Source organism: Dyella sp. SYSU CM1112 (assembly GCF_058216415.1).
Map to the genome: position 1 here is coordinate 1 of NZ_JBZEGI010000018.1, position 55,984 is coordinate 55,984.

58 protein-coding genes (1 of these 58 cut by a window edge) are annotated in these 55,984 nt (G+C 60.2%); 25 read left to right on the forward strand and 33 right to left on the reverse strand.

Going from position 1 to position 55,984, the window contains the following annotated elements:
- Positions 1–213: 213 nt before the first annotated feature.
- Positions 214–1,884 carry a urocanate hydratase gene (hutU, locus tag AC4HNJ_RS19175; protein ID WP_490481213.1) on the reverse strand — a complete coding sequence of 557 codons (1,671 nt, stop codon included), beginning with the start codon at positions 1,882–1,884 and terminating at the stop codon, positions 214–216.
- Between the two features lie 299 nt (positions 1,885–2,183).
- Here hutU and AC4HNJ_RS19180 point away from each other — a divergent pair, with 299 nt between their 5' ends.
- The 10 genes from AC4HNJ_RS19180 (at position 2,184) to AC4HNJ_RS19225 (ending at position 11,360) form a co-directional block, all read left to right on the forward strand.
- Positions 2,184–3,293: a catalase family peroxidase gene (locus AC4HNJ_RS19180; protein ID WP_490481214.1), complete on the forward strand. Its 1,110-nt coding sequence runs from the start codon at positions 2,184–2,186 to the stop codon at positions 3,291–3,293.
- Positions 3,293–3,835 (forward strand): cytochrome b, encoded by a 543-nt coding sequence (locus AC4HNJ_RS19185; protein ID WP_490481215.1) that lies wholly within the window; start codon positions 3,293–3,295, stop codon positions 3,833–3,835. The genes AC4HNJ_RS19180 and AC4HNJ_RS19185 overlap by 1 nt, the downstream gene beginning before the upstream one ends.
- A gap of 101 nt (positions 3,836–3,936) precedes the next feature.
- Positions 3,937–5,445, forward strand: a complete 1,509-nt coding sequence (locus AC4HNJ_RS19190) for an AlkA N-terminal domain-containing protein (protein WP_490481216.1) — start codon at positions 3,937–3,939, stop codon at positions 5,443–5,445.
- Positions 5,442–5,960: a methylated-DNA--[protein]-cysteine S-methyltransferase gene (locus AC4HNJ_RS19195; protein ID WP_490481217.1), complete on the forward strand. Its 519-nt coding sequence runs from the start codon at positions 5,442–5,444 to the stop codon at positions 5,958–5,960. The genes AC4HNJ_RS19190 and AC4HNJ_RS19195 overlap by 4 nt, the downstream gene beginning before the upstream one ends.
- Positions 5,961–6,105: 145 nt before the next feature.
- The gene (gene ampH, locus AC4HNJ_RS19200) at positions 6,106–7,218 is read left to right on the forward strand and encodes a D-alanyl-D-alanine-carboxypeptidase/endopeptidase AmpH (protein ID WP_490481218.1); all 1,113 of its coding nucleotides are present in this window, start codon (positions 6,106–6,108) and stop codon (positions 7,216–7,218) included.
- 9 nt (positions 7,219–7,227) lie between these two features.
- Entirely contained in the window at positions 7,228–7,755 is a 528-nt protein-coding gene (locus AC4HNJ_RS19205) for a cupin domain-containing protein (protein ID WP_490481219.1), read from the forward strand.
- 34 nt (positions 7,756–7,789) lie between these two features.
- Positions 7,790–9,043, forward strand: coding sequence for a TIGR03862 family flavoprotein (locus tag AC4HNJ_RS19210; protein WP_490481220.1), 1,254 nt, complete (start codon positions 7,790–7,792; stop codon positions 9,041–9,043).
- Positions 9,044–9,183: 140 nt separating this feature from the next.
- Positions 9,184–9,906 carry a carbonic anhydrase gene (locus AC4HNJ_RS19215; RefSeq protein ID WP_490481221.1) on the forward strand — a complete coding sequence of 241 codons (723 nt, stop codon included), beginning with the start codon at positions 9,184–9,186 and terminating at the stop codon, positions 9,904–9,906.
- A gap of 396 nt (positions 9,907–10,302) precedes the next feature.
- Complete coding sequence (locus tag AC4HNJ_RS19220) at positions 10,303–11,025, forward strand: carbonic anhydrase (RefSeq protein WP_490481222.1); 723 nt, start codon at positions 10,303–10,305, stop codon at positions 11,023–11,025.
- Positions 11,026–11,054: 29 nt separating this feature from the next.
- Complete coding sequence (locus AC4HNJ_RS19225) at positions 11,055–11,360, forward strand: hypothetical protein (RefSeq protein ID WP_490481223.1); 306 nt, start codon at positions 11,055–11,057, stop codon at positions 11,358–11,360.
- Here the strand turns inward: AC4HNJ_RS19225 and AC4HNJ_RS19230 are convergent.
- Positions 11,330–11,806 (reverse strand): nuclear transport factor 2 family protein, encoded by a 477-nt coding sequence (locus AC4HNJ_RS19230; protein WP_490481224.1) that lies wholly within the window; start codon positions 11,804–11,806, stop codon positions 11,330–11,332. The genes AC4HNJ_RS19225 and AC4HNJ_RS19230 overlap by 31 nt on opposite strands.
- Positions 11,807–12,020: 214 nt before the next feature.
- On the opposite strand from AC4HNJ_RS19230, the gene AC4HNJ_RS19235 reads away from it, so the two are divergent.
- Both AC4HNJ_RS19235 and AC4HNJ_RS19240 read left to right on the forward strand, forming a co-directional pair.
- Positions 12,021–13,316 (forward strand): alkaline phosphatase family protein, encoded by a 1,296-nt coding sequence (locus AC4HNJ_RS19235; protein WP_490481225.1) that lies wholly within the window; start codon positions 12,021–12,023, stop codon positions 13,314–13,316.
- Between the two features lie 92 nt (positions 13,317–13,408).
- Positions 13,409–14,311, forward strand: a complete 903-nt coding sequence (locus AC4HNJ_RS19240; protein WP_490481226.1) for a LysR family transcriptional regulator — start codon at positions 13,409–13,411, stop codon at positions 14,309–14,311.
- On the opposite strand, the gene AC4HNJ_RS19245 is transcribed toward AC4HNJ_RS19240, so the two are convergent.
- The 5 genes from AC4HNJ_RS19245 to AC4HNJ_RS19265 all read right to left on the reverse strand — a co-directional run bounded on the left by AC4HNJ_RS19245 (position 14,308) and on the right by AC4HNJ_RS19265 (position 18,308).
- Entirely contained in the window at positions 14,308–14,691 is a 384-nt protein-coding gene (locus AC4HNJ_RS19245) for a VOC family protein (RefSeq protein WP_490481227.1), read from the reverse strand. The two genes, AC4HNJ_RS19240 and AC4HNJ_RS19245, sit on opposite strands and share 4 nt — an antisense overlap.
- A gap of 38 nt (positions 14,692–14,729) precedes the next feature.
- Positions 14,730–16,013: an MFS transporter gene (locus AC4HNJ_RS19250; RefSeq protein ID WP_490481228.1), complete on the reverse strand. Its 1,284-nt coding sequence runs from the start codon at positions 16,011–16,013 to the stop codon at positions 14,730–14,732.
- 91 nt (positions 16,014–16,104) lie between these two features.
- On the reverse strand, positions 16,105–16,251 hold the full coding sequence (locus AC4HNJ_RS19255) for a hypothetical protein (RefSeq protein ID WP_490481229.1): 147 nt from the start codon (positions 16,249–16,251) through the stop codon (positions 16,105–16,107).
- 83 nt (positions 16,252–16,334) lie between these two features.
- Complete coding sequence (locus AC4HNJ_RS19260) at positions 16,335–16,499, reverse strand: hypothetical protein (RefSeq protein ID WP_490481230.1); 165 nt, start codon at positions 16,497–16,499, stop codon at positions 16,335–16,337.
- 438 nt (positions 16,500–16,937) lie between these two features.
- The gene (locus tag AC4HNJ_RS19265) at positions 16,938–18,308 is read right to left on the reverse strand and encodes a formimidoylglutamate deiminase (RefSeq protein WP_490481231.1); all 1,371 of its coding nucleotides are present in this window, start codon (positions 18,306–18,308) and stop codon (positions 16,938–16,940) included.
- A 290-nt stretch (positions 18,309–18,598) separates the two neighbouring features.
- Between AC4HNJ_RS19265 and AC4HNJ_RS19270 the strand changes: the two genes are divergently transcribed.
- From AC4HNJ_RS19270 to hutI, 3 genes are read left to right on the forward strand one after another with little or no spacing between them, the layout of a single operon-like run.
- Complete coding sequence (locus AC4HNJ_RS19270) at positions 18,599–20,161, forward strand: GNAT family N-acetyltransferase (RefSeq protein WP_490481232.1); 1,563 nt, start codon at positions 18,599–18,601, stop codon at positions 20,159–20,161.
- A 56-nt stretch (positions 20,162–20,217) separates the two neighbouring features.
- Positions 20,218–21,687 carry a chloride channel protein gene (locus AC4HNJ_RS19275; RefSeq protein WP_490481233.1) on the forward strand — a complete coding sequence of 490 codons (1,470 nt, stop codon included), beginning with the start codon at positions 20,218–20,220 and terminating at the stop codon, positions 21,685–21,687.
- Complete coding sequence (gene hutI, locus AC4HNJ_RS19280; RefSeq protein ID WP_490481234.1) at positions 21,684–22,925, forward strand: imidazolonepropionase; 1,242 nt, start codon at positions 21,684–21,686, stop codon at positions 22,923–22,925. Before AC4HNJ_RS19275 ends, hutI begins: the two co-directional genes overlap by 4 nt.
- Before the next feature lie 59 nt (positions 22,926–22,984).
- Here hutI and AC4HNJ_RS19285 read toward each other — a convergent pair whose 3' ends face one another.
- The 6 genes from AC4HNJ_RS19285 to gltX form a co-directional block, all read right to left on the reverse strand.
- Complete coding sequence (locus tag AC4HNJ_RS19285; protein WP_490481235.1) at positions 22,985–23,149, reverse strand: 30S ribosomal protein THX; 165 nt, start codon at positions 23,147–23,149, stop codon at positions 22,985–22,987.
- Between the two features lie 89 nt (positions 23,150–23,238).
- Positions 23,239–24,186, reverse strand: a complete 948-nt coding sequence (locus AC4HNJ_RS19290) for a cation diffusion facilitator family transporter (RefSeq protein ID WP_490481236.1) — start codon at positions 24,184–24,186, stop codon at positions 23,239–23,241.
- 56 nt (positions 24,187–24,242) lie between these two features.
- Positions 24,243–24,677: a MerC domain-containing protein gene (locus AC4HNJ_RS19295; protein WP_490481237.1), complete on the reverse strand. Its 435-nt coding sequence runs from the start codon at positions 24,675–24,677 to the stop codon at positions 24,243–24,245.
- A gap of 130 nt (positions 24,678–24,807) precedes the next feature.
- The gene (locus AC4HNJ_RS19300) at positions 24,808–25,287 is read right to left on the reverse strand and encodes a transcriptional repressor (RefSeq protein ID WP_490481238.1); all 480 of its coding nucleotides are present in this window, start codon (positions 25,285–25,287) and stop codon (positions 24,808–24,810) included.
- A 30-nt stretch (positions 25,288–25,317) separates the two neighbouring features.
- Positions 25,318–25,587, reverse strand: a complete 270-nt coding sequence (locus AC4HNJ_RS19305) for a hypothetical protein (RefSeq protein WP_490481239.1) — start codon at positions 25,585–25,587, stop codon at positions 25,318–25,320.
- Positions 25,588–25,891: 304 nt separating this feature from the next.
- A complete protein-coding gene (gene gltX, locus AC4HNJ_RS19310) occupies positions 25,892–27,292 on the reverse strand; it encodes a glutamate--tRNA ligase (protein WP_490481240.1) in 1,401 nt (466 codons plus the stop codon).
- A gap of 251 nt (positions 27,293–27,543) precedes the next feature.
- Between gltX and AC4HNJ_RS19315 the strand changes: the two genes are divergently transcribed.
- Positions 27,544–28,704: a glycosyltransferase family 4 protein gene (locus AC4HNJ_RS19315; RefSeq protein WP_490481241.1), complete on the forward strand. Its 1,161-nt coding sequence runs from the start codon at positions 27,544–27,546 to the stop codon at positions 28,702–28,704.
- The gene (locus AC4HNJ_RS19320) at positions 28,673–29,248 is read left to right on the forward strand and encodes a phosphatase PAP2 family protein (protein WP_490481242.1); all 576 of its coding nucleotides are present in this window, start codon (positions 28,673–28,675) and stop codon (positions 29,246–29,248) included. Before AC4HNJ_RS19315 ends, AC4HNJ_RS19320 begins: the two co-directional genes overlap by 32 nt.
- An 804-nt stretch (positions 29,249–30,052) precedes the next feature.
- Here AC4HNJ_RS19320 and accD read toward each other — a convergent pair.
- The 3 genes from accD to trpB form a co-directional block, all read right to left on the reverse strand.
- A complete protein-coding gene (accD, locus tag AC4HNJ_RS19325) occupies positions 30,053–30,922 on the reverse strand; it encodes an acetyl-CoA carboxylase, carboxyltransferase subunit beta (RefSeq protein WP_490481243.1) in 870 nt (289 codons plus the stop codon).
- Between the two features lie 159 nt (positions 30,923–31,081).
- Positions 31,082–31,882, reverse strand: coding sequence for a tryptophan synthase subunit alpha (gene trpA / locus AC4HNJ_RS19330; RefSeq protein ID WP_490481244.1), 801 nt, complete (start codon positions 31,880–31,882; stop codon positions 31,082–31,084).
- Complete coding sequence (trpB, locus tag AC4HNJ_RS19335) at positions 31,879–33,087, reverse strand: tryptophan synthase subunit beta (RefSeq protein ID WP_490481245.1); 1,209 nt, start codon at positions 33,085–33,087, stop codon at positions 31,879–31,881. The genes trpA and trpB overlap by 4 nt, the downstream gene beginning before the upstream one ends.
- A 132-nt stretch (positions 33,088–33,219) precedes the next feature.
- Here trpB and AC4HNJ_RS19340 point away from each other — a divergent pair, with 132 nt between their 5' ends.
- Complete coding sequence (locus AC4HNJ_RS19340; protein WP_490481246.1) at positions 33,220–34,104, forward strand: LysR family transcriptional regulator; 885 nt, start codon at positions 33,220–33,222, stop codon at positions 34,102–34,104.
- 8 nt (positions 34,105–34,112) lie between these two features.
- On the opposite strand, the gene AC4HNJ_RS19345 is transcribed toward AC4HNJ_RS19340, so the two are convergent.
- From AC4HNJ_RS19345 to AC4HNJ_RS19385, 9 genes are all read right to left on the reverse strand, one after another.
- The gene (locus AC4HNJ_RS19345) at positions 34,113–34,727 is read right to left on the reverse strand and encodes a phosphoribosylanthranilate isomerase (RefSeq protein ID WP_490481247.1); all 615 of its coding nucleotides are present in this window, start codon (positions 34,725–34,727) and stop codon (positions 34,113–34,115) included.
- Positions 34,724–35,491: a tRNA pseudouridine(38-40) synthase TruA gene (gene truA, locus AC4HNJ_RS19350; RefSeq protein WP_490481248.1), complete on the reverse strand. Its 768-nt coding sequence runs from the start codon at positions 35,489–35,491 to the stop codon at positions 34,724–34,726. Before truA ends, AC4HNJ_RS19345 begins: the two co-directional genes overlap by 4 nt.
- 123 nt (positions 35,492–35,614) lie before the next feature.
- The gene (locus tag AC4HNJ_RS19355) at positions 35,615–37,876 is read right to left on the reverse strand and encodes a motility hub landmark protein FimV (protein WP_490481249.1); all 2,262 of its coding nucleotides are present in this window, start codon (positions 37,874–37,876) and stop codon (positions 35,615–35,617) included.
- A 167-nt stretch (positions 37,877–38,043) separates the two neighbouring features.
- The gene (locus AC4HNJ_RS19360; RefSeq protein WP_490481250.1) at positions 38,044–38,337 is read right to left on the reverse strand and encodes a hypothetical protein; all 294 of its coding nucleotides are present in this window, start codon (positions 38,335–38,337) and stop codon (positions 38,044–38,046) included.
- Positions 38,337–39,365, reverse strand: coding sequence for an aspartate-semialdehyde dehydrogenase (locus tag AC4HNJ_RS19365; protein ID WP_490481251.1), 1,029 nt, complete (start codon positions 39,363–39,365; stop codon positions 38,337–38,339). The genes AC4HNJ_RS19360 and AC4HNJ_RS19365 overlap by 1 nt, the downstream gene beginning before the upstream one ends.
- 127 nt (positions 39,366–39,492) lie before the next feature.
- Complete coding sequence (locus AC4HNJ_RS19370) at positions 39,493–40,500, reverse strand: 2-hydroxyacid dehydrogenase (RefSeq protein ID WP_490481252.1); 1,008 nt, start codon at positions 40,498–40,500, stop codon at positions 39,493–39,495.
- A gap of 68 nt (positions 40,501–40,568) precedes the next feature.
- Positions 40,569–41,657: a chorismate synthase gene (gene aroC, locus AC4HNJ_RS19375; RefSeq protein ID WP_490481253.1), complete on the reverse strand. Its 1,089-nt coding sequence runs from the start codon at positions 41,655–41,657 to the stop codon at positions 40,569–40,571.
- Between the two features lie 364 nt (positions 41,658–42,021).
- The gene (gene prmB / locus AC4HNJ_RS19380; RefSeq protein WP_490481254.1) at positions 42,022–42,948 is read right to left on the reverse strand and encodes a 50S ribosomal protein L3 N(5)-glutamine methyltransferase; all 927 of its coding nucleotides are present in this window, start codon (positions 42,946–42,948) and stop codon (positions 42,022–42,024) included.
- A gap of 121 nt (positions 42,949–43,069) precedes the next feature.
- The gene (locus tag AC4HNJ_RS19385) at positions 43,070–43,396 is read right to left on the reverse strand and encodes a cupin domain-containing protein (RefSeq protein ID WP_490481255.1); all 327 of its coding nucleotides are present in this window, start codon (positions 43,394–43,396) and stop codon (positions 43,070–43,072) included.
- A gap of 63 nt (positions 43,397–43,459) precedes the next feature.
- Here AC4HNJ_RS19385 and asd point away from each other — a divergent pair, with 63 nt between their 5' ends.
- Both asd and AC4HNJ_RS19395 read left to right on the forward strand, forming a co-directional pair.
- A complete protein-coding gene (gene asd, locus AC4HNJ_RS19390; RefSeq protein WP_490481256.1) occupies positions 43,460–44,305 on the forward strand; it encodes an archaetidylserine decarboxylase in 846 nt (281 codons plus the stop codon).
- Positions 44,306–44,456: 151 nt separating this feature from the next.
- Positions 44,457–44,897, forward strand: a complete 441-nt coding sequence (locus AC4HNJ_RS19395; protein WP_490481257.1) for a hypothetical protein — start codon at positions 44,457–44,459, stop codon at positions 44,895–44,897.
- 225 nt (positions 44,898–45,122) lie between these two features.
- Here AC4HNJ_RS19395 and AC4HNJ_RS19400 read toward each other — a convergent pair whose 3' ends face one another.
- Complete coding sequence (locus AC4HNJ_RS19400) at positions 45,123–46,607, reverse strand: transglycosylase SLT domain-containing protein (RefSeq protein ID WP_490481258.1); 1,485 nt, start codon at positions 46,605–46,607, stop codon at positions 45,123–45,125.
- Between the two features lie 177 nt (positions 46,608–46,784).
- Here AC4HNJ_RS19400 and greB point away from each other — a divergent pair, with 177 nt between their 5' ends.
- Positions 46,785–47,291, forward strand: coding sequence for a transcription elongation factor GreB (gene greB, locus AC4HNJ_RS19405; RefSeq protein WP_490481259.1), 507 nt, complete (start codon positions 46,785–46,787; stop codon positions 47,289–47,291).
- 95 nt (positions 47,292–47,386) lie between these two features.
- On the opposite strand, the gene AC4HNJ_RS19410 is transcribed toward greB, so the two are convergent.
- Both AC4HNJ_RS19410 and rimO read right to left on the reverse strand, forming a co-directional pair.
- Positions 47,387–48,196 carry a DUF3025 domain-containing protein gene (locus tag AC4HNJ_RS19410; RefSeq protein ID WP_490481260.1) on the reverse strand — a complete coding sequence of 270 codons (810 nt, stop codon included), beginning with the start codon at positions 48,194–48,196 and terminating at the stop codon, positions 47,387–47,389.
- A 13-nt stretch (positions 48,197–48,209) separates the two neighbouring features.
- Positions 48,210–49,529, reverse strand: a complete 1,320-nt coding sequence (gene rimO, locus AC4HNJ_RS19415; RefSeq protein ID WP_490481261.1) for a 30S ribosomal protein S12 methylthiotransferase RimO — start codon at positions 49,527–49,529, stop codon at positions 48,210–48,212.
- A 169-nt stretch (positions 49,530–49,698) separates the two neighbouring features.
- On the opposite strand from rimO, the gene AC4HNJ_RS19420 reads away from it, so the two are divergent.
- Positions 49,699–50,373 (forward strand): dienelactone hydrolase family protein, encoded by a 675-nt coding sequence (locus AC4HNJ_RS19420; protein WP_490481262.1) that lies wholly within the window; start codon positions 49,699–49,701, stop codon positions 50,371–50,373.
- Positions 50,370–50,798: an HIT domain-containing protein gene (locus tag AC4HNJ_RS19425; protein WP_490481263.1), complete on the forward strand. Its 429-nt coding sequence runs from the start codon at positions 50,370–50,372 to the stop codon at positions 50,796–50,798. The genes AC4HNJ_RS19420 and AC4HNJ_RS19425 overlap by 4 nt, the downstream gene beginning before the upstream one ends.
- Before the next feature lie 70 nt (positions 50,799–50,868).
- On the opposite strand, the gene AC4HNJ_RS19430 is transcribed toward AC4HNJ_RS19425, so the two are convergent.
- The 4 genes from AC4HNJ_RS19430 to apbC form a co-directional block, all read right to left on the reverse strand.
- Positions 50,869–51,384 (reverse strand): hypothetical protein, encoded by a 516-nt coding sequence (locus AC4HNJ_RS19430; protein ID WP_490481264.1) that lies wholly within the window; start codon positions 51,382–51,384, stop codon positions 50,869–50,871.
- An 85-nt stretch (positions 51,385–51,469) separates the two neighbouring features.
- Positions 51,470–52,036: a dCTP deaminase gene (gene dcd, locus AC4HNJ_RS19435; RefSeq protein ID WP_490481265.1), complete on the reverse strand. Its 567-nt coding sequence runs from the start codon at positions 52,034–52,036 to the stop codon at positions 51,470–51,472.
- 97 nt (positions 52,037–52,133) lie between these two features.
- Positions 52,134–52,685 carry an NADPH-dependent FMN reductase gene (locus tag AC4HNJ_RS19440; protein WP_490481266.1) on the reverse strand — a complete coding sequence of 184 codons (552 nt, stop codon included), beginning with the start codon at positions 52,683–52,685 and terminating at the stop codon, positions 52,134–52,136.
- On the reverse strand, positions 52,682–53,773 hold the full coding sequence (gene apbC / locus AC4HNJ_RS19445; protein WP_490481283.1) for an iron-sulfur cluster carrier protein ApbC: 1,092 nt from the start codon (positions 53,771–53,773) through the stop codon (positions 52,682–52,684). Before apbC ends, AC4HNJ_RS19440 begins: the two co-directional genes overlap by 4 nt.
- 182 nt (positions 53,774–53,955) lie before the next feature.
- Here apbC and AC4HNJ_RS19450 point away from each other — a divergent pair, with 182 nt between their 5' ends.
- A complete protein-coding gene (locus AC4HNJ_RS19450) occupies positions 53,956–54,402 on the forward strand; it encodes a DUF2147 domain-containing protein (protein ID WP_490481267.1) in 447 nt (148 codons plus the stop codon).
- A gap of 262 nt (positions 54,403–54,664) precedes the next feature.
- On the opposite strand, the gene AC4HNJ_RS19455 is transcribed toward AC4HNJ_RS19450, so the two are convergent.
- A complete protein-coding gene (locus AC4HNJ_RS19455) occupies positions 54,665–54,817 on the reverse strand; it encodes a hypothetical protein (protein ID WP_490481268.1) in 153 nt (50 codons plus the stop codon).
- Here AC4HNJ_RS19455 and metG point away from each other — a divergent pair.
- Positions 54,816–55,984 carry the 5' portion of a methionine--tRNA ligase gene (gene metG / locus AC4HNJ_RS19460; protein WP_490481269.1) on the forward strand. It continues 925 nt past the right edge of the window, so only the first 1,169 of its 2,094 coding nucleotides appear in the window; its start codon is at positions 54,816–54,818; its stop codon lies beyond the right edge, outside the window. The two genes, AC4HNJ_RS19455 and metG, sit on opposite strands and share 2 nt — an antisense overlap.

Here is a 55,984-nt window from a genome sequence, read left to right on the forward strand (position 1 = left end):
CTGGGCTTTTACGGCCTCGCTGATTTCTTTACGTCCCATGATTCACCTCGACGGTCAGTTTGACCTATCGGGGTGTCCAAGGGGATTAGGCCACTACAGATGGCGACTTATTTTCTGAAGCTAATGCATTTCCATGCATGGAGCGAGTGTGGAGGACTTCTCCCAATCCTCCCCTACTGCACATAGGGGAGGGAATGAGACGCGGCAAGCGCGTTACAGCATCGGCAACTTCAACCCCTGCTCTTTCGCACACTGAATAGCGATGTCATAACCCGCATCCGCATGCCGCATCACGCCGGTACCCGGATCGTTCCACAGCACGCGCGCGATACGCTTGTCGGCGGCTTCGCTGCCGTCGCACACGATCACGACGCCGGAGTGCTGGCTGTAACCCATGCCGACGCCGCCGCCATGATGGAAGCTCACCCAGGTGGCGCCGCTGGCGGTGTTGAGCAGTGCGTTGAGCAGCGGCCAGTCGGAGACGGCGTCGCTGCCGTCTTTCATGGCTTCGGTTTCGCGGTTGGGGCTGGCGACCGAGCCGGAATCCAGATGGTCGCGGCCGATCACGACCGGTGCTTTCAGTTCGCCTTTGCGTACCATCTCGTTGAAAGCCAAACCCAGCTTGTGACGCTGGCCCAGGCCGACCCAGCAGATGCGTGCGGGCAAGCCCTGGAAGCTGATGCGCTGTTCGGCCATATCGAGCCAGTTGTGCAGGTGCGGATCGTCGGGGATCAGTTCTTTCACCTTGGCGTCGGTTTTCAGGATGTCTTCCGGATCGCCGGAGAGCGCGACCCAGCGGAACGGGCCGACACCGCGGCAGAACAGCGGACGCACGAAAGCAGGCACGAAACCGGGAAAATCGAAGGCGTTGGTGCAGCCTTCATCCTTCGCCATCTGACGGATGTTGTTGCCGTAGTCGAAGGTGGGAATGCCTTGCGCATGGAAGGCAAGCATGGCTTCCACGTGTTTCTTCATGGATTGCTTGGCCGCCTTGACGGTGCCGGCAGGATCGCTCTTACGGCGCTCGAACCACTGTTCCACCGTCCAGCCCTGCGGCAGGTAACCGTTGACCGGGTCGTGCGCGCTGGTCTGGTCGGTGACGGCATCCGGCTTCACGCCGCGACGCACGAGTTCGGGCAATACGTCTGCGGCGTTGCCGAGCAAAGCGATGGATTTGGCTTCGCCGGCCTTGGTGTATTTTTCGATGCGCGCGAGTGCATCGTCGAGATCGGTGGCCTGCTCGTCGACATAGCGTGTCTTGAGGCGGAAATCGATGCGGCTCTGCTGGCATTCGATGTTCAAGCTGCACGCGCCGGCCAGCGATGCAGCCAGCGGTTGCGCACCGCCCATGCCGCCCAGGCCGGCGGTGAGAATCCATTTGCCCTTGAGGCTGCCGCCGTAGTGCTGCCGCCCCATTTCCACGAAGGTTTCGTAGGTGCCCTGCACGATGCCTTGCGAACCGATGTAGATCCACGAGCCGGCCGTCATCTGGCCGTACATCATCAGGCCTTTCTTATCCAACTCGTTGAAGTGTTCCCAATTGGCCCATGCGGGCACGAGGTTGGAATTGGCGATGAGTACGCGCGGCGCGTCAGCATGGGTGGTAAACACACCGACCGGCTTGCCGGATTGCACCAGCAACGTTTCGTTATCATTTAGATCACGCAACGCACGCAGAATGGCGTCGAAGCATTCCCAGTTGCGCGCGGCGCGGCCGATGCCGCCGTACACCACCAGCTCGGCGGGATTCTCTGCCACGGCCGGATCCAGGTTGTTCTGGATCATCCGGTACGGCGCTTCGGTCAGCCAGCTCTTGCAGCTGAGTTGTGTGCCGTGCGGGGCGTGAATCGTGCGAGTAGTATCGATGCGGGTGGGGGCGTTCATCGGACTTCCTGTATCTGCCAAGGGAAAGTCTTCATTATGGTCGCCCTTTTTCAAGGTCGCCAACTGCAGCGCGGCAAAGGCAGGAGAAACGGGCATCGGGTGGGTGTCTGTCTGAGCAAATCCGTACAACACGCAGCCTGCGCGAAAGCGATCCATGCCTGGCGTTGTGCAGATCAGTATGAGAGCCGTTTCCTCTGCCATTGAGCGATGTCACCGTTTGTATCATCGAGTCGAAGCTATCCATTTGAACAAGGTTTTCAGCCTGTGATGACGCCCTTTCCCATCAAGGATTTGCTTCTATGAATGAACCCTCGGCACCCCATGCTTCTTCCGGCAGTCACGCACCAGCTCCGCTGAGCTCAAGCAGCATCATGTTGCGCCTTGCGGTGATTGGCCTTGTATTGCTGAGTTTTGTGATCGCGCTGGGTTATGTCGGCGGCTGGCTTACGCCGAAGCGACTCACCGCGCAACGCATGGTGAATCAGCTGCAAACGAATGCCGGCATCTTTGCGGGCTATCGTCGCAATCACGCCAAAGGCGTTTGCGTGGCCGGGTATTTCGATAGCCATGGACAGGCGCAGGCGTATTCAATAGCGCAAGTCTTCGCACCGGGACGCACGCCGGTGGTAGGACGTTTCGCTATTCCTGGCGGCAACCCTTACGCACCGGACAGCAGCGTACCGATCCGCAGCATGGCACTGCGTTTCACCCAGGCCGATGGTGAGCAATGGCGCACGGGCATGAACAGCATGCCGGTGTTTCCGGTCGCCACGCCGCAAGCATTTTTTGAACAGTTGCAGGCGCAACAGCCGGACCCCAACACCGGCAAGCCGGATCCGGCCAAGGTCAAGGCGTTTTTTGCAGCGCATCCGGAGACCGCCGCCTTTCTTGCCTGGGTAAAAACGGCGAAGCCCTCCGCCAGCTACGCCACCGACAGTTATTGGAGCCTGGATGCGTTTGTGCTGGTAGATGCCAAGGGACATAGGCAAGCGGTGCGCTGGCGCATGGTTCCGGAAGCCACCGATGCTGCCGTGGGCGGCAGCGATCCGAATTACCTCGATGCCGATCTGTCGAGGCGCCTGGCCAATGGTCCGCTTCGCTGGCATTTGATCATCACGCTCGCCAATCCCGGCGATCCGACCCATGACGCGACCAAGGAATGGCCATCGGACCGCCGCGAAGTGGATGCGGGTACGCTGGTATTGAACAGCACGGAACCGCAGGAAAGCGGCGCATGCCGCGACATCAATTACGATCCGCTCGTGCTGCCGCACGGTATCGAAGCCTCGGACGATCCGCTGCTCCCGGCGCGTTCCGCCGCTTATGCCACGTCGTATCTGCGTCGCACTAGCGAAGAAGCGCACCTTCCCGGCACGGCCGTCGCACGCAACCAGCCGGAGGCCAAGTAATGACTCGCTCTTCCACGAAATTCGTATTGGCCGCACGCGTGCTGCATTGGCTGATGGCGCTGATGATTCTGAGCATGCTGTTTATCGGTGTCGGCATGGTGGCTTCCGTATCCGAACGGCATGAATGGCTGGTTGGTATTCATAAGCCGCTTGGCATCGCGATTCTGATCCTGGCGGTAATCCGTTTGATCGTGCGCCTTCGCAACCCGCCACCGCCCTTGCCTGCCGATCTGCCGTCGATCCAGAAGCTGGCCGCGCATGCCTCGCACTATCTGTTGTATGTGCTGATGCTGCTGATGCCGCTGATCGGCTGGGCAATGCTATCGGCGGGTGGCTATCCGGTGATGCTCAGCGCATCGCTGCGGCTTCCGCCGATTTTTCCCGTCAATGCGATCGCCTTTGCGTGGTTGCGGCACGCGCATGCATGGCTGGCCGCGTTGCTGTTTCTGACTTTCCTGGCTCACCTGGGCGCCGCGCTGTATCACGGCCTGATCCGGCGCGACGGCGTACTGTCCAGCATGACCGGCATCGGCTCCGAATAGACAGCAATGCAAACGGACATCATGCGGATGGCCCGGCCGGCGTCGCCGTTGATGTCCGAAAACGGCGAGTTTCACGCCAGCAACGGTGTTAGCCTCGTTGCATGGCTGAAACCTATCACCCCGTCGCGCCGGATCTGCAAACCTGCGAGCGCGCTCGACTGAGCCGCGATGCCCGCTTCGACGGGCTGTTCTTCATCGCAGTCAGCACCACTCGCATCTATTGCCGACCGGTATGTCCGGCTTCGCCGTCGCCCAAACGCGAAAATGTTGTGTACTACACCACGGCCGCTGCGGCAGAGGCGGCCGGGTTCCGGCCTTGTCTGCGCTGCCGCCCTGAACTGGCCCCGGGCAACGACGCTTGGAAACGCGGCGAGCACGTGGTGACGCGCGCCTTGAAGCTGATTGAAGATGGCCTGCTGCAGGATCATGCCGTGGAAGACCTGGCGCGCCGCGTGGGCGTCGGCGCACGGCAGCTGCGCCGGTTGTTCGTGGAACGCCTTGGCGCACCACCGATCGATGTGCACACCACACGACGCCTGCTGTTCGCCAAGCAATTGCTGACAGAAACGCGCATGCCGGTGACGGACGTTGCGCTTGCCGCCGGCTTCGGCAGCGTGCGCCGGTTCAATACCGCCTTCGCACAAGCCAATCGGATAGCACCGCGCGAACTGCGGCGGCAACCGCATGCCGGCGACAGCGACAGCTTGACGCTATGTTTGAATTATCGGCCGCCCTACGACTTTGCTTCGCTGCTGGCCTTCCTGCGTGGCCGCGCGCTGCCCGGTATCGAGTGCGTTGACGACCACAGCTATTCGCGCGTTTTCGGCCCGGCGCAAACGCCGGGTTGGCTGCGGCTGAGCGCGTGGCCGGACAAGGACCACGCGCTGCTACTGCAACTGCATTGCCCGCAACCGGCGCAGATGCTGGCGGTGGTGACACGCGTCCGGCGCATGTTCGATCTGGATGCTGATCCGCAAGCGATCGGCGCGGCGTTGCGGACGACGCCATCCATGCGTGCACTGCTGCAGCAACGTCCAGGCTTGCGTCTGCCCGGCAGTTGGGACGGTTTCGAAGTCGCGGTGCGCGCCATCCTCGGGCAGCAGGTAAGCGTGGCCGCGGCACGTACGCTTGCTTCGCGCATCGTGCATCGCTATGGCGAAGCTTTGCCTGCACCGATAGCGCCGGGGTTGGAGCGATTGTTTCCATCACCCGGTGTCCTGGTCGACGCTGATCTGCGCTCACTGGGCATCATCACTGCGCGCGCGGAGAGCATTCGAGGCGTGGCACGCGCGATATTGGATGGGCGTGTGGATTTTCGCGTCGAGCAATCGCTGGATGAATTCGTGTCGCGCTGGGTAGCGCTGCCAGGCATTGGGGAGTGGACCGCACATTACATGGCGATGCGCGCCTTGAGTCATCCGGACGCGTTTCCGGCTGCCGACCTGATTTTGCGCCGCGCGGCTTCACCCGATGGCGAAATGCTCAGCACCAAGGCACTCACCCGGCTTGCCGAAGACTGGCGACCCTGGCGTGCTTACGCGGTGATGCATCTATGGCGCCGTGCGAGCGAGCCGGTCGCGCCACTCGTTACGCAAGGAGCCGTCGCATGAATACGGCCAAGCCGACGATCTGGTATGACCAGATCGATACCGCCATCGGCCATTTGCTGCTGGTGGCGGATAGCACGGGACTTCGCGAAATCTGGTTCGAAACGGGCAAGCATCAAAAAATGCCCGATCCCGCTTGGCAGCATGCACCCTCCAAGCTCGCCTTCGCACGCCAGCAACTGCAGGAATACTTCGCTGGCAAGCGCCAGGTGTTCGAACTGCCGCTGCATCCGCTAGGCACGCCGTTCCAGATCGCCGTGTGGCACGCGTTGGCGAAGATTCCCTATGGCGCCACCGTGAGCTACGGCGAACTTGCACGGCGCATCGGCCAGCCACAGGCCGTACGTGCGGTGGGCGCCGCCAACGGGCGAAATCCCTTGCCGATCGTACTGCCATGTCATCGCGTTATCGGCAGCAATGGCAGTCTTACTGGTTTCGGCGGCGGCTTGCCGACGAAACAATTCCTGTTGGCGCTGGAAGATCGCGTCGTGCATGGCGATCTGTTTGCCTGGCAATAAACTCTTCCGTGGTAACACGAAGCCACTTGGCCTGTTCAAGATCAGACATTTCCGCAGCCTATAAGCGCAACGTCGCGCTGTCATCTGCTGGTATCGCGCTTGCCAATCTGTCTACCATGCGGGGCTGCTTACCAGAGATACAGGCATGGATCGTCTTTTGTTACGCACCCTCGTTATTGCATGCATGCTGCTGGCGCCCGGCTACGTGTTCTGCAAAGAATCGCCTCCCAGTCCCGCAACACTGTCCGCCGTGCAAAGCCTGTTTGCCGACAGCCATGCACCCGGCATGGTAATCGCCATCGTCGATGGCAACGCAAGCTGGATAAAGGGCTACGGTGAAACACATGCCCATAGCGGACAAACGCCCGATGCTCGCTCATTGGTCCGCCTCGACTCCCTCTCCAAGCTCTTGACAGCCGATCTGATGGTGCAGCTTGCCAGCGAAAACAAGCTGCACCTCACGGACCCGTTGCAACGCTATGCCCCGAGAGGGTATCGGCTACCACCCTCCCACTCTCGGCCCATTACATTGCTTGACCTGGCCACCCACACGAGCGGTCTTCCGCGACAAGCCGAGCTGACTTTCAGCCCGAAAGAATCCTATGGGGCGGCACGTTGGCAATGGTTGAAAGCGCAGCGCCAGTTACCTGCACCCGGACACTCTGCGCTCTATTCCAATATCGCGTTCGACTTGTTGGCCGATGCACTGTCCCATGCAGCAGGCATGCCTTACGAACAAGCTTTGGCTCGTGAAATCACGCAACCGCTTGGCATGTCCGATACCACCGATGCGCCTACTTTCGGGCAATGTCAGCGCCTTCTCTCCGGCAAGGAGCTCAGCCCGTGCGTAGATCTCAAGCAAATGGCCGGTAGTGGCGGGATCTATTCTACGGCCGCCGATATGACGGCGTGGATGAAACATCAGCTAGGCATCGGATATGCGTACTCGGATCCAACCGTCACCATGAGCCAGGCGGTGTACATCCAGCGACAATCGCTTGCGACGACAGAGGGCCTGGATCTTGGTGGCCATGCCGATGGACTTGGTTTGGGATGGGTGTGGCTGGCTCCCGACGGGCAGCATCCCGGAATCCTGGAAAAGACTGGCGGCGGCTACGGCTTCATGACTTATATGGCCCTGGTACCTGGGCGACAAATCGGCATTTTCGTGGCTGCCGACGCGTTCAATTTACCGGATCTGGAAACCCTGGCTCGGCATGTGAATGACCTGGCCACCCATCTCGCCAACGTTCCTTGAGAACAATCTATGGGCCGCCATCCGCCTGACGTGACTCGCATCATTGAAGACCTGCACCTGCAGCCGCATCCGGAGGGTGGCTTTTATCGTCAAACCTACTGCAGCGACGAACGCATTGTGCGCTCCGGCTTGGATGACACGCATGGCGAACGCCGCGCATCGACAGGCATCTATTACATGCTGCACGGCCATGCCTATTCGGCCTGGCATCGCATCGACGCGGACGAGATGTGGCATTTTTATACGGGTGACACGCTCGCTATCCACATGCTCGATGCGGATGGCCATTTGGTGACCCGACGGCTTGGCAATCAACTGGACGATCCCAGCGCGGCATTTCAATGGGTCGTCCCGGCAGGATGCTGGTTTGCTGCGGAGCGCGAAGGCACGCAGGGTTTTTCATTGGTGGGTTGCACGGTGGCGCCGGGTTTCGAATTCGATAGCTTCGAGCTGGCCGATACGCAAACGCTGCTGCAGCGTTATCCCCAGCATGAAGCAGCGATACGCCGCCTCGCTGCCGCCGGCGGGATGACGTAGCGCTACAATGCACGGTCTTTTTCCGTGCATTGCGATGACCTCAGCGACTCAACATCTCTCCGGCTTAGTCGTGATCGGCGGCGGTCCTGCGGGACTGATGGCTGCCGAAGCCGCTCGCACGCGTGGTGTCGAGGTGGATGTGTATGAAGCCAAGGGTTCGGTAGGACGCAAATTTCTGCTTGCCGGCAAAGGGGGCATGAACCTCACCCATGGCGAACCACGCCCTGCTTTCGATCACCGCTATGGAGAACGTGCCAACGAAATAGGCGCGTGGCTGGATGATTTCGGTCCGGACGCCTTGCGCACCTGGGCACGCGAGTTGGGAGTCGAGACCTTCGTTGGCAGTTCCGGTCGTGTCTTTCCCACTGATTTGAAGGCAGCGCCACTGCTGCGTGCCTGGGTGCATCGCTTGCGCGAAAGCGGTGTGCGCTTTCACGCACATCACCGCTGGCTGGGTTGGCACGACGATGGCGCTTTGCGCTTCACGACCGCCGAAGGCGAGCGCGCTATACATGCGAAAGCAATCGTGTTGGCGCTGGGCGGCGGCAGCTGGCCGCAGCTCGGTTCCGATGGCGCATGGCAATCGTGGCTGGCCGAACGCGATGTCGACGTCGCGCCGCTAAAACCTTCCAATTGCGGTTTCGACATCGGCTGGAGCGAGTATCTCGCCTCGCGCTATGCGGGTGCACCGCTCAAGGCTGTTGTGGCGCACTGGCGCGATGCTGCCGGGCATGCACATACGCGGCAAGGCGAGTGTGTGATGACCGCAACCGGTATCGAAGGCAGTTTGATCTACGCGTTGTCCGCTCATTTGCGCGACACCATCGCCAGGCAGGGCTACGCCATGTTGGAGCTCGACCTTGCGCCAGATCGCACCCTGGAACGGCTGCGCCACGATCTCGCCAAACCGCGCGGAAGTCGCACTTTCAGCGAACACCTGCGACGAAACGCAGGGCTAACCGGCGTGAAAGCCGCGTTGCTGCACGAGGTGCTCGATCACGCCCAGCGTCAGGATGCAAATCTCCTGGCCCGTACCATCAAAGTTCTGCCTTTGCGCCTGAAGCAGGCACGCCCCATCGCCGAAGCCATTAGCAGCGCCGGTGGCGTGCGCCTGGAAGCGGCCAACGGCTCCCTGATGTTGACCGCCCTTCCTGGCGTGTTTTGTGCGGGCGAAATGCTGGATTGGGAGGCCCCAACCGGCGGTTATCTGCTGACCGCCTGCTTTGCCAGTGGCTATCGCGCAGGATCGGGCGCTGCGGCCTGGCTAAAACATGCAGGACAACGCTGAAGTCCTTGCAAAGCCAAGGTCTTTGCGTCTATACCGGCCCACGTGTCACCGCAATGCGCCTTGTCGACGGGATCGGCAAGCGTTACCTCTCGTTGTAGAAGATCGTTACGTTCGTTCTGACGACTTATTGGAGGTGGGCCATGTGTGACCATGCTTCGCATTCGTCTCAGTCGCGCCGTCGGTTTCTGGAAGCCGGGCTGGGATTGCTCGCCGTGACAGCCGTAGCGCCCTGGCGCACCCTGGCGGCAACCATCCCGCCGCAAAATGCCATCACACCCGATGCAGCATTGCGCCGCCTGCTCGACGGCAACGCCCTGTATGTTGCAAACAAACTGGACACCAAAGATTTTTCGGCCGGTCGCGCCGCACGCGCCAAGGCGCAATATCCGATTGCCGCAATATTGAGTTGTGCTGATTCACGCGTTGCGCCCGAACTGGTGTTCGATCAGGGACCAGGCGATCTGTTCGTGACGCGCATTGCCGGCAACTATTTGAGCGGCGATATTCTCGCCAGCCTCGAATACGCGGTGAGGGTACTCAAAGTGCCGCTGATCATGGTGATGGGACACACCGAATGCGGAGCGATCAAGGCCACCATCGGCGAGATCAAAGAGCCTGCCCCGTTGCCCGGACATATCTGGGATATCGTCGACGCCGTACGTCCCGGTATCGATAAGGTCGTGCAGGCGGGTGGTGCCCATATGTTATTCAATGCCATTGCCGCGAACGTGGATTACAACGTCACGCGTATCGCATCGGCGCAACCGGTGATCTCCGAAGCGGTGAAAAGCGGTGCCGTGAAAGTGGTCGGTTCGGTTTACGAACTGACCACGGGAAAGGTGCTGATGCGCCAGACCGCATAAGTGATGCGCGTCGTTCCGCAGCGTCGGAATGACGAGCGCATGCGCTTTCAAACCGGGGCGCCAGGTTCGGAACGCACCACTATGACGAATCAGCGCTAGCTACCGCCAGCAAGCGACGGCCCTCGCGCCGTCGACCCACACGACCAGCAGCCGAGACCCAGGCTGCGATGGCTCTAGCGTGCCGTCTGCGTGACTCCCCCGAAGCAGCTCATCTTGCCTATCAGCAGGCCCTACTCGTCACATGTTGAGAAAAATCTCATGGTGAGCCGCGGCGCTCCCATGCACAGTCGTGCGCTCACCACGGATAGCTATCAACGCATATCCGGTTCATTCGCGCCGAAGCCGCTTATTCGCCGCGGAATCCCTCTCAATCTGTCCGTCATAAGGAGATGAGTCGTGCGTGATCGTTCTTCGCACATGCTGCTATCGCGTCGTCGCTTTTTGGGAACCAGCCTGGGCTGCCTTGCACTTGCCGCATTAGGTTCCCGCACCGCCTTCGCTGACGCAACGCCGCCCCGAAATACCCTCTCGCCGCAAGAAGCACTGAACCGTTTGCTGGCAGGAAATGCACGCTATGCCGCGGGCAAACTCGATGCCAGGGATTTTTCGGAAGGGCGTGCCGCGCTCGTCAAGGCGCAATATCCCATTGCCGCGATATTAAGCTGCGCGGACTCGCGCGTCGCTCCGGAGCTGGTATTCGATCAGGCGCCGGGAGATCTGTTCGTCATACGTGTCGCTGGCAATTACTTGAACAGCGATAGCCTGGCGAGCCTGGAATATGCGGTAGGCATGCTCAAGGTGCCGCTGGTCATGGTGCTTGGTCACACCCATTGTGGCGCGGTGAAAGCGACCGCCCAGGAAATCCAGAAACCACACGCTCTGCCCGGACATCTGTGGAACATCGTCGATGCCGTGCGCCCCGGTGTTCTTAAAGCAGTGGAAGCCGGCGGCAGCGACATGCTGCTCAACGCGGTGAACGCGAATGTGGATTACAACGTGGCGCGCGTGGCATCGGCGCAACCGGTGCTGTCCGAAGCGGTGCAGCAAGGCAAGACAAAGGTGGTCGGCGCGGTCTACGAGCTGGCGACGGGGAAAGTCCTTCTACGCCAGAAGGCCTGACATGCCATCCGGTCTTACTGGAAAAGTGCATGTTTACCACCAGTCATGAACAGCGACTCGCGGAGCTGCGCAGCGATCGCGATCGTGCCATGGCCGTCGCCCGCGTGGCCTGCTCTATCGGTTGGGAAGATCTGAAGCAGGCGATGGTCGAGGAAGCCCGCGAACAACAGCGCTACATTCTGCGTGCCAGGCGTCAAGCCGATTCGCTCGGCAAGACGCCTCGTAGCATCAAGCAGCATCCCTGGCTGGCCAAGCCCCGCAGGACAAAGCGGGCGCGATGGGCGGCATGGCGAGTGCCGCTGTTTTACAGGCCCAGATCGCTCAGGCTCGGATGATCGTCGGGCCTGCGCCCCTGCGGCCAATGGAATTTACGATCCGCTGCGGAGATGGGTAGATCGTTGATGCTGGCATGGCGCTCGGCCATCAGGCCGTTCTCGTCGAACAACCAGTTTTCATTGCCATAGGCACGAAACCAGCTTCCGGAATCGTCATGCCATTCGTAGGCAAAACGTACGGCGATACGATTTCCTTCAAATGCCCATAGCTCCTTGATCAACCTGTATTCCAGTTCCTTCGCCCATTTGCGGGTGAGGAAGGCGACGATGGCATCGCGTCCGGTGATGAACTCGGCACGGTTGCGCCAGCGGCTATCCGGGGTATAGGCCAGTGCGACCCGAGCTGGCTCCCTCGTATTCCAAGCGTCTTCGGCAAGGCGGACTTTCTGGATGGCGGATTCGCGGGTGAAAGGAGGAAGCGGTGGACGTTGTTCGATCGAGGACATGGTGGACTCCAAGGCAACAGAGATGAAGGAGGCGATCGGCCCGTTACAAGAAGCGGTTCAAAAGTCGTAGCGCGCGGCCTATCGGGCTCGGCAGGTTTTGGGGCAATTTCCAAGAACTTGCGTCGAGACACCTCAACCGGGAAGACGGGGCTGAATTAGTCACAGTTCTGCGTCATTATCCGCGTTTCCCCTTCAAGAAAGACGGTTTGTCCACATGAAATGGTTGCCTCGCCTGTTGCTTTGCTCGTTGGTCGCATTGGGAGCCGGTTGCGCCTCCCTCGGCACGGAGCCCGCATCGCCTTCCTCCACGACCAAGACGCAGCAAAGCAAGGCCGAGAGCACGACGCCTCTGCTGCTGATTTCCATCGATGCCTACCGTGCCGATTATTTCAACCGTGGCTTGACCCCGACACTGCAGCAGCTCGCCGCGACGGGCGTGCATGCCGATTCGATGCAGCCATCGTTTCCATCGCTGACCTTTCCCAATCACTATGCCATCGTGACCGGTTTGGTCCCTGACCATAACGGCATCGTCAACAACACGATGGTCGATCCGGAGCTCGGCAAGTTCTCGCTCAGCAATCGCAAAGCGGTGAGTAATGAACTGTGGTGGGACCAGGCGACGCCGATTTGGGTCACCGCCGATGCAAACGGCCTGCGCACTGCCACGATGTTCTGGCCTGGTTCCGAAGCGGCCATTCAAGGCCGGCACCCGGATTACTGGAAGCCCTACGATGGCAAGGTGACGCCGGACCAGCGCGTCGACCAGATCCTGGCCTGGCTGGATCTGCCAGCTGGCAAGCGCCCCACTTTTCTTACCTTGTATTTCGATGCCGTCGATCACGCCGGGCATAGTTACGGCCCGGACTCACCGCAAGTGAACGATGCGCTGCGCGACACCGATGCCGCGATTGGCCGTCTGGTGGATGGACTACGCCAACGCCATCTGCTCGACAAGATCAACATTATTGTGCTGGCTGACCATGGCATGGCCGCCGTCGCGCCAAGCCATACCATCCTTATCGACAAGCTGATTCCGATGAAGGATGTGGAGGAAGTGAATCTTGGTGTGCTAGCGGGCTTCAATCCCAAGCGCAAGCATGATTTCAATGCGATCGAAGAACAGCTTGAGCAGCCGCAACAGCATATGCACTGCTGGGACAAAACACGCATACCCAAGCGCTTTAATTACGGCGCCAATGCACGCGTGCCGCAGCTGGTCTGCGTGGCCGACGTAGGCTGGATCATCACCACCACCGACTACCTCGCCAAGCACAAGGGCCATCACAGCCTGGGCGAACACGGCTACGACAACACCGATCCACGTATGCAGGCCTTGTTTATTGCACATGGCCCGGCTTTCCAGAGCGGCATTCGCTTCCACAGTTTTCCGAACGTGGATGTCTATCCGCTGATGGCACATCTGCTGGGCATCACGCCAAAGTTTAATGACGGCAACTTCGAGGACGTCCAAGGCATGCTGAAGCCTGAGCCGGCCACGGCGCAATAAACGCCGCCCGCTATTCTCTCCCCTATCACACAGGGGAGAGATCGCGGTGCAAAGCCCTTGAGCATTGCCCGCTATACCGCGAAAGTAGCGATATGAACATCGAACTGCGCCATCTGCGTTATTTCGTGGCCGTGGCCGATACGCTGCATTTCGGCAAAGCGGCCGAGCGATTGGGTATGTCGCAACCGCCGCTCAGCCAGCAGATTCGTCAACTGGAAGACACCGTCGGCGCACGCCTGCTGACGCGCACCAACCGACGAGTGGCTCTGACCGAACCAGGCCGGTTGTTCTTGCAGGAAGCGCGCGACATTCTGGCCCGGGTAGAGCACGCTACCGATATCGTCCAGCGTGCGCAGCGCGGCGAGGTCGGTGAGCTGCACATCGGTTTCACCCGCACGACTCCGCTTTCGCAGGACATTCCACGCGCGATCCTGGCGTTCCGACAGCGTTTCCCGGCTGTCCATCTGCAATTGGAAGAAATGAACTCCCTGCGGCAACTGGATGCCTTGCTGGAACGCCATCTGCAGGTCGGTATTCTGCGCCCTGGCACGCTGCCCCAATCACTGCTTTCCAAGCGCCTGTTTCAAGACCCCCTGGTGGCGGTGATGCGCTCGGACCATCCCGCCCTGAAACGCATCGGTGCGCGTGGCAAGTTGCCCACCAAGGCGCTGGCGCAGGAACCGTTTGTGGTCTTCGCGCGCTCTGCGGGTGCAGGTGTGTACGAACATGTCCTCGCACTTTGCCGCGACGCCGGCTTTTCGCCGCGTGTTTCCCAGGAGGCACGCGAACCTTCCACCATTATCGGCCTGGTCGCCGCTGGCTTCGGCGTATCGATCCTGCCGGAATCATGCAGTCATTATCAGGTGGAAGGCGTTCGCTATGTGCCACTGGCCGAGGCGAATGCCATGTCGGAAATCCACGTGGTGTATCGCGAAGACGAGCGCTCACCGCTTGTGCCGCGCTTCATCCAACTGCTGCTGGCCAGCCGACGCTAAGAGCCGTCGTTGCTCACTTCGACAAGATTGCCATCAGGATCGCGAAAATAGATCGACACAATGGGACCCTGTGCACCGGTGCGGCGCACTGGCCCTTCCTCGATCACCACGCCACAAGCGCGCACGTGCTCGATCACTTTCTTGAGCGGCACGGACGTGATCAGACAGAAATCGCCCGAGCCTGGCATGGGGTGGGCTGCCTTGGGTTCGAATTCGTGGCGATGCTGGTGCAGGTTGATTTTTTGCAAGCCGAAGGACAGCGCCTTGCGTCCCTCACCGAAACTCACCACGGTCATACCGAGCACTCGCGCGTAGAAATCGCAGCTGGCATCGATATCGGCAACGGTAAGCACAAAGTGGTCGATGCGTTCGATCTTCATGGCCGCATCCTCGTTTGCCCGCATTTCGCTCCGGCGAGTCATTGGCAGGCCTTGCTCATCGGCGTCGGCGGGGTGGTGAGCTCCGGCAGCGACGGCAAGCGATAGAGCCGTAACGAAATCATCAACCCTGCCAGCACCAGCGCACCGACAAAGTACGCAACACCACTCCAGTTCCATTCTGCGTAGAACAATCCACCGCTCCAGCCCGCAACACTGGATCCCATGTAGTAACTGAATAAATACATCGACGACGCCTGCGCCCTGGCTGCACCGCCACGCCGCCCGACCCAGCTGCTTACGATGGAGTGACCGCCAAAGAAGCCGAACGTGATCGCCGTGATACCGAAAATGATCAGCCATAGCGACGCCATCATGGTGCAGCCAACGCCGAACAGCATCAACGCGAATGCCGTCCACAGCACTTTGCGTCGCCCCAGTTTACCGGCCAGATGTCCCATCCAGGCCGAACTGAACGTACCGACGAGATAGATAGCGAAGATCAGGCCAACCACCGTCTCGCTCAAGTTGTAAGGCGGTGCGAGCAAGCGATAACCCAGATAGTTATAGACCGTAACGAAGGCACCGAGCAGCAGAAAGCCCTCTGCGAACAGCCATGGCAGGCCCGGATCGCGAAACAAGCCGGCAAACCGCGCCATGAGTGCGCGCCACTGCAAAGGCTGCCGATGAAAATGACGCGATGGTGGCAGTGATTTCCAGAACACAAGGCCGGAGATGAGTCCGATCACACCGACTACGGCGATGCCTGCTCGCCATCCCAGAAAATCGGCTACCACGCCTGAAATCAACCGGCCACTCATGCCGCCCACCGCACTACCGCTGATGTAGAGCCCCATCCCCAAACCGATCGACTCCGCATGCATCTCCTCGGTGAGATAGGTCATCGCCACCGCCGGCAAGCCGCTGAACGTTATCCCGAGCAAGGTGCGCAAAGCCAGGAGCGCATACCAGTTCGGCATCCACGCGCTGAGCAGCACCAGCACCGCTGACGAAAGCAAGGACACCACCATCACCGACTTTCGACCGAAGGCATCGGAGATGCCGCCAGCAAACAGCATGGCAAAAGCCAATACGCCCGTGGTGAGGGAGAGCGACAATGCGCTGGATGCGGCGCCAACGCCGTAATAGCGGCTGAATTCCGGCATCAGCGGTTGCACGCAATACAACAGGCCGAACGTTGCAAAACCCGCGGCAAACAAGGCCAGATTGGTGCGCCTGAAAGCGGCTGTGCCGTGCCGTATCAAATCATCGTCATTCCAGGCCAGCGGCCTGGCAGCTGCCCGGTCGAAAAGGCTTGTGCTCATCACTAGGTCATCCCAACAGAGGACACAAGCATAATCAGGCAAGGCGAAGCGATCGATAACAAAGCGACTCCCGCTCCATAGCCAGCGCGTATCAATCTGCAACGGCACGCGTCAACAAGGCGTTACACACCAGACCACGCACCTCGGCAGGCGCTTCGAGATGGATGTGCTGCCCTGCCTCATGCGCGACGTTGCGACCGCTGGAGAGCCCGTTCGGCACACGTTTGCTTCGGCGCATTACATCCGCGTTGAACGATTCGTACATAAGTGGGGCATGCGCGAAGCGACCGTGATGGATCGCTCCGCGCTGCAACGATGCCCTCAGCGATAGCGCCAATGGCCGCCTACCCAAACGTGACCCGGTGCCCAATAGCCAGGCACCCACACGCGCCCCGAACGCGGCGCGACCACGACACAGCCCGTCTGTGCCAACGTGCCGCCAAGCACGGCAAGTGCAAGCAGGCAAATGGAAAGATAACGGCGCATGGTGCTCTCCCAGTGAGTGGAAACTCACGACGGAAAACGCCCGCAAGAATGATCGCGATGACTTCGCAAAGCTGAACTGATGCCGAGGGTTCAGGCCGGAGGACAGGCCGATGAAAGCGACGCTAGCTGTATGACAGCTCCAGTGTATAGGCAGAAGCATGGGGTGGCTTGTGGATCAATCGTCCTATCCGCGAGGTTGGCTGTGCGGAAACCGGCGCTCGAAAACATTACGGATTTTCTACACGCACGGCCCAATCCTTTATCCGATTTCTATGCAACGTGGACGATCATGCTCGCACCCAAGGTTGTGCAGGCTTGCAGCCGGAGACCGCCACGCGAGGTAGCGGGCAGCAGCCTTTCATGAGTTGGCTCCGGCTGCAAACCTGCACGACCTTGAAGCCTGTCTACACAGAAGTGGCAGACAAGCCTTTGCGCTCATCACGTGCCCGTCAAGTGCGCCATCGCCGTGCGATAGCGCGCGGCGATGCTGGCTTCATCCCGATGCTGGAAATCACGCACGACCCATTTGCCACCCGCCATCACATGCCGGACCGGTGATACGTTGCCGGCGAAAAGAAAACTATCCAGCACCGAGCGGCGGTCGCGCGCGGCCAATAGCGGTGAGTTGTTGTCAAGCACGATGAAGTCTGCGCGCATGTGAGCATCAAGCGATCCAATGGGAAGCGACGCCGCTTGCGCACCGCCCTGCAATGCTGCGCGCCACAGTGTTTCGCCGACACTATCGCCGGCATGACGCGCCGCGACGTTGCGATGTCGGGTATTCAGGCGTTGACCGTATTCGAGCCATCGCAGTTCTTCGACCGGGGAAACGGAAATATGCGAGTCGGAACCAATTCCCAGGGTCCCGCCCGCATCGAGATAGCGCGCCAACGGAAACAGGCCGTCACCAAGATTGGCTTCGGTGGTAGGACACAGTCCGGCTACTGCGCCGCTGCGCGTCAGCCTGTCAGTCTCTGCATCGGTAAGGTGGGTGGCATGCACGAGACACCAGCGATGATCGACCGGGGCGTGTTCGAGCAGCCATTCCACCGGCCGTGCGCCGCGTGTCGCCAAGCAATCCTGCACTTCACCGATTTGCTCGGCGATATGGATATGAATAGGGCCGGCTTTCAGCGCATCCTGCTCGATCACACCACGCCATGCGGATTCGGGCACCGCGCGCAAGGAATGCAGAGCGACCCCTACGCGCACATCATGGCTTTCCAGCTTGCGCAGGCTGCTTAGCAAACGTAGATAACTTTCTACGTCGTGTCCGAAGCGACGCTGACGTGGCGCCAGCGGTCGTCCATCGAATCCGCCGCTCATGTAGAGCACCGGCAGCAGGGTCAGAGCGATGCCGGCTTCGCGGGCCGCTTCGATCAAGGCCAGCGACATGGCCTCGGGTTGCGCGTAGGGCGTGCCGTCCGGCTGATGGTGCAGATAATGGAACTCGCAAACTTGCGTGTAGCCTGCTTTGAGCATTTCGACATAGAGCTGCGCAGCAATCGCCCGCAGGCCATCCGGATCGATGCGCGCCGCAAAGCCGTACATGGTTTCGCGCCAGGTCCAGAACGAATCATCGCCGGGCCCCCGACGTTCGGCCAGGCCCGCCATGGCCCGCTGAAAAGCGTGCGAATGCAGGTTCGGCATGCCGGGCAGCACCCAGCCATCGAGGTATTGCGGCGAATCACCGCTGGCTTCGATCACCCGTCCGAGGCTATCCACACCAAAGGCAGCCTCATCCTGCCAGTGGTCGGCTCGCCAAAGATGCCCTGCCTTGAATTGATAGGTTGCAGACGTGTCGCTCATGAATCATCTCCGTATGCTTCGCCAAGTGTAACCGCCCCGCACGGGCACACTCGCATGGGCTTCACTCTGGCTTGGCGAAGCTGTGATTTCACACAGCGCAAACGTTATCGGCCTCGTTCAAGATCGTTACCTGTGCACGGGATGGCCCCAGAGCCGAGTTCAACCGGCTGACGCAGAACACGACGGAAACCCCGGAGGACCTGCATGCTGCGCCGCGTGACACCTCCGCGCACGCTTCTGGGCATCATGGTGCAGCGTGGATGGGTACATCCGTAGAAAGGATGAAGGTCATGGCTAAGAAGAATGAAAATGCACCCAAGCTTGCTTTGCGCCAGGCGGTCCGGGGCGATGTATCGGCACTGGTGGATCTGACCGCGCGGGTCTACACGCCTGAGTGGGGACATTCGGCGGAAATGCTCCGCTCGCAGCAGACGCATTTCCCCGAAGGCCAGTTCGTTGTTGAATATGAGGGCTTGATCGTGGGCTACTGCGCCACGTTCCGCATCGATGAATCACTGGCGCTCAAGCCGCACACATGGATGCAGATCACCGGCGGCGGCATGGCCTCCCGGCACAACCCCGACGGCAATTGGCTCTACGGCATGGAAGTAGTCGTGCATCCCGACTATCGCGGCATGCGTATCGGGCAGCGCCTTTATCAGGCGCGCAAACGACTTTGCATGGAGCTGAAACTGCGCGGCATCACCTTCGGCGGACGCATTCCGGGATTGGCACGCAACCTCCAGCGCTATGGCAGCCCGGAAGCTTATGTACAGGCCGTGGTTGAAGGGCGACGTCGTGATCCTACGCTGAGCTTCCAGTTGGCGAACGACTTCGAAATCATCGGGCTGCTGCGTGGTTATGTGCCATCGGACTACGAGTCGCAGGGGTACGCCGCGCATCTGGTATGGCGCAACCCTGCCCTGCTCGACCAACCTGACATTCCAGCGGTCAAATCATCGCAGCACTTGCCCGACACCGTTCGCGTGGCCACCGTGCAGTACTTGCAGCGGCGCATCGGTTCGTTCGATGAATTCGCTACCCAGGTTGAATACTTCACGGACATCGCTGCCGACTACAGCGCCGATTTCGTGACGTTTCCCGAGCTGATCACCTTGCAATTGCTGTCGATCGAGAACGCGGAGCTATCGCCGGTCGAGTCGATCCGCAAATTGAGCCAGTACACGCCGCAGGTGAAGGAACTCTTCAGCCGGCTCGCCGTGCACTACAACATCAACATCGTGGCCGGCTCGCATCCTACGGAACAAGCCAACGGCGATATTCACAACGTGTGCTACGTGTGCCTGCGCGATGGCTCCATTCATGAGCAGGAAAAACTGCACCCCACACCGAGCGAGCGCATCGTATGGAACATCACCGGCGGCGACAGCGCCGCCACCATCCAGACCGACTGCGGACCGATCGGCGTGATGATCTGTTATGACGCGGAATTTCCAGAAGTGGCGCGGCACCTCGCCGATCAGGGGGCCTTGATGCTGTTCGTGCCGTTCTGCACGGATGTGCGCGAAGGTTATCTGCGCGTGCGCTACTGCGCTCAGGCGCGCGCCATTGAAAATCAATGTTATGTGATTCTGTCCGGCAATGTCGGCAACCTGCCCGGCGTCAACAATTTCGATATCCAATACGGACAGAGCTGCATCTTGACGCCAAGCGATTTTCTGTTCGCGCGCGACGGTGTCGCCGCCGATTCGACACCGAATATCGAAACGGTGCTGTTTGCCGATCTGCGCCTGGACGGCCTGGCCCGCGCCCGCAACGCCGGGACGGTGCAAAATCTGAAGGACCGGCGCTACGACCTTTATGAAACGCGCTGGCTGCGGCAATCGCGATGACCGGATTCCCACCTGTTCCGCAAGAGCTGGGCGAAGGTATCTGCCATAATTGACGGATGTCCAAATCATCCTTATTTCATCCTCGCGCCTCCAACCCCCGGCTGCGCGCCGTCCTGGGCCACGAGTTCTTCGCCCCTTATCAGTGGAAACGCCGTATCGCCTTATGGAGCGGCGCCATCCTGGTTGCGCTGGCGGCCATTCTGTTTGCCAAGGCCAGCGACTGGGCGTTCGGCATCTTCCAGAAGATCGTGGCGCATGGGATCTGGATTCCGCTGATCCTCACGCCGATCGTCTTCGGGCTGCTCTCCTGGGCTACTGAAGGAAAGCTCAAAGCGGCGCGCGGAAGCGGTATTCCGCAAGTTATCGCGACGATCCATATCGATGATGTCGGCTTTCGTGCGCGCATGCTGGCGTTGCCGATTGCCGTCAGCAAAATGATCCTGACGCTGGTGGCGATGCTCGTGGGCGCTTCCATTGGTCGCGAAGGGCCCACGGTGCATGTCGGCGCCGGGTTGCTGCACTGGCTGGGACGACGGTTCGGCTTCTCCGATTCCAAGGCACTGTCGCGTTTCATCCTTGCCGGCGGCGCGGCAGGTTTGGCGGCCGCCTTCAACACGCCGCTGGCGGGTGTGGTGTTTGCGATCGAGGAATTGGCCGGCACATTCGAGCATCGCTTCAGCGGCTTGCTGCTGACATCGGTGTTCGTAGGCGGTGTCGTCTCCTTGGGCATGACCGGCAATTACGCGTATTTCGGGACCGTCCACGCCAGTCTGCCGCTGGGGCACGCATGGCTGGCGGTACTGGCATGCGGCATCGTCTGCGGCTTGCTGGGCGGACTGTTCGCGCGCCTGATCCTGCTGAGCCGCCATGGACCACTCGCCATGATCGGACGGCTGCGCGACCGCAACCCGGTCTTGTTCGCGGTAGGCTGCGGCTTCGTACTGGCCGTGCTGGGCGTGATCTCGCACAACGCGGTCTACGGTACCGGTTATGCACAAGCTCGCGCCTTCGTGCAGGAATCATCCGTCACTTCAGGCCATAGCTTCGGTTTCGTCAAACTGCTGGCAAACGTGGTGTCGTACTGGGCGGGCATTCCAGGCGGCATCTTCTCTCCGGCTCTGGCGGTAGGGGCAGGCCTCGGCCACAACATTGCCTATTTCCTTCCGCACGCACCAGAAACGGCCATCGTGCTGCTTGGCATGAGCGCATATCTGTCCGGCGTGACCGGCGCACCGTTGACCTCGGCGGTGATCGCCATGGAACTGACCAACAATCAGGACATGGTTATTCCGATCATGGCCGCATGCCTGCTCGCGCGCGCCGCAGCATCGATCTTCTCGCCGACACCCGTGTACAAGGACTTCGCGGAACGCATGATCCAGGATTTCGAGCGCCAGCAAGCGCAACGCGAGGAAGCGGAACGTGGGCATGAAGCCCCCGCGCCGGTCGAAGAAATCGGTCCAACCAGTGCTTACGGAGAACCGGTGGTGTCCGATGAGGCCAGCACGGAAGAAGCCGATCGATGAGTTGGGACCTGCTGCTGACGAACGCGTCGCTGGCAACCTTCGCCGATGAATCGGGCTATGGACTGCTCAACGACGCGGCCGTCGCATGCCAGGATGGGCGGATCGCGTGGATCGGCCTTATGCAGGACGTCCCGCCGCTGTCAGCGGCATCCGCCCGGCAAATTTATGATGCAGGCGGTGTCCTGGTTACACCCGGGCTGATCGACTGCCATACCCATCTCGTCTTCGGCGGCGAGCGGGCGCAGGAGTTCGATAGGCGCCTCAATGGCGCTAGCTACGAGGATATTGCGCGCGCTGGGGGTGGCATCGTCTCCACCGTGCGCGCCACGCGCCAGGCGAGCGAGGATGAGCTGCTTGCCCAATCCCTGCCGCGTGCGCAGGCCCTGCTGGCCGACGGCGTTACCACGCTGGAGATCAAATCGGGCTATGGCCTGGAGCTGGAATCAGAGCGCCGCATGCTACGTGTAGCGCGACGCATCGGCCAGACACTGGGCATCCATGTACAAACAAGTTTTCTGGGGCTGCACGCGCTGCCGCCCGAATACAAGGAGCGTCGCGGCGACTACGTGGCACTGGTCTGCGATGAACTGCTACCGGTTCTTGCCGATGAGGGGCTGGTGGATGCGGTCGATGCCTTTTGCGAAGGAATCGGCTTCAGCCGAGCAGAAACGCAACGCGTATTCGAGCATGCGCGTCAGCTAGGGCTGCGCGTAAAACTGCATGCGGAGCAGCTCTCCGACCTCGGAGGCGCCTCATTGGTCGCCGAATTCCAAGGGCTTTCAGCAGATCATCTGGAATATCTGGGCGATGCAGGCATTGAAGCGATGGCACGCGCCGGCATTACGGCGGTGCTATTGCCTGGCGCGTTTTACACGCTGCGTGAAACCAAGCTTCCTCCTATCGGCGCGTTGCGCGCGCACCGCGTACCGATGGCCATTGCTACGGACTGCAACCCGGGAACGTCCCCCCTGCTCTCGTTGCGCCTTGCTGCGAATATGGCCTGCACCCTGTTCCGGCTGACGCCCGAAGAGGCCTTGCGTGGCATCACGGTAAATGCCGCACGCGCGCTTGGCCTGGCCGATCGCGGAAAGATCGCGATCGGGCATCACGCCGACCTCGTCGCCTGGAACGTGAAGCAACCGGCCGAACTGTGCTATTGGATCGGCGGCAGTCTGGTTCGTCAGGTCTGGGTGGGTGGGCGTTCGGTGGAAACCATGTCCCGAACATCACCGGGGTGATAAGCGGTCATAAAAAAAGCCCCGGAAAGGGCTTTTTTTAATGCGGCGAGCCGTTCAGCTCAAGCCGATTTCTTTTTCGGAGCGGCAGCCTTTTTGACGGCAGCCGGCTTGGTCACGGTCGACTTGGCGCCAGCCACTGCAGGCTGTGCGACGTGCGCGCGCGTATTGCCGTAGCTGCCACGGTAGGTTTTGCCACGGCGGGTTTTACGATCGCCCTTGCCCATAGGGAACTCCTTGGTTCGTAATGCTGTTGACGGTCGATCATCGTAACAGCGGCCACTCAAAGCGCAAGCGGCTTGCCAGATAGTGGGGCCTAATGGTGACCGTGCTGATGTGCGCTGCAGCCCGGACGCCCATCCGGGCAATGCCCTGGATCGATCTGCACGGTGGCGTGATGGATACCGAACCGTTCCATCAGCAATCGATTTACTGCCGCCAAGGCACGCGCACCTTGGTCCTGGTCATGCAACTCAAGGTGCAAAGTCGCCATCCGCGATCCGGAAGCGAGCTGCCATACATGCACATGATGGACATCGCGAATGGCGGTATCGGCACCACGCAGGGCAGCCTCGACCTCGTGCGTGTTCATGCCCTCCGGCACGCCTTCAAGAAGGATGTGTGTGGAACGCCGCAGCAGCCGCCAGGCACTCAGCAAGATCAACAGCGAAACCAGCAATGAAAGCGCCGGATCACTCCAGTTCCAGCCCAACCAACGCACAGCCAACGCAGCAAACACCGCGCCGACCGAACCCATCACGTCCCCCAATACATGCAGACTGGCAGCCCCCATGTTCACGTCATCATGCTCGTGGCCGTGCAGACTGCGTAGCACGATCAGATTAACCAGCAGACCGACCGTAGCAACACCTAGCATCACACCGGAAAGAATCTGCACTGGCCGGAAAAAGCGCTCGATGGCTTCGTAGGCGATAAAGCCGACTAAAACGAACTGAGTCAGCGCGTTCACGAAGCCGGCAAGTACCTCCGTGCGTCCATAACCATAGGTACGCCGTGCATCTGCCGGACGCAGCGCCATGCGCGCAGCAAACAGAGCCAGCAACAGCGCCGCCGCATCCACCAGCATATGACCGGCATCAGCCAGCAGCGCCAGCGAACCAGACCACCAGCCCCCTACCGCCTCGGCGACCATCATGACTGCCGTCAGCACAAAGGCTACGAACAATTTGCGCTCGCGGCTCGTCGCATCCGCTACGTGAGCGTGATCGTGATGCTCATGGGCATGGCTATGCGCGTGATTCATTTCGGAATGCTAAGAAGCAACAAAGCCGTTACACAATCACCGCGCGCCGCGATGATTCATCCATGCGCGCAACGCGCACCATGCACGTGCCCAGCCTGACGATCGAGGCGGAGATTCAAGAAATGCGCACTGGCCACCAACATGCCGCCGCACGTCACCAACACGCTATGCACGATGATGGAATAGCTTTCGGCAAAGGTGACTCCTGAGACCAGCAGCAGCAGGCCAGGAAGTGCAAGACGAAGCGGGAGTGCACGGTGATGCCGGCGATAGCCATTGATCAACGCGACCATGGCCAGCGCGCTTGCGAAAAGAACAAAGCCGCGCTCGAACCCATGGTCTGCCAGGAAGCTGAGTCCCAGCAAGGGCAGTATTGCCAGCACGAAAGGAAGCGCCGCGCAATGAATGGCGCAAAGGAATGAAGCAACCGCTCCGATGCGATCGGCGATGTTCCACAAGCGTGAGTTCGGTGACGTTGGCGTCGAATCCATGGAGTGGGACTGCACCGTGCGGGAGAGGGCCGATCAGGGGAAACCGTTTTGGTACAATATAACGTACACGGTGTCTGCGCAAGGGCTTGCCCCTTGCGGGCCTATCTGCCGTTTCGCTAGAGCTGTCAGCTCAGGCCTTGCGGCACTGCTTGCAAACGCCGTGCACCTCAAGCGTCTGCGCCTGTGGCCGGAATCCAAAAGCCTTGGCCTGGGCTTCGATAAGCTCGGCCACGCGCTCATCACAGACTTCCTGGGCGCTGGAACAGACATCGCAAATCAGGAAAGGAACCTGGTGTGCCTCGGCCGGGTGATGGCACGAGACGAAAGCATTGATGGATTCCAGCTTATGGATGAAGCCGTGCTCCAGCAGGAAATCCAGCGCGCGGTAGACCGTGGGAGGTGCGGCATTTCCGTGGCGCTCACGCAGGTGATCGAGCAAGTCGTACGCTTTGACCGGCTTGCCGGCTGCCGCGATCAGCTCCAGCACTTCCTTCCGCAGCGGCGTTAGCCGCAGGCCGCGTTCTTCGCTGGCGTGCTCTACCGCCGCCACAAATTCCCGAGGGCCTTCATGACGATGGTCGTGCGCTTTGGCAGAAGAATGATTGCTCAAGAAATTCACCTCATTAACGATGATACACCGCTACTTTGGCAGCGGCGGTGGCTTGGCCGATCTGGGGGTGAGCAACACGATAATCCAGCCGATCGGACCCAGTACCAAAGCCCAGACCACGCCCGCCATCACTTTCCCGCGCCACCAGCCCAGCAAGGCCCCCACGGCGACGAAAACAAGATTCCACCAGAACAAGGCACCCCAAGGGATCATGCCCATCAGATTGATAAAGATGTGCAAGAACGCATCGGGCGCGCCGGGATCCACACCTTGGGTCGCTTTGGCCAGCAGTTCTTCCAAGTTCGCCCACCTGTCAAGTCATGCGGATACGAGGCACGGGAACAGCTATTCCCTGCCTCAAGCAACGCCTTGCCTGTTTGAAGCTATTCCAATATTCCATATCGCCATGCTCCAAGAATGACACGCACTTTTGCCGTCATTGCCACGAAGGCAGCACCTCATGCCGCTCTGAGGCAAAAGCAATGATGGCTTGATCGGCTTCGCTATTGAATGCGCTTTTCGCCTTCGCAGGAAGGACGAGCATTGATATCCATCCCCCATCAAAAGGCCGATCCGGCACGAGCTGAGCCCTCCGTAAGAGGTATCAAGCCCGCGCCAATGCCATGGCGTCGTCGATGCGCTTAAGTGCCGCTTCGCGCCCGGCAAGATAGATGGTGTGATCGATGGAAGGCGACACCTGCGTCCCTGTCATGGCCACTCGCAGAGGCTGCGCGATCTTACCCATGCCCAGTTCGAGTTTCGCTGCGACCTGCTCGATTACCTGATGGATCGGCTCGGGTTTCCACTCGCATTGCGCAAGCAATTCGCGTGCGGAGGCGAGCACCTGCATGGCGCTATCGTTCTTTAGATGCTTGGCGATCGCCTTGTCGTCCCAGTCGGTGATCGGGCCGTACCAGATCTTGGCACGTTCGGCCATTTCCTTAAGCGTATGCACACGATCACGCAAGGCGACGATCACGTCTGCTGGCGCCGGGCCCTTCGCGACATCGACGCCGGCCCGTGCCAGGTGCCATGCAAACTCATCGGCCAGCAGGGACGGATTGTCCGTCTTCAGATAATGCTGGTTGAGCCACATCAGCTTTTCGACGTCGAAACGCGAGGCCGCCTTGTTGACATCGGCCACGTCGAACAGACGGATCATCTCCTCGCGCGAGAAGATTTCCTGATCGCCATGCGACCATCCCAGGCGCACGAGGTAGTTGAGAATCGCGTGCGGCAAGAATCCATTCTCGCGGTATTCCATCACGCTGACTGAATTGGTGCGCTTGGAGAGCTTCTTGCCCTCCTTGTCCAGGATCATCGGTAAATGCGCAAACTCCGGCACCTGGGCGCCAAGGGCAAGATAGATGTTGATCTGGCGAGGCGTGTTGTTGACATGGTCATCGCCACGAATGACTTCGGTGATGCCCATGTCGATATCGTCGACCACCACCGCAAAGTTGTAGGTCGGCCAGCCGTCGGAGCGAAAGATCACCAGATCATCCAGCTCGGCGTTGGACCATTCCACCGTGCCCTTTACCTTGTCCTCGAACACCACTGAACCTTCCAGCGGGTTCTTGAAGCGGATCACGCGGTTCGGATCGTCGCGGTATGGCTCATTACGGTCACGATAGTAGCCGTTGTAGCGTGGCTTCTCCCCACGCGCCATGGCCGCCTCGCGCATCGCCTCGATCTCCTCCTTGGTCTCATAGGCGTAATAAGCCTTGCCGGCCGCGACCAGATCGAGAGCCACCTGCTTGTAGCGCTCCAGGCGATGGGTTTGATAGATCGGTGGATGATCGGCGCCAAGCTCAAGCCACTGCATGGCGTCGAGAATGGCCCGCACCGCTTCATCCGTGGAGCGCTCGCGGTCCGTATCCTCGATGCGCAGCAGAAATTCGCCGCCGCGGCGACGCGCTTCCAACCAGCAATACAGAGCAGTCCGTGCACCCCCAATGTGCAGGAAGCCGGTGGGACTGGGAGCAAAACGGGTGCGAACGGTCATGATTTCTGCATTGAGCCAGGGCTGAACCGAAAATTTTAACCGATCGTGGGATGGAACTCCCTCCAGTTACCTCAGGAAACGCTTTTCCTTTTCACAAGCTGGAGGAGCCAGTCATTCCACCCAGCTGCCTGGGCCCTCTCTCGCCGGGGTTTTCCTCGTTTGGTAACACCCGTAACCGGCCTGTCACCTGACCGCCATCCCGGCGAAACGCCATCGGCGGAAGCTATGGCCGTACAAGACGAGGATGCGCCATGCGTATCGGCATCATCAGCGAGACGTATCCGCCGGAGATCAACGGTGTCGCACTCACCGTGCATGGTCTGGCAGCCGGTTTGGCCGCACGTGGCCACGACATAGATCTGGTCCGTCCTCGCCAAACCGTCAGCCATGAAGACGAGCTGGGCATCGATGCACTAGAGACGCGGGGCGCGGCGCTACCGCGCTATCCAGGTTTGCGCTTCGGCCTGCCCGCTGCACGCACCCTGCGACATCGCTGGACTCAGCGCCGCCCGGATGCCGTCTACGTCGCCACTGAAGGCCCGCTGGGGCGATCGGCAGTAAAAACCGCGGTGCGCCTGGGCATCCCGGTTGCTACCGGTTTTCACACACGATTCGATGCATACGCCAACCACTACGGCGTGGGTTTCCTCACACCCATGGTGCACGGCTATCTTGGCCGCTTTCATCGCCGCGCGAATGTCACGCTGGTACCGACTGAAGCACTTGCGCAGGAACTGGCGGCGATGGGTGTCAATCATGCCCGCCTGCTGCGCCGCGCCGTGGATACCAAGCTGTTCCATCCTTCCAAGCGCGACATGACGCTGCGCGAAAGCTGGGGAGTAGATGCCGATACGCCGGTCGTGCTTTATGTCGGCCGCATCGCGCCGGAAAAAAACCTCGAACTGGCAGTGGATACTTTCCGCGCCATTCAACAGGTCGCGCCGAAAGCACGCTACGTGTGGGTCGGTGACGGTCCTGCCCGCGCATCATTGCAATCGGCTCATCCGGATTTTCTGTTCGTGGGCGTGAAACGCGACGAACAACTGGCCGCGCACTACGCCAGCGCGGATCTCTTTCCGTTTCCAAGTCTCAGCGAAACCTTCGGCAACGTGATTCTCGAAGCACTCGCCGCTGGTTTGCCGGTCGTCGCCTACGCCGAAGGCGCCGCACGCGAGCACTTGATGGATGGCATCAATGGTTTCCGGATTCCCTGTGGCGACGCCCATGCATTTACCGCGGCAGCCGTGACGCTCGCCAGCGACATCGGCCTGATGCGGCACATGGGACACGCTGCCACGGCCAGTGTAGAGCGGCTCTCGCCGGATGCCGTGATCCGTGAATTTGAAAATCTGCTGCGTGAACTGGTCGAGGAGAACATGCATGACCGCCATGTCACCATCGCACCTGCCTGAAACGGTCGCGCTGCCGCGCCACGCGTTCGATCGGCGCATGTGCATCGCCGCCAACCGCTGGGGCGCGCGCCATGCAGTGGGTCTGTTCTTCGGCGTGATCAGCCGCCTGGGCGACGGCGTCTTCTGGTACGCATTGATGCTCGCGCTGGCGCTGATCGATGGCCGGCGCGGACTCGAAGCTGCCGCGCATATGGCGGTAACCGGTCTGGTAGCGTTGTTGCTCTACCGCGTCCTGAAACGCTGGACACGTCGTCCGCGCCCTTTCCGCACGTGTCCCGGCGTGATTGCACACGTACCGCCGTTGGATGAATTCAGCTTTCCATCGGGACACACCCTGCAAGCCGTAGGCTTCACCATCGTCGCACTGGCCTGGTACCCATTGCTTGCCCCGCTGCTGCTCACTTTCACCGCCCTGGTGGCCGCATCGCGCGTGATTTTGGGCTTGCACTATCCCAGCGACGTGCTCGCAGCGATTCTGGTCGGCAGCGGTCTTGGTACCTTGTCATTGTGGCTGGCGCACAGCGCACCACAGTTCCTTATGTGAGCAAAGTTTGCGCTGGTCAATTGCTCATCACGCTGTGCTCACATGCTTTGCGCTCAATGACATAGCCTACCTATCCACAAGCTCTACCGGATACTTTCCACAACAACTGTGGAAAACTGCGCGCACTTTCTGACCAAAACTTCATCACTGCGTACCAAGTGTTTGATTGCGCAGTGGCGAATGGGAGTTTTCCACAAGGTTTTCGATGAAACGTCCACATCAACTGTGGAAAAGAGAGCGCGCGCCGATCACTGTGCGGCATGGGTGCATATCGACATGAACCCAACAGTTCTTCGCAAGTGGCGCTCCACCGTGGCGAATAGCGAGCATCCGCGTAAAGGCGCACCACACAGGCGGAACTGTGACGCGCCATCCTGCTGTCGCACGGCGATATTTCGATCCATCGAATGCGAGATCGATCAATTCCGCCGGATCAGGCGAGGACGACGTGCAAATGCCCTCGCAGCCGTGACGACTTGTCCGTAGTCATGGCGACTGCCTCGACCCAAAGGCTGAGCAACATTTCAGCACGGTGTACCAAGTGCTTGATTGGACGGTGCCGAATGATGGTTTTCCACAGGGTTTTCCAGCAAGCGTCCACATGCGCTGTGGAAAAGTGCGCGCACAGTGATAACGGCATTCCTCATCGAGATGCGCTCTTCCCTCACGGCATGCCCCGCAAACAGGCATGATGTCGACAAAAAGAAAGCGGCGACGAGGGATAAAAGAACCCTCATCGCTCAAACCTGCCTTAAAAAAAATGCCGCCCGAAGGCGGCATGGCTTATTCAACACACAAGATGCTTTAGGCCGCGCGAGGCACCTTGCGCAGGATGTTCAATACATCGGCCAGCTTGTCGCGCATCTGGCGACGATCAACGATCATGTCGACGGCGCCATGTTCCAGCAGAAATTCTGAACGCTGGAAGCCTTCCGGCAAGGTTTCGCGCACGGTTTGCTCGATCACGCGCGGACCGGCGAAGCCGATCAGAGCCTTGGGTTCCGCCACATTGATGTCACCGAGCATGCCGAGGCTTGCCGATACGCCGCCGGTGGTCGGATGGGTCAGCACGCTGATGTATGGCACGCCAGCTTCGCGCATACGCGCCAACGCCGCAGAGGTCTTGGCCATCTGCATCAGCGAAAACAATGCTTCCTGCATGCGCGCACCACCGGTGGCGGAGAAGCACACCAGCGCACTGCGCTCGGTCAGCGCACGCTCGGCGGCACGCGTAAATTTCTCGCCGACCACCGAGCCCATCGAACCGCCCATGTAGGCGAACTCGAAAGCGACCGCCATCAACGGTTGCTCCTTGAGCTTGCCGCTCATCGCGATCAGCGCATCCTTTTCGCCCGTGGCTTTTTGCGCAGCGACGATGCGATCGCGGTATTTTTTTGAATCGCGGAATTTCAGCGGGTCGTTGGGCTCCATGCTGGCCCAGTGCTCTTGCGAGCTGCCCTCATCCAGAAAGGACAGCAAACGCGCGCGCGCGCCGATCGCGTGATGATGGCCGCATTTGGGGCACACCATCAAATTGCGCTCCAGCTCCGGCTTGTACAGCACCGCACCGCAGCCCCCGCATTTCTCCCACACACCTTCGGGTACCTTGCCCTTGCCGGCCGCGGAACCTTGCGTCCGCGCGCGGGGTGTCATGATTTTCTGCAACCAATTCATTGAATCCGCCTCGATCTGGAAACAGGCACGACCCGTCAGATAAAACAGGCCGCACAGCTATGCGTTTCCTTTTTAATGGCGACGTTCCGGCGTGGATAAAAGGTCACTGACGATCTGCACCAACGCGCCACCTGAACTATATCAAGGCGAAACGCGGGTTCACTTCCCGTCCAATGCTGCGCGAATCGGTCGGAGAAAATCTCCCACCCGTGTCGCGATATCCTCCGCCGTTTCCGCCCCGTCCAATCGCTCCACCAAGGCACTGCCAATGACTACTGCATCGGCAAAACCACTGATGGCTTTCGCACTTTGCGCATCCTTGACGCCAAAGCCCACAGCGACCGGAGCCTTCGCACGTGCCCGGATGTCAGCCACGCGTGCGGCGATATCCTGGATGCTCAGACGTCCGGCTCCCGTGATGCCGGCGAACGACACATAGTACAGGAAACCCTCCGCCGCTTCGCACAACGCTGCCATACGCGTGGGTGCGGTCGTGGGTGCGGCCAGCAAGATCTGCTGAAGGCCTGCGCTGCGCAGGGGAGCCAGCACAGCCATTTCTTCGAGCGGACAATCCACAAGCAGTACGCCATCGACACCCGCCGCCATGGCTTCCTCGGCGAAACGCTGATAACCATGGATTTCAACCGGATTGAGATAACCCATCAACACTACCGGTGTGTCCTTGTCGCGTTCGCGAAACGCAATCACCCATGCGAGCACATCGGCAAGGCCGACGCCCTTCGCAATGGCGCGTTCGCTGGCGTGCTGGATCACCGGACCATCCGCCATGGGGTCAGAGAACGGCACACCCAGCTCGATCAGGTCCGCACCCGCGTCGACCAGTGCATGCATCAGCGCGACGGTATGCAGGGGGGCCGGATCGCCCGCCGTGACGAAAGGAATCAGTCCAGTCCGGCCTGCCGACCTGAGCGTGGCGAAACGACGATCGATGCGGCTCATACCTGCACTCCCTCGCGCGCAGCAATGGTGTGAACATCTTTGTCGCCACGACCGGAAAGATTGCAAAGCACGATGCCGTCCTTCGGCAGTTCGCGAGCAAGTTTCATGGCCTGCGCCACGGCATGGCTGGATTCCAGCGCTGCAAGAATGCCCTCGGTGCGTGCAAGCAGATGAAACGCCTCCAGGGCTTCGTCGTCGGTAACGCCCACGTACTCGGCACGACCGGCATCTTTCAGGAACGCATGCTCTGGCCCCACGCCCGGATAATCCAGACCCGCCGATACCGAATGCGTCTCCGTGATCTGTCCGTTGTCGTCGCACAACACATAGGTGCGATTGCCGTGTAATACACCAGGGCGCCCTGCCGCCAGCGAAGCGGCGTGATGGCCAGTCGCAATGCCCTGACCAGCCGCTTCCGCGCCAACGATGCGTACGTTGCTGTCGTTAAGGAAGGCATGGAACAAACCAATAGCATTGGAGCCGCCGCCGACGCAGGCTGTCAGCACATCTGGCAAGCGCCCATACTGTTGCAGCATTTGCACACGCGCTTCGCGCCCGACAATGGCGTTGAAATCCCGCACCATCATGGGATACGGATGCGGACCGGCCACGGTACCGATGATGTAGAACGTGTCCGCCACATTGGTGACCCAATCGCGCATCGCCTCATTCAGGGCGTCCTTCAGCGTCTTCGAGCCTGAAGTCACCGGCACCACTTCAGCGCCCAACAGCTTCATGCGGTACACGTTGATCTTTTGCCGCTCGATGTCCACGGCGCCCATGTACACCACACACTTCAGCCCGAAACGTGCCGCCACCGTAGCGCTCGCCACACCGTGCTGCCCTGCGCCGGTCTCCGCGATGATGCGTGGCTTGCCCATCCGCCGAGCCACAAGTGCCTGGCCGATGGTGTTGTTGATCTTGTGCGCGCCGGTGTGATTGAGATCCTCGCGCTTGAGCAAGATGCGCGCCCCGCCCACATGTTTTGAAAGCCCCTCAGCGTGATAAATCGGGCTGGGACGGCCTACGTAGTGAGTCAGATCCCGATCCAGCTCGGCCAGGAACTCGGGGTCTTCACGCAGGCGTAGATAGGCCTCGGTCAGTTCGGCCAGCGGGGCCATCAGCGTTTCGGCCACGTACTGGCCGCCGAACGCACCAAAGCGCCCTTGCGCGTCGGGCCATTGATAAAAATCCTGGGTGGACATTGGTGAAAAATCCTGCGTCATGACGGAGCGGCATGGGCGGCAGATGCAGCCGCATTGCCCCAAAATAGCGTGAATGACGTTCACCGAAAAGCGATATGATGGCTTCCATCCGTTAGAAAAACTCACACAAGCGTGCGCGAGCTTCCCTCTCTCAATGCCCTTCGTGCTTTCGAAGCAACCGCGAGACTGGGCAGTGTCGGCCGCGCAGCAGAGGCCTTGCACGTCACGCACGGGGCGATCAGCCGGCAACTCCGGGTCTTGGAGGATCAACTTGGCGAACCATTGCTGACTCGCCAGGGGCGCAGCGTCGCCCTTACCGCGACGGGCGAAGCATTGCGGGACCGCGTGACGGCCGCTTTCGATCAACTGCGCGACGGCTGGGCGGAATTGCACCGGCATCGCGCCAGCACGCCTTTTGTACTCGGCTGCGCGAGCAGCGTGCTGGCGCGATGGGTCATTCCACGACTGGAACGGCTAGAGCGCGACCTGCCCAGCCTGCGCCTGCATTTATCGCCGGAAGAAGATCCACTCGCACCTCAACACGCCGAGCCTGACGCGGCGCTGGTTGTGGCCTCGTCACCATGGCCGCCCGGTTGGCAAGTGCACGAACTGGCTCCCGAACACATTGGCCCCGTGGTCAGTCCTCGCTATGCGGGGCTGTCGCGCTTACAGGGACGCGGACCTTCTGAGCTGGGAGGAGAAGCCCTGCTGCACACTACTTCTCGACCCGAAGCGTGGTCCATCTGGGCGGCTGCCAGCGGGATAGCACCGGAATCGTTGCATGAAGGACAAGCGTTCGCTCGCCTGTTCTATCTGCTCGAAGCGGCGGTCGCTGGATTAGGGGTGGCCATCGCACCGCTGCAACTGGTGCAGGAAGACATCAACGCCGGGCGCCTGCTGGCGCCCTGGGGATTTCAGCAAACGGCGGCGTGCTGGATCTTGGCGACGCCGCGTCGTCGCGCCGATGGCCGGACGGGTGCCTTGGCGGAGTGGCTACGCCACGAGTTGCAATCGTAGGCCGGCTTTCATGCGCTGCGTACAGCGTCGATGAAATCCCTGAGCTTGCCTGCGTCCTTGATCCCGGGCGTGGATTCAATGCCACTGGATACATCAACCGCCCAGGGCTGGGCTACGCGGATCGCCGCAACCACATTTGCAGGCGTGAGTCCGCCGGCAAGTATCAGCGGTTGTTTCAGATCGTGTGGCATGAGCGACCAATCAAACGATTTGCCGCTACCACCCGCTTCCCCGAGTCCGTGGCCGTCAAGCAGCAACCCGGCTGCATGCGGATGATCACGTAACTGGTACAGCGCCGAAGCCCCCTCGCTCATGGCGATAGCTTTCAGGTACGGCTGACCGAATTGTGCACACCATTCATCGCTCTCATTGCCATGGAACTGCAGCATGGCCGGGCGAACCGTGTCGATGATTTCCTGCACGAAGCCCGCCTCATCATCCATGCACAACGCCACGGTCGTGACGAACGGCGGCATCGCCGCAACGATCGCCTTCGCTTGCGCCAATGAAACCTGCCGCTTGCTGTGCGCCGTGAGCACGACACCGATCGCATCGGCGCCCAAGCTCGCAGCAAGCAAGGCATCTTCAATACGTGTCATGCCGCAACATTTGATACGTGTCATTCGCTCACCTCATTCGGCAATTCCCAACGCCGTTCGTAGCGCGGGCCGATAAACGTCAAGCCGGCGGCCGCTGCGGTAGGGCCGGCAATCTCCCGATCGCGCTTAGCCAGCAATGCGGCTATCCATTCAATAGTTTGTTCGCCACGCCCTACCGGTAACAGCGAACCGACGATGTTGCGCACCATATGATGCAAGAAAGCATTGGCCTCGATGTCGACAATCACCTGCTCGCCATCGCGATGTACGCGCAGCGTCTTTATTTCTCGCCGGGCATGGGCCGCCTGGCAGGAAACGGCACGAAACGCCGAGAAATCATGTTCGCCAAGTAAAGCCTGCGCAGCTGCATGCATACGCTCTGCGTTCAATGGATGACGTTCCCAGGCAACGTAGCGAGCGTCCAGCGCCGGACGAATGCTGCGGTTGAGTATCACGTAGCGATACCGACGACTGCGCGCGGAAAAGCGCGCATGGAAGTCACCCGGAACCGGCTGGGCCCACAACACGGCCATGGACTGCGGCAGATTCGAACAGGCACCGAGCACCCAACCGCGCATGTCACGCTGTGCTTCGGTATCGAAATGCACCACCTGGCAACGCCCATGCACGCCAGCATCGGTGCGTCCCGCACACGTCACCGCCACGGACTCCGCCGCAACAAAGGAAAGCGCGCGCTCCAGGCTCGCCTGCAGGCTGGCGCCATGGCTAAGCCGTTGCCAGCCGAGGAAATCGGTGCCGTCGTATTCAATGCCTAAAGCAATGCGCATGGAGGTCGGGAAACTGCCGGATGGACAAGCGTAGCAGGTAGCTCGGGTTTTCCCGTCACAAGGCCCAAAACGAAACGGGCCGGCATGGCCGGCCCGTTTTTTGCCACGCGATAACGCGTCGACTCAATGGATTTTTTCCAACAGGGTCCTCGCCACATCTTTCTGCATTTGGCTGCCTTCGTGCATGACTTCTTCCAGCATGGCGCGTGCACCGTCCGGATCACCCATGTCGAGATAAGCGCGCGCAAGATCGAGTTTGGTGTCGACCGGATCGTCATGCAGTTCGCCAAAAGCATCGTGCTCGGCGTGCATGGCGGGCGATGCTTCTTCGGTCGGCTCCTCGAACTTCCAGGTCGAAATCGGCTCCTCCGACGGCTCTTTAGCTTTCACAGGTGTGGGAGCTGCCGCGGGTGGCACAGGGTCGGCATGCGGCGTCAGGTCGAAATCGAAGTGGTATTCGCTGACTGTGGACGATTTTGCCGGCGCGTTCTTGGGCGCAGCCGCCGAAGCTTCTTCGGCACGGGTGGCATAGTTGTCCAGATCGAAATGATGCAATGGCGCCTCATCATGCGCAGACGACGCCGTGGCCGAGGCGAACAACGGGTGCCCCGGTGCCAGGTCCTCTCCCATATGCACCACATCCTGCCACTCCGGCTGGTCCGGATCGGTGATGTGGGCGTGCATGGCTTCGGCCGCCGCTTCGAAATGTTCGACGTCGCGTCGGCTGTAATACAGGCTGACCAGTTCGAGATGCAAACCGATGTCATCCGGCTGCTCGGCAAGTTGATCAAGCAGCTCGTCCTGGTCGGGATCGGAGCCGCCAGCCGGGTGATCGAGTCCATCCACATCCACAGTGCCAAAACGATCGGCGAGTGAACCACCGGGGGCGCCTGCGTCGGCTTTCGATTTCTTGCCTGCACCCGCTTTACCGCGACGTGCCAGCAAGCCCAGCAATAGCAAAACGATCACACCGCCGCCTGCCGCCCAAGCCCAGGTCTGCATGAACCAGGGTTCTTCCGCTGCGGGGTGGATCGGCGCATGCCGTGGTGCAGTTGCCAAGGGCTTTGCCGGGCTCTTCAAGGGAGCAGTGACGGCTGGCGCATGCGCAGCCGTGGAAGCGCTTGCAAGCGACGTGGCCGGCTTGGGCGCCGAGGCGGCCGATGCAACGGCGGGGGCTGAAACCGGCTTTACCTGCGCAGGCGCGGAAGCCTCGGCAGCGGGCGCGGTCTTGTTGGCGGCTTTGGCGATGGGTGCCGGTGGCATGCCCGCCGCTTTCCGTGCCGCGGAAAGCTGTTTTTGCAGGTCAGCGATTTCGTCGTCCTTGAGCGAAAGCAAACGTTGATTCTTGCTATTGATGTCCTCCAGATCCTTCAAGCGGGACTTCAACTCATTGCTCTGCTGCTGCAATGAGGCGAGCATTTCCTGGCTGCGCTGCAGTTCCTGGCGAATGCCGGCGCCGCCCTTGCTGCCGTTCGATCCGCCGGCGGTTTGTCCTGCGCTACCCGGCGGCACCAACTCGAGCCTGTCGGCATGGCTGTTTGCCGTGGGTGCCACCGACGTGCTTTCGCGCGTTCCGCCAGCAGCCACCGCTACGGGTGAAGGCACGTTGCCATTGCGCCAATCGCTGTTCTGCTGACGTACTGCCGCCGCCGCTGCTGCGACAGCCGTGGCCATTGCGTCGTCGCGTGACGGCACGCGAAGAATCGCTCCTGCCTTCAAAGCATTGATGTTGTCCCGATAGAACGCATCCGGATTGGCCGCCTTGAGGGCAAGCATCATCTGGTCGATATCGACACCGCTCGGTGTGACCTGTTCGGCGATATGCGAGAGCGTGGAGCCCCTGGCTACCGGACCGATCTGGCCGCTGTTCGCCTCCACAGCGCTGACACGGTGCGTCTGCTGGGGTGAAGGTACGCTCGCGGTCGCTGCTGGCGAAGTCGCTGTGCTCGCGGTCGAGCGATGGCGAACCGGTGCGCTGCTTACGGGTGCCTGGGCGATCTTGCTCGGAGGATCGAGCAGGATAGCGAACTCGCGCACCGTGCTGCCGGTATTGCTGTTAACTTCAACCAGCAGATCGAGATAAGGGTCATCGACGACGGAGTTACTGGTGACGCGGATGACCTTATGTCCATGATCATCCACCACGTTGAATTGCAAAGGGATGCTCGGGCGCTGACCACCCGCCTTGACGAAGGCGTCGTTGGGCGCCAGTTGGGCGCTGAGGCTCTGTAGTTCAGCCTGTGTGGCATGCGTTACGGGGATGTCGACTAGCAGGGGCTGCCCTAGCGCAGACCTTACATGCGCTTGCCCCAGTTCAACGGCTGCCGCCTGACTGCTGCCCAGTGCAAGCGCCATCAGTATCGACAGCTTCAACGAACGATTCATCGCGTGCTCCCCCGAGACAACTCGGACGCTTTACCTAAAAGGCACCGCAGCTTGCGGCGCCTTTCTCCTGAAAGGCGTCACTTTAGTTAGATAAACGTCAATCAACAATACCAGATTTATCCGGCAGACCCTTTTCAACCATGTTTTTTTGCCCAGCGTGACGGCCGTCAATGCCCGGGCACTGGCGCGGCCGGAGTCCCCTGCACCGCCTGCAACTGTTTGCGCAATTCGGCAATAGTACGATCCTGCTGTCGCAGTCGCTCTGCCGCGGTCTGACTTGCGGACTCCTGTTGGCTCACATCTTTCTGCAACCGATCGATTTCGGCCTGGTTCTGGGCAACACGCCGTTGCAATGGGGTTACCGACTTGGCGTGGGTTGTGTCTGCAGAATGGGAGTCCGCACCCACGGCGGCCAGGGAAATCAGCATGCCACCCAGGAAGACCAGGCCGATATGTCGCATTACAAATAATCCTCGATCAGCAACTCGGCGATCTGCACGGCATTGAGCGCCGCACCCTTGCGGATGTTGTCGGCCACGACCCAAAGGTCCAGGCCACGGTCATGCGAGATGTCCTCGCGGATGCGCCCAACGAAGACCGGATCCTGGCCTGCCGCATCGCCGACAGGAGTGGGATAGCCGCCTGGCTTGCGTTCGTCCTGCACTACCACACCCGCGGCGCTTTCCAGCAACTCACGCGCCTGCTCCGCTGTGAGCTTATCGCGCGTCTCGATGTGCACGGCCTCGGCATGGCCGTAGAACACTGGCACGCGCACTGCGGTGGGATTCACCTGTATGGATTCATCCTCCAGGATCTTGCGTGTTTCCCACACCATCTTCATTTCTTCCTTGGTGTAACCGTTCGACTGAAATTCGTCGATGTGGGGAATGACATTGAACGCAATCTGCTTGGGGAACTTGGCCTTTTCCACATCCTGGAAATTGAGCAGTGCGGCAGTCTGCTTGCCTAGTTCCTCCATACCCGAGCGGCCTGCGCCCGATACCGATTGATAGGTCGCCACGTTGATCCGTTCGATACCTACAGCGCGATGGATCGGCGCGAGGGCCACCAGCATCTGCATGGTGGAGCAATTGGGATTGGCGATGATGCCGCGCTGCGTGTACTGCGCGATGGCGTGAGGATTGACTTCACTCACCACGAGAGGGATATCGTCCTGGTAGCGAAACTCGGATGTATTGTCGATGACTACCGCACCGGCGGCAGCAGCACGCGGCGCATGCACCCGGCTAACGGAACCACCGGCCGAGAAGAAAGCGATATCCACGCCGCTGAAGTCATACTCGTCCAGATTCCGCACCGTGACCTGTTTGCCGCCGAACGCCACTTTGCTGCCCGCCGAGCGCTCGCTGGCCAGTGGCACTAGTTCGCTGACCGGGAACTCGCGTTCTGCCAGGATGCTCAGCAGAGTCTCGCCGACGGCACCGGTGGCGCCCACCATGGCCACCTTGTAGCTGCTCTTCTTACTCATTTCAGGTCACTTTGATTAGGGGTTTGAAAGATGCCGGTCAGGCGTCCGATACCCCGGCCGGGGAATCTAGCCCGCATGGCATGCGAACAACATGGTTCATCACTACGGACGTGAGGCACATCACATTTCATTGAGATCGGGCTCTCCGGACCTCGGGATTGAGCAACGACGGCGGGTGCCCTGCGTGGGGGCCATATCCCAACGCAGCGAGCAGATTGTCCGCCGCCAGCCGGGCCATGGCCCGGCGCGTCTCGGCGCTGGCGCTGGCGATGTGCGGGCTAAGCACGGCATTGTCGAGTTCAAGCAAGGCAGGATGAACGGCAGGCTCGCCTTCGAACACGTCGAGTCCTGCGGCGGCCAGCCGCCCTTCCCTTAGCGCAACGGCCAATGCCGCGTCATCGACGATGCCGCCACGAGCGATGTTCACCAGCACGGCAGTCGGCTTCATCCGCGCCAACTCATCCGCTCCGATGGCGTGATGATTTTGGGCGCTATAGGGGAGCACCAGCACCAAATGATCCGCACGGCGAAGCAGGTCGCCCTTCTCCACCCAGGAGGCTTTGCAATCGCGCTCGATAACTTGCGGCAATTGGGAACGATTGTGGTAGATCACCGGCATATCGAAGCCGGCAGCGCGGCGCGCAACGGCCTGCCCGATGCGCCCCATGCCGAGGATACCCAGGGTCTTGCCATGGACATCCACACCAAGCCAATCGTCGAAACGCATGCCTCCCTGCCAATGCCCCGCACGCAACCAGCGTTCGGCGCCACTCACACGACGGGCGGCAGCCAAAAGTAGCGCCCATGCGTAATCGGCCGTGGTTTGGGTCAGCACATCCGGCGTATTTGTGGCGAGAATCCCTGCAGCGCTCAAAGCTGCGAGATCGAGATTGTTGTAGCCGACACCGAGATTAGCGACGGCTCGCAACCGCTGGTTGCCCGCCAGCACATCCGCGGAGATGCGATCGCTCAGACCGATGATGGCGCCATCCACCTCGGCTAAATGGTTGCGGAGTTGCTCCGGCGTATGGCGGCGCTCCTCCGTTTCGGCACGCACGCTCACATATTCCGCCAAGGCGGCCAGTACTTCGGGAAACAGAGGGCGTGAAACCCAGACGCTGTGCTGCTTGCTCATGACGATCTACTACCGTGAAGATACTCGCTACCGCCACGCCACGTCTCTGCGACGGGCACCTCGTTCCATCAGGGGATGCGAGGTTTTATCTCGCCCACGTCGCCGCACTGGGCCCGGTGGCGCAAGGCGTGATCCATCAATACCAGCGCCATCATCGCTTCGGCGATGGGAGTGGCGCGAATACCGACGCAAGGATCATGGCGCCCCTTGGTGACGACTTCGACGGGTTCGCCTGCCCGATTCACGCTATGGCCGGGAATCAAAATGCTTGAAGTAGGCTTGAGCGCCATCGAGGCGCGCACAACCTGTCCCGTACTGATGCCGCCCAGGATGCCACCCGCATGATTGGACGTAAAGCCGTCCATCTGCATTTCATCGCGATGCTGGCTACCCTGCTGGGTGACAACGTCGAAGCCATCGCCGATTTCCACGCCCTTCACCGCGTTGATCGACATCAGTGCGGCGGCAAGATCACCGTCCAGCTTGCCGTAGATGGGCTCGCCCCAGCCGGGCGGGACACCCACGGCCTCGACATTCACGCGCGCGCCGACCGAATCGCCGGATTTGCGCAGGGCGTCCATGTATTTCTCCAATGCCGGCACCTGGGGCTCATGCGGCCAGAAAAACGGGTTGCGCTCGACCGCCATCCAATCGAACCCTTCCGGAACCACTTCGCCTAATTGAGCGAGATATCCACGCACATGCACGCCATGCCGCTGAGCAAGCCACTTTTTGGCAAGCACGGCAGCCGCCACCCGCATGGTCGTTTCACGTGCGGACGAACGCCCGCCTCCACGCGGATCGCGGATACCGTATTTCTGCCAGTAGGTGTAATCGGCATGGCCGGGGCGAAAGGTCTCGGCAATATCACCGTAGTCCTTGCTGCGCTGATCGGTGTTGCGGATAAGCAGCGCGATCGGAGTGCCCGTGGTGTGCCCCTGGTAGACACCCGACAGGATTTCCACCTCGTCCGCTTCCCGTCGCTGCGACGTGTGGCGGCTGCGACCGGTGGCACGGCGCTCCAGGTCTGTGCGGAATGCTTCGGCCGTAATCGGCAAGCCTGGAGGGCAGCCATCGATCACGCAGCCGATGGCTGGCCCGTGGCTCTCGCCGAAGGTGGTCACAGTAAACAGCTTGCCGATGGAATTGCTGGACACGAGGAAAACCGGGGTAGCGATGGAATTGACCTAGCCTACGGCAGGATGACCCCGCATCTTGCCATGCTTTTGGGAGCTGCGCCTCTAGCCATGGATGCCAGGCAACCGTGGCGACAGCAGTCATTCCAAGCCCCCGCCGACGTCACCGCCAATCGCGCGCCAGCAGGGCGACGACCACATCATCCACCCATTCACCCCGTAATTTGTAGCACTCGCGAAAATGAGCCTCTTGGCGCATACCCAGCGAACGCATCAAAGCCGCACCGGCTGCGTTGTGGGGTCAATGCATTACTTCGGTGCGCAGCGCATCAATGCATTTACACAAAGATGCGCGGTAGTCAGCTCCATTGACGGTAACGCGACGCTACGCCGGACGACGCGCTACCGCGGCGTCGCGAATGATCTTGGCGTATTCGATCAAGTCCCGCCGCTCGATGGCAAACACGCCCATCGGACCAACCTTGAACTCGATCCAGACAAAGGGCACCTCTGGCAATAGCGCCTGCAACGCGTGCTCGCTTTCTCCCACCTCGACGATCAGCAAACCGTCTCCCGTCAGGTGGTCGGCCGCTTCATCGAGAATGCGCAAACAGATATCCAGGCCATCTTCGCCCGACGTAAGGCCTAGCTTGGGCTCATGACTGTACTCACCCGGCAGCGCCGCGTACTCATCCTCGGTGACATACGGCGGGTTGGAGACAATCAGGTCGTATTTGCGGCCTGCCACACTCGCAAACAGATCGGAGCGGATGACCTCGACCCGATCCCCCACGTGCTGAAAAGCCACATTCTCGCGCGCGAGCGACAATGCGTCTTCGCTGATATCCACAATATCTACGTGCCAGTGCGGATGATAGCCAGCCATGGCAATGCCGATGCATCCCGAACCCGTACACAGATCCAGCGCGCGCTCCACATGCCGGCCGTCCAGCCAAGGTGTAAAACCCGATTCGATGAGTTCGGCAATGGGGGAACGCGGCACGAGGGCACGCTGGTCGCTTTTGAATTTGATCCCGGCAAACCAGGTTTCGCCGACCAAATACGCCACCGGCAAGCGTTCATGGATGCGCCGCTCGATCAGATTCAGTACGCGTACCCGCTCTTCCGTGGTTAGCTTGCCCGCGCCATACGCAGGCGGAATGTCCGGCGGCAGATGCAAGCTCGCCAGTACCAGATGGGTCGCTTCATCGATGGGATTATCATGGCTATGTCCGAAAGTAAGTCCGGCCGCGGAAAAGCGGCTGGCTCCATAACGGATAAAGTCAATGATGGAAGCAAGTTCGGCAGTCACGTAAGTGCGGTCCAGCTTTGGGATCGTGAAGTATAGCGACTGCTCGCCAAGAGGCTCATGCGTCCGACGTGTTTTGTCTCCCCCTGCCTCGTTGTCACGATAGACGCCCATCGGCAGGCACTCAAGCCGCCTCGCCGCCAGTTGGCCCGTAGAACACGATCCAGGCACTGAAATCCCTGCTGAAGTCTTCGAAGTGATGAGGCGTCCCGGCAGGCACAAACAACAATTCGCCAGGACCGAAAGCCTGCCTGGTATCGCCACACACGAAGTGGCCGCGACCGGCGATCACTACGCACACCTCATCGCGGCGGTGTGGCGATTGGGTGTCGATGCCGCAAGGCTGGAAGATATCCACTTCCAGCGAGCCATGCTTAAACACACCCATTTCCGTCTTCCTTGACTGGTCGAGTGCGGCCAGTGCGCTGACCGGTGTCATTCTCTGATGCATGAGACCTCCTCGAAGCGGTGTCCGCTTCCTCTGGAATCCCTTCGTTTTCCTTATACTTCCCAGATGACTTTCAAGGTATTCCTGCAATACATCCTTCCGCACCGGGCGCTCTCCCGCGTGGTCTATTGGGCTACGCGCTGGACATTCGTTCCCTGGAAGAATTTTCTGGTGAGCCAGATCGTGCGCCGCTATCAGGTCGATATGACCGAAGCAGCGCAGCCGGATCCGTTCGCCTATTCCCACTTCAATGCGTTCTTTACACGCAAGTTGCGCCCTGAAGCTCGTAAGCCCGATGCCGATCCCTTCGCCCTGCTATCGCCGGCGGATGGACGCATCAGTCAAGCAGGCCCTGTTATCGACGGACGCATTTTCCAGGCCAAAGGCCAGGACTACACGGCGGCGGAATTATTGGGCGATGAAAGTGCCGCCGAGCCTTACCGAAACGGGCGCTTTGTCACTATCTATCTGTCACCGCGCGACTACCACCGAGTGCACATGCCTTTGCGCGGCACACTGAAAGAAACGGTGCATATCCCGGGGCGCATTTTCAGCGTGGCCCCTTTTGCCGTGGATGCCATACCGCGCTTGTTCGCGCGCAATGAGCGATTGGTATGCCACTTCGAAAGCGAGCGAGGTCCGTTCGTCGTCGTGATGGTGGGCGCTATTTTGGTGTCGTCGATTGCGACGGTCTGGGACGGGCTCGTCATCCCTCCCTACGCACCATCGATCCGACGCAAATCGTTCGCGGAACAAACCATCACCCTGGAACGCTTCGGGGAGATGGCGCGCTTCAACATGGGCTCGACCGTTATCATCCTGCTGCCCGAAGGTATGACCGAACTGGATGCGCTCACTGCCCAGCAAGTTATTCAGGTTGGCCAGCGATTAGGTGAACTGCATCACACTTGATGCGCTATGGCAGCGTTCGCAGCAGGCCAAATTCGCCGCACTTTGACATTTGTCGTCATTTTGTGACGTTTTCGGCGCATCACGGCGTGGCGCCTCGTTATCCTGCGGCTCCAATCCGTACACCCGTGCGGCTTGTCCAACGAGGGGTCACATGCAAATCGTCACCCGCCTTATCGCGATGAACCGTGCCCGGCAGTTGCAACGTCAATGGCGACAGATCGAGCGCAGCATCACCAGCCTCCCTGCACGCGCCCGCGCCAGGCTGGGCGTGATGGCACTGCGGGAAATTGGACAAGCCTCCCGCTGCGAATTCCCGCATCTATACGGAACCGCACCGGAGCATCGCTACATGCCATGGGGCCAAGGCACGGAAATCGGCTTCAACCGCGCGCAGTCGGACAATTCCGAAGTGGCCATGCGCGGTATCGCACTGTGGCTCGCCGTGGCCTATCACGAAACCAAAGATTCGCCCTATACCAGCCTGCAACCCCAACATCGCCAGTTGCTTCGCGTGCTGCGCGAATTGCGTGACATCGGCAGCGATCGAGCTGACGCCACGGCACAGTGGATGCGATCCGGCGCAGCAGCCTGATTTGGCAAGTCCCTCTCCACGCGCGTCACGCACTCGGGCGTGACCGGAGCCGCAGGAACGAAGGACGAGTAGCGAGGTCGTCATACCCCGCTTTTCTCCGTGCAGAAAAGAAGGCAGCGACGAGGCAGCTCGGCTAACCGCTCCAGGCGGCGGAATGCCAAGATGCAGCCTCGCTACTCGTCCGTCGCGCTTGATGAGGAGCCCGGCGCAGCCGGAGAAATGGGATTAACGGCAGCTGGGCAACCTAAGCACCTGCCCTATTTTCAGGTGATAGAACTTCAGATTATTCATGCGCGCCACCTCGTTCTCGCTCGCGCAACCTCCATGGCGACGCACGATGCCGCCGAGCGTGTCGCCATGCCGGACGGTGTATCGAACGACCGGATCCGGCGCGTGGGAAGGAGACGGATCCGGAAATACCGGCACTACTGCGTTATGCAGATCGCTGGCAAGAATAGGCCAGGGACCGTCCACGCAGCGCACCGCGTAGACCTGTTCCAGCAGCTTTGGCACCTGTAGCACCGCACCTACCGGTTGCTCCTGCTGCGGATCCAGACGCGGATTAAGGTTGCGCAACGTTCTGAACCAGCCATCAGGCATATCGCCCGCCGAACCCAGGCACACTGTCAGCTCAGATAGCGACGCAGCGCGCTTGAGTGTGATGTCGCCAGACTCTCCATTGACGCGTGGAAAACGTAGGTTGTAGCTGTCTGGATGCAAGAAGAGCCACGCTGCCGCCAACACTTCCGGCACGTAATCGCGCGTCTCCTGGGACAGCTGCCCGTAAATGCGCGGGTCATAGAAACTCACCGACGTGTCATCGCCAACTAACCTGCGCATCCGCCCCTCGCCACCGTTATAGGCAGCGAGAGTGAGTTCAAGGTTATCGTTGAAAACCTTCAATTGCTCATTGATGTATTCGGCGTTGGCGCGTGCAGCCTGGGTGGGATCGAAACGCATGTCGAAACCATCCTGGTCACTCAGGCCGAAACGCAAGCCGGTGGCATACATGAATTGCAGCGGGCCCGCGGCGCCAGAACGTGAAACCGCATGCACCTTGCCGCCCGACTCCTTGGCCAAAATACCGAACAGCAGCGCCTCGGGCAGTCCCTGCTCCTGATACTGCGGCCACATCTCATGGCGCAGGTATTCATAATTGATGTACGCATCCATCAAATTGCCGCGCCACTGAGTGAGCCACATTTCCAGCGCGGCCTTCACCGGCCCGTTCATGGCAATGAGTTCGGAAAGTTGGTGGCCGCGCAGAAGCGTTACGCTACGCTGCGCTTCCGGCAAACTGCTTGCTCCCGCTTGTCCGACTATCGGCGCCAGCGCGGGCTCTCCAGTCGCCTCGTCCGGCGTTTCGTCACCGATAAAGCTGCCATCCTTCAGACGCAGCAGATGATCGAACACGGAAAAGAAGCGCTGCGGGTCGCAACCCGGCGTATTGCCGCATCGCGCCGCAGCATCCTTCAACTGATCGAGCGAGCCGTCCAGCGTCTTCTGCGCGGCCTGCAGATCACCGGCGCGCGTCTGCTGCAGGGCCGTCTCATAGCTCTGGCTGGCCTGGTCCAGCTGGTTGTAGAGCACCGTGACGGATGCTGGCGTTGGCTTGGCTTGGCCGCCATTGGACGCGCAAGCAGCCAGTTGCATCACTGCCGCCACCAACGAAACCATACGAAGGGAACGAAAATCGGCTCGATTAGGCATGCGGACTGCACCTGCTGATGGCGCAACTCTCGGATTGCGCGGACTGACTAAAAATATCTGCATTCAATACGGCGCGGCCGCATCGTTACAATTGGACCCCACCCCGGAGGTCTTCATGCCAGACATTTGCTTTGAACGCAACAGCAAGGCACCCACAAGATTGAGTGTTTTACCGTCATGACTCGCTGGCGCCCGCCTGCTCCGCGCTCCACCGCCATCATCACGCGCGATGGTTTTGAAAGGCTCAAAAGCGAGCTGGATCATCTCTGGCACACGCTTCGCCCCGACGTGGTGAAAGCGCTTGCCGCTGCCGCGGCGGAAGGCGATCGCTCGGAAAACGCCGAATACACTTATCGCAAGAAGCAGCTCGGCGAAATCGACCGCCGCGTGCGTTACCTCAGCAAACGCATCCCCTCGCTCAAAGTGGCTGAAGGTGCTCCCGCCGATCGAGAGACCGTGTTCTTCGGTGCGGTGATCGAAGTGGAAAACATTGCAAGCGGCGAAACTAGCCGCTACCGCATCGTCGGGCCCGATGAAACCGATGCAAAACGCGGCTGGATCAGCATCGATTCGCCTCTGGCCCGCGCCGTACTAAAGAAAAAGATCGATGACGAGTTCGATGCCGAGCTTCCCGGCGGGCGCTCGCGTTTCGTAGTCATTGCAGTGGAATACGCGGAAGTGTAGTTGCGCAGCATGGTCAGCGCAGCGCCAAAATACAGCCGCGCCGGCAACTTCCCAGCTATGGATGCCCTTTGGCTACGATGACGGTTCCCACGGAATCAATCCATGTATAACGGCACCGGATAATGCCGGCCTTCGCGCAAAGGCCGATAGCATGCTGCGTCGCGATGAAACGCTTCATCACCGTTGGCAGGATGCCAACCGGGAATACCTGATAGCGGCAACGGACGCAGCTCCTGCGGATCACGCAACCAACGCCCTTCCGCAATGGCTTTCGCACAACACAACACGGCATCGCCGCCGCCTGCTTCACCGGCCATGACCGCCAGCGCTTTGCCAATAAGCAGTTTTTCATGCGTCAAGGCGTGTTCAAGCAAGGCATGACCGAATACCTGCACGGCGATCGATCCATCGCTCCATGCCGCACGGCGGCGCCAGAACAACCCATGCCAATCATGCCGATCCCATAGTTCAAGCAAGTTCGGATCGCGGATCGTCACGATGACGCCAGCTTCGTCGAAATGCGTCTGCGCACATTGCGGACGCGAACGCTCGCTCCGGCCGAAGCGTGCCACATCCGCCACCTGTTGGCGGTTGAGTGCACGTTTCAGTTGCGGATAACGAAGCCAGACCATCGCGTTAAAGAGGTCATGCCAATTGGCTTCGCGCGTGGCAATCAGACCGCGATCAGCAATGCGCTCTTCGTAGTGCAGACCGTCTTCGAGCAGTTCGACGGTTTGCGCAACGAAGCGCTCCTGCGCGTCGAACGACCAGTGTGCATTAAGCTCGCCAATGGAAGGCCAATGCTCACCTTGCATCCAATCGGCATATTCGCGCCAATCGCTCAGTGGCGCCAACGCAAAAACCGCCGGATCGACAGCATTTCGCGCTGGCGCGACGTAGCGCATGCCACGTCGCGCCTCAGTTCACCCAATGGGCGTGCAGATCGTGCTCGTCCGCCGCTTCCACGACAACGTCGACGAATTGCCCCGGCTTAAGCAACTGGCCATTGGCAATATGTACCATGCCGTCGATTTCCGGCGCATCAGCGGAGGAACGCGCACGCGCCCCCTCGTCGCTGACTTCGTCCACCAGCACTTTGATAGTGCGACCGACCTTGCGCTGCAACTTGACGGCTGAGATCTCGGCCTGCACCGCCATGAATTGTTCCAGGCGATCTTCCTTCAACTCTTCCGATACGGGATCAGGCAACTCGTTCGCTTTGGCGCCGTCTACCGGGGAATACGTGAATGCTCCAACGCGATCCAACTCCGCCTCTCGCAGAAAATCGAGCAGCTCTTCGAACTCGGCATCGGTTTCGCCAGGAAAACCGACGATGAAAGTACTGCGCAACGTAAGCTCAGGTACCTGCTTGCGCCAGTTCTGTATACGCTCCAGCGTCTTGTCGATGTTGCCAGGCCGCTTCATCAGCTTCAGGATGCGCGGACTAGCATGCTGGAATGGAATATCGAGATACGGAAGGACTTTGCCCTCTGCCATCAGGGGCATGATTTCGTCCACGTGCGGATACGGATACACGTAGTGCAGTCGCGTCCAGACGCCGAGCTCGGACAAACCCTCTCCAAGCTCTGTCATACGCGTGCGGTAGTTCTTTTCGCGCCACGTGCGTTCGGCATATTTCAGGTCCACGCCGTAGGCGCTGGTGTCCTGTGAAATCACCAGCAGCTCTTTTACGCCGCCTTTGACCAGGCGCTCGGCCTCGATCAACACCTCATCCACCGGGCGCGAAACCAGATCGCCGCGCATCGACGGAATGATGCAGAAGCTACAACGGTGATTGCAACCTTCCGAGATCTTCAAATACGCGTAATGCTTCGGCGTGAGTTTGACCCCTGTGTCCGGAATGATATCCAGCAGCGGATTGCGCTTGGGCGGAAGCGCCGCATGCACCGCGTTCATCACGCTGCCGTAGTCCTGCGGACCAGTAATGGCCAGGACATCGGGATACGCTTCGCGGATCAACTCCGAGCGCTTGCCCAGACAGCCGGTCACGATTACCTTTCCGTTCTCATGCAGGGCTTCGCCGATCGCATCCAGCGATTCCTGCACGGCAGCGTCGATAAAGCCACAGGTATTTACCACCACCGCGTCGGCAGCGTCGTAACTGGGCACGATTTCGTAACCCTCGACCTTGAGCTGGGTGAGGATGCGTTCGGAGTCGACCAGCGCCTTGGGGCAGCCGAGGCTCACGAAACCGATTTTCTGGGTGGCCTTGGACATAAAGGGGCCGTCAATGAATAGGTAAACGATGAATTATAGCGGGAACCCGGTGGGAGAATGGGTGTAGGCCTACCCCACTAAGCCAGTTCTACAAGCGCCTCACACCGTCATGTCCTACTGAACGCCGCCCTGCTCTTAGAATCGCCGGATATCTCGGCAGGAGCATCCCATGGGCAAGCACATCACCATCCCTACCCGCGGCACGCAATGCATTGGCGCTTATGTAGCCGAAGCACCAGGAAAACCCAAAGGCGGCCTGGTGGTGATCCAGGAGATATTCGGCGTCACTGCGCATATCCGCACCGTAGCCGACCGCTTTGCCGCGGTCGGCTATACAGCCATTGCGCCTGCCTTCTTCGATCACCTTGAGACAGACGTCGAGCTGGATTACTCGGATAGCGGCATGGCCCGCGGGAGACAGCTGGTCGGGGAACTGGGACTTGACCGCGCCGTGGAGGATGTCGCCAGCGCTGCTGAAGCGATTGCATCGGCGGGCAACATCGGTACTGTCGGCTATTGCTGGGGCGGCACGGTGGCATTGCTCTCCGCTATTCGCCTTGGCCTGCCATCCGCGAGCTATTACGGCGCGCGCAATGCTCCGTTCCTGGGTGAAAAGCTCAAGGCGCCGGTGATGTTCCACTTCGGCGAGAAAGATGCGTCTATCCCCGCTGACATGGTAGCGAAGCACCGCGAGATGCTTCCGGATATGGACGTCTATGTCTATCCCGGCGCGGGACATGCTTTCAATCGCGACATCGACCCAAGTCATTACCACAAGGAAAGCGCAGAGCTTGCCTGGAAACGCACGCTAGCCTTTTTCGACAAGCATCTGGCCAACGCATGACGCTCTGCGAATTCGCTCTCGATCCGCGCCTGCAGGCAGACACACGGCATGTCATCTCGCTGCCTCTCTGCGAGGTATTGCTCATGAACGATGCGCGCTATGCATGGCTGATCCTGGTGCCCAGGCATCCTGGCGCCACGGAAATCCTGGACTTGCCCGTCGATGCACAAGCTGCGCTTTGGCAAGAGATCAACCGCGTTGCTACGGCGCTACGTGCGTCCATGCCTTGCGACAAACTCAACATCGGGGCACTGGGCAACATCGTGAGGCAGCTTCACGTCCATGTCATCGCGCGCAGAGAAGGCGATGCTGCGTGGCCTGGCCCCGTATGGGGACATAGTCGCGCAGAGCCTTATTCAATCGAAAAGGGACAAAAGCGATTGCAACAACTACGCGACGCTATCCACGCTGCCCAAGGCAATTGAAGGCCGTAACTTTAACCATAAAAAAGCGCCCGCCATACGGCGGGCGTTTTATAAAACCGGATGGTCGCAATCAGTGACCACCGCCAGGAGAACCGCCTGAAGACGCATCCCCATAAGGTTTGCCGCTGGCATCTTGAGAAGTATCGCTGCTCGGCGCAGAGGCGGGTGCATGATAATCCTCGAGCGCACGCGCCTTGGTATCGATCGGATTGATGCGCGCCAGCTTGCCGCCATCGTCGTAATAGGCGACGAATCCGTAATCGAGTTCCAGACGCGCCATGTACTGCAGATGCTGCTTGCGGATCTTGGAATCATCGCTGGGCAGCAGCAGCACCGTCTTGGGCAACCTGCCCGTGTCTTTCAGATAAGCGAAATGACTACCTGCATCCAGTGCGGAAACGACAGCGCCATCGATCAAGAACTGACCGCTCTTGTAGGCCTGCATCGTCATATCGAACTGGCTCTGTACCTGAGTGGTCTTCACCGTGTCCCTGGTCGAGCTGCGATGGCAACCGGCAAGCACCAGCAGGCTGCCGAGCATAAGCGCCGCGACAGCGCGGGTCGACAGGGTGGAAAAACGGGTCATGCGGGTCTCCTGCAAATGTCGGTGAGGCCAGGCAAGGAAGTGTAGCGCCGCCGTACCGGGGTGGATGCAATGAATGAAAACGCGTTCAGGTACGCGGCAAGGTCACGCCCTGCTGTCCCTGATATTTACCGCCGCGGTCCTTGTAACTGGTCTCGCATTCTTCGTCGGATTCAAAAAACAGCATCTGCGCCACACCTTCGTTGGCATAGATCTTGGCCGGCAGCGGTGTGGTATTGGAAAACTCCAGCGTCACATGCCCTTCCCACTCCGGTTCCAGTGGTGTGACGTTCACAATGATGCCGCAGCGCGCATAGGTGCTCTTGCCCAGGCACACGGTGAGCACCTGCCGGGGAATGCGAAAGTACTCGACCGTGCGCGCCAGCGCGAAAGAATTGGGCGGGATGATGCAAACGTCAGCCTGCATGTCCACGAAGCTGGTCGGATCGAACGCCTTCGGATCGACGATGGTGGAATTGATGTTGGTGAAAATCTTGAACTCACGCGCGCAGCGCACGTCGTAGCCATAGCTTGACGTGCCGTACGACACCAATTTGTTGCCGTCGCGCAGCTTCACCTGCCCCGGCTCGAACGGCTCGATCATGCCGTGTTGTTCCGCCATACGGCGGATCCACCTATCGGATTTAATGCTCACGCGGACTCCGGTGCTTCAGCCGCGCCCGGATCCCCAGGGCGCAAAGCGGCAAAAATACATGGTGAATGGGCTCTTGCGCCAGATCGGCAACGGTGACTCACGATCCAGGCCAATGATTCAACCCTGCAGACAGACAGGCCAAGGCCGTATGCAGTTCCAGGCAACGATCCGGACTCGAAAGGATCTGCGCCACAGAGCAACCCGCGCCAGGCAGCGCCACGCCCAGTGGCTCCGGCGAAAGCAAACGTGCTGACATCGTTCGCAAAATCTCGCATAACGCGTCCTGGGCGTGATGCGAACCACGCGCCGAGGTATTGATCAGCAGCACCGGCTTGGCGGGAAATTCCAGGCTTGCGACCAACCAATCCAACAGATTCTTGAAAGCTCCCGGTACCCCATGGGCGTACTCCGGACAAGCGATCAGCAAGGCATCGCTGCGACCGATCTCGCTGCGCAAATCACCGACCACATCCGGGATGCCATCGTTCTCTGCATCCGGAGTAAATAGCGGTAAGGCACCGAGCCTTTCATACAACACAAGCTTCAGATGCGGTGGGGCCAATTGCTGTGCCGCAAGCAACGCAGCAGTATTGGACGAAACGCGCCGCAGGCTGCCCGACAGACCCAGCACACGCCTCGCGGCGCTCATGCGGCTGGCGTGCCCTGCACAATGATTTTGCCTAGACCGAGAGACTTGTTACGCGGCTGGCGCGCCAAACGGCCCGCCGTATTGCGGGCGACCTCGCGGTAACGCGCTGCCAGATCCGAATGAGGCATCGCCGCGACGGTAGGATTGCCGCCGTCAGCCTGCTCGCGAATGCGAATATCCAGCGGCAGCGATCCCAGGTATGGCACCTGATACTGCGCCGCCATACGCTCCCCGCCACCCGCGCCGAAGATGTGTTCCTCATGGCCGCAGTTCGTGCAGACGTGCGTCGCCATGTTTTCCACGATGCCGAGCACCGGCACTTCCACCTTCTCGAACATCTTCAAAGCCTTGCGTGCGTCCAGCAGCGCGATGTCCTGCGGCGTGGTGACGATCACCGCGCCAGCTACCGGCACCTTCTGCGACAAGGTGAGCTGGATATCACCCGTACCCGGCGGCAGATCGATGATCAGATAGTCCAGCATGTCCCAGCGCGTGTCACCGAGCAGCTGCATCATGGCCTGCGTCACCATCGGGCCGCGCCAGATCATCGGTGTTTCCTCATCGACCAGGAAGCCGATCGACATGGCCTGCAAGCCATGCGCCGCCATCGGCATAATGGTCTTGCCGTCCGGCGATTCGGGGCGGCCCTGGATGCCCAGCATGCGCGGCTGGCTGGGACCATAAATGTCTGCATCGAGAATGCCGACCTTTGCTCCTTCTGCTACCAACGCCAGTGCAAGGTTCACCGCCACCGTCGATTTACCGACGCCGCCCTTGCCGGATGCCACGGCAATGATGTTTTTCACATTGGACAACGGCGCCAGCGTGCCTTGCACTTTGTGTGCGTGGATGCGACTGCCGATCGAGATCGTGGCCGAATCGATGGCTGGGTCAACTTCCAACGCCTGCGTAAGCTGCCGCGCCAGCGCCTCGCTTGCACCCGCTGCCGGGTAGCCGAGCTGCACATCCACCGATACCCTGGCTCCATCCACGCCGACGGCGCGAATCGCCTCGGCCATGGAAGCACCGGTATGGGGATCGATAAGGTCGCCGAGAATCCGGCGCACCAAGTCTTCGTTTGCCTGCATGATAGGGAAAGAGCTCAAGTCAGAACATGCATTATGCCAGCAGAAGCCCGTCATCCATCGCCCTCATGCAATAGATGGCATACAAGCCAGCTATCAAACGCGTATGTTTGCGCAATGCAGCTTGACCCGCCCGGGGAGCGCTCGGCAGGCTCTCCATACGCCAACGTAGGGAGAGTTTTACGATGAAACGTCTGTCGCAGTGTGTCATGGCCATCTGCCTCCTGCTGGTAGCAGCCACCGCCTGGGCTGCCAATGACACGCCTGTCGGAACCTGGCGGCAGATTGATGATGTCACCGGCAAGCCCAAGTCCATCATCCAGATCACCGAAGACAACGGCCATCTGCAAGGCAAAGTGATGCAGGTATTGCTTTCGGACGATGGCCCGCACCCGCTCTGCAAGAAATGCGATGGTGCACGCAAGAACCAGCCGATCGAAGGCATGGTCATCATGTGGGGGGTCAGCAAGGACGGCGACGTATGGGACGGCGGCAAAATTCTCGATCCCAAGAACGGCAAGGTATATAGCGTCAAGTTGAGCCTGACCGATGGCGGCCAGAGGTTGGACGTACACGGTTACATCGGCTTCTCCCTGTTCGGCCGCAGCCAGATCTGGGAACGCATGCAGTAGTGCCCATCCGCCTCCTCTTTGCCGATAAAGAGCGGTTCATCAGGGGATGCACCTTAGTCGCGATACATCGCGTGACTCGCATCGATGGCTAAATGCATCCCCAAAGCACACCTTGCTCGTGGTTTTTAGCCAGCCGTCCAACTAAGCCGGGCAGTCGCCCAGGAAGCATGCAACTTTCTTCGGCGCCAAGGCTTCCATGGACTATGCATGGCCGAGATGTTTGCAAGTGGGCACAAATGTCCCGCTGCCACTCTTGCTATGGCTATTTGCTCTGCTTCATTCCAAGCCTGTGAACCATCACGGCAAAAGCCAGTGCCTGCAGTGATTTAAAAGCTGCACACGGCAAAGCGCTTTTCTCAGACGAATACCCGCGCCGTGCCATAATGCGCAGCTTTCCAGCCAGCGCTGCAACCATGCCCCGACGCCTTCTTGTCACCCACGCTCTGCCCTACGCTAACGGCCCGCTGCACCTGGGGCATATGCTGGGCTATATCCAGACCGATATCTGGGTGCGCGCGCAGCGAATGATGGGTAACGAAGTCTATTTCGTGGCAGCGGACGATGCACACGGCACGCCAATCATGCTGGCGGCGGAAAAAGCGGGCGTATCAGCCGAGGCTTTCATCGGAGGAATCCGCGCCGGCCACGAAGCCGACTTCGCGGATTTCCACTTCAATTACGACAATTACTACACCACGCATTCGACGGAGAACCGCGAGCTCGCCTCGCAGATCTACACCCGGCTGCGCGACGGCGGCTTCATCGCCAAACGCGTCATCCAGCAACTGTATGATCCCGACAAGCAGATGTTCTTGCCGGATCGCTACATCAAGGGTACCTGCCCGGTATGCGGCACGCCCGACCAGTACGGCGACAATTGCGAAAACTGCGGCGCTACTTACGCTCCCACCGAGCTGATCAATCCATACTCGGTCGTTTCCGGTGCCACGCCTGTGTTGCGTGATTCGGAACATTACTTCTTCGAACTGAGCAAATTCGAATCGCTGCTGCGCGACTGGTTCGCCGGCAAGCTGACCGGCGGTGCGCAAGTTGCCAATGCCGGCGTGGCCGCCAAACTCAAGGAATGGCTGGACGGCGGCCTCAAGGATTGGGACATCTCCCGCGATGCGCCCTATTTCGGTTTCCCCATTCCCGACGCACCGGGCAAGTTCTTCTACGTGTGGCTCGATGCACCGGTCGGCTATCTGGCCAGCTTCAAAAATCTTTGCGATCGCACCGACCTGCTGTTCGAGGATTTTCTCGCACCGGACAGCAGTGCGGAAATGCATCACTTCATCGGCAAGGACATCATCAATTTCCATGGCCTGTTCTGGCCGGCGATGCTGCACGGCGCGACATTCCGCACGCCTACCGCGCTGCACGTCAACGGCTATCTCACCGTCAACGGCGCGAAGATGTCCAAGTCGCGCGGCACCTTCATCCAGGCACGCACCTACCTCAATGCCGGATTGAATCCGGAATTTCTGCGCTATTACTTCGCCACGATGTTGAGCGACGCACCCGTTGATGTCGATCTGGATCTGAAAGCGTTCGAAGAGCGCGTCAACTCACATCTGATCGG

Bases quoted from the DNA above. Each gene is read 5' to 3' on its own strand.
- hutU (WP_490481213.1), bottom strand. From the start codon at position 1,884: ATGAACGCCCCCACCCGCATCGATACTACTCGCACGATTCACGCCCCG.
- AC4HNJ_RS19180 (WP_490481214.1), top strand. From the start codon at position 2,184: ATGAATGAACCCTCGGCACCCCATGCTTCTTCCGGCAGTCACGCACCA.
- AC4HNJ_RS19185 (WP_490481215.1), top strand. From the start codon at position 3,293: ATGACTCGCTCTTCCACGAAATTCGTATTGGCCGCACGCGTGCTGCAT.
- AC4HNJ_RS19190 (WP_490481216.1), top strand. From the start codon at position 3,937: ATGGCTGAAACCTATCACCCCGTCGCGCCGGATCTGCAAACCTGCGAG.
- AC4HNJ_RS19195 (WP_490481217.1), top strand. From the start codon at position 5,442: ATGAATACGGCCAAGCCGACGATCTGGTATGACCAGATCGATACCGCC.
- ampH (WP_490481218.1), top strand. From the start codon at position 6,106: ATGGATCGTCTTTTGTTACGCACCCTCGTTATTGCATGCATGCTGCTG.
- AC4HNJ_RS19205 (WP_490481219.1), top strand. From the start codon at position 7,228: ATGGGCCGCCATCCGCCTGACGTGACTCGCATCATTGAAGACCTGCAC.
- AC4HNJ_RS19210 (WP_490481220.1), top strand. From the start codon at position 7,790: ATGACCTCAGCGACTCAACATCTCTCCGGCTTAGTCGTGATCGGCGGC.
- AC4HNJ_RS19215 (WP_490481221.1), top strand. From the start codon at position 9,184: ATGTGTGACCATGCTTCGCATTCGTCTCAGTCGCGCCGTCGGTTTCTG.
- AC4HNJ_RS19225 (WP_490481223.1), top strand. From the start codon at position 11,055: ATGTTTACCACCAGTCATGAACAGCGACTCGCGGAGCTGCGCAGCGAT.
- AC4HNJ_RS19230 (WP_490481224.1), bottom strand. From the start codon at position 11,806: ATGTCCTCGATCGAACAACGTCCACCGCTTCCTCCTTTCACCCGCGAA.
- AC4HNJ_RS19235 (WP_490481225.1), top strand. From the start codon at position 12,021: ATGAAATGGTTGCCTCGCCTGTTGCTTTGCTCGTTGGTCGCATTGGGA.
- AC4HNJ_RS19240 (WP_490481226.1), top strand. From the start codon at position 13,409: ATGAACATCGAACTGCGCCATCTGCGTTATTTCGTGGCCGTGGCCGAT.
- AC4HNJ_RS19245 (WP_490481227.1), bottom strand. From the start codon at position 14,691: ATGAAGATCGAACGCATCGACCACTTTGTGCTTACCGTTGCCGATATC.
- AC4HNJ_RS19250 (WP_490481228.1), bottom strand. From the start codon at position 16,013: ATGAGCACAAGCCTTTTCGACCGGGCAGCTGCCAGGCCGCTGGCCTGG.
- AC4HNJ_RS19255 (WP_490481229.1), bottom strand. From the start codon at position 16,251: ATGCGCCGAAGCAAACGTGTGCCGAACGGGCTCTCCAGCGGTCGCAAC.
- AC4HNJ_RS19260 (WP_490481230.1), bottom strand. From the start codon at position 16,499: ATGCGCCGTTATCTTTCCATTTGCCTGCTTGCACTTGCCGTGCTTGGC.
- AC4HNJ_RS19265 (WP_490481231.1), bottom strand. From the start codon at position 18,308: ATGAGCGACACGTCTGCAACCTATCAATTCAAGGCAGGGCATCTTTGG.
- AC4HNJ_RS19270 (WP_490481232.1), top strand. From the start codon at position 18,599: ATGGCTAAGAAGAATGAAAATGCACCCAAGCTTGCTTTGCGCCAGGCG.
- AC4HNJ_RS19275 (WP_490481233.1), top strand. From the start codon at position 20,218: ATGTCCAAATCATCCTTATTTCATCCTCGCGCCTCCAACCCCCGGCTG.
- hutI (WP_490481234.1), top strand. From the start codon at position 21,684: ATGAGTTGGGACCTGCTGCTGACGAACGCGTCGCTGGCAACCTTCGCC.
- AC4HNJ_RS19285 (WP_490481235.1), bottom strand. From the start codon at position 23,149: ATGGGCAAGGGCGATCGTAAAACCCGCCGTGGCAAAACCTACCGTGGC.
- AC4HNJ_RS19290 (WP_490481236.1), bottom strand. From the start codon at position 24,186: ATGAATCACGCGCATAGCCATGCCCATGAGCATCACGATCACGCTCAC.
- AC4HNJ_RS19295 (WP_490481237.1), bottom strand. From the start codon at position 24,677: ATGGATTCGACGCCAACGTCACCGAACTCACGCTTGTGGAACATCGCC.
- gltX (WP_490481240.1), bottom strand. From the start codon at position 27,292: ATGACCGTTCGCACCCGTTTTGCTCCCAGTCCCACCGGCTTCCTGCAC.
- AC4HNJ_RS19315 (WP_490481241.1), top strand. From the start codon at position 27,544: ATGCGTATCGGCATCATCAGCGAGACGTATCCGCCGGAGATCAACGGT.
- AC4HNJ_RS19320 (WP_490481242.1), top strand. From the start codon at position 28,673: ATGACCGCCATGTCACCATCGCACCTGCCTGAAACGGTCGCGCTGCCG.
- accD (WP_490481243.1), bottom strand. From the start codon at position 30,922: ATGAATTGGTTGCAGAAAATCATGACACCCCGCGCGCGGACGCAAGGT.
- trpA (WP_490481244.1), bottom strand. From the start codon at position 31,882: ATGAGCCGCATCGATCGTCGTTTCGCCACGCTCAGGTCGGCAGGCCGG.
- trpB (WP_490481245.1), bottom strand. From the start codon at position 33,087: ATGTCCACCCAGGATTTTTATCAATGGCCCGACGCGCAAGGGCGCTTT.
- AC4HNJ_RS19345 (WP_490481247.1), bottom strand. From the start codon at position 34,727: ATGACACGTATCAAATGTTGCGGCATGACACGTATTGAAGATGCCTTG.
- truA (WP_490481248.1), bottom strand. From the start codon at position 35,491: ATGCGCATTGCTTTAGGCATTGAATACGACGGCACCGATTTCCTCGGC.
- AC4HNJ_RS19355 (WP_490481249.1), bottom strand. From the start codon at position 37,876: ATGAATCGTTCGTTGAAGCTGTCGATACTGATGGCGCTTGCACTGGGC.
- AC4HNJ_RS19360 (WP_490481250.1), bottom strand. From the start codon at position 38,337: ATGCGACATATCGGCCTGGTCTTCCTGGGTGGCATGCTGATTTCCCTG.
- AC4HNJ_RS19365 (WP_490481251.1), bottom strand. From the start codon at position 39,365: ATGAGTAAGAAGAGCAGCTACAAGGTGGCCATGGTGGGCGCCACCGGT.
- AC4HNJ_RS19370 (WP_490481252.1), bottom strand. From the start codon at position 40,500: ATGAGCAAGCAGCACAGCGTCTGGGTTTCACGCCCTCTGTTTCCCGAA.
- AC4HNJ_RS19385 (WP_490481255.1), bottom strand. From the start codon at position 43,396: ATGCATCAGAGAATGACACCGGTCAGCGCACTGGCCGCACTCGACCAG.
- asd (WP_490481256.1), top strand. From the start codon at position 43,460: ATGACTTTCAAGGTATTCCTGCAATACATCCTTCCGCACCGGGCGCTC.
- AC4HNJ_RS19395 (WP_490481257.1), top strand. From the start codon at position 44,457: ATGCAAATCGTCACCCGCCTTATCGCGATGAACCGTGCCCGGCAGTTG.
- AC4HNJ_RS19400 (WP_490481258.1), bottom strand. From the start codon at position 46,607: ATGCCTAATCGAGCCGATTTTCGTTCCCTTCGTATGGTTTCGTTGGTG.
- greB (WP_490481259.1), top strand. From the start codon at position 46,785: ATGACTCGCTGGCGCCCGCCTGCTCCGCGCTCCACCGCCATCATCACG.
- AC4HNJ_RS19410 (WP_490481260.1), bottom strand. From the start codon at position 48,196: ATGCGCTACGTCGCGCCAGCGCGAAATGCTGTCGATCCGGCGGTTTTT.
- rimO (WP_490481261.1), bottom strand. From the start codon at position 49,529: ATGTCCAAGGCCACCCAGAAAATCGGTTTCGTGAGCCTCGGCTGCCCC.
- AC4HNJ_RS19420 (WP_490481262.1), top strand. From the start codon at position 49,699: ATGGGCAAGCACATCACCATCCCTACCCGCGGCACGCAATGCATTGGC.
- AC4HNJ_RS19425 (WP_490481263.1), top strand. From the start codon at position 50,370: ATGACGCTCTGCGAATTCGCTCTCGATCCGCGCCTGCAGGCAGACACA.
- AC4HNJ_RS19430 (WP_490481264.1), bottom strand. From the start codon at position 51,384: ATGACCCGTTTTTCCACCCTGTCGACCCGCGCTGTCGCGGCGCTTATG.
- AC4HNJ_RS19440 (WP_490481266.1), bottom strand. From the start codon at position 52,685: ATGAGCGCCGCGAGGCGTGTGCTGGGTCTGTCGGGCAGCCTGCGGCGC.
- apbC (WP_490481283.1), bottom strand. From the start codon at position 53,773: ATGCAGGCAAACGAAGACTTGGTGCGCCGGATTCTCGGCGACCTTATC.
- AC4HNJ_RS19450 (WP_490481267.1), top strand. From the start codon at position 53,956: ATGAAACGTCTGTCGCAGTGTGTCATGGCCATCTGCCTCCTGCTGGTA.
- AC4HNJ_RS19455 (WP_490481268.1), bottom strand. From the start codon at position 54,817: ATGGTTGCAGCGCTGGCTGGAAAGCTGCGCATTATGGCACGGCGCGGG.